The organism is Lentibacillus populi (assembly GCA_014642895.1).
GTDB lineage: Bacteria > Bacillota > Bacilli > Bacillales > Amphibacillaceae > Lentibacillus_C > Lentibacillus_C populi.
This window is the reverse complement of the sequence record BMJD01000028.1, coordinates 1-57671: the sequence shown is the minus strand read 5'-3', so window position 1 is coordinate 57671 and position 57671 is coordinate 1. Positions and strand designations below refer to the sequence as shown.

The 57671-nt window shown below is 40.6% G+C and carries 60 protein-coding genes, 1 tRNA gene, 1 other RNA gene and 1 pseudogene (1 of these 63 running past the window's edge); 4 read left to right on the top strand and 59 right to left on the bottom strand.

The annotated features are described in order from the left end of the window. From lysS to spoIIE, 16 genes and pseudogenes are all read right to left on the bottom strand, one after another. Window positions 1-709: the 5' portion of a lysine--tRNA ligase gene (gene lysS / locus IEX12_RS15540; protein WP_102414313.1), read on the bottom strand. It extends 773 nt beyond the left edge of the window; only the first 709 of its 1482 coding nucleotides appear in the window; it begins with the start codon at window positions 707-709; its stop codon lies off the left edge, out of view. 160 nt (window positions 710-869) lie between these two features. After that, a pseudogene (dusB, locus tag IEX12_RS15535) lies at window positions 870-1855 on the bottom strand (tRNA dihydrouridine synthase DusB). A 20-nt stretch (window positions 1856-1875) separates the two neighbouring features. Continuing rightward, window positions 1876-2103: a helix-turn-helix domain-containing protein gene (locus IEX12_RS15530; protein WP_088051793.1), complete on the bottom strand. Its 228-nt coding sequence runs from the start codon at window positions 2101-2103 to the stop codon at window positions 1876-1878. Continuing rightward, window positions 2073-2585 carry a 2-amino-4-hydroxy-6-hydroxymethyldihydropteridine diphosphokinase gene (folK, locus tag IEX12_RS15525; protein WP_088051792.1) on the bottom strand — a complete coding sequence of 171 codons (513 nt, stop codon included), beginning with the start codon at window positions 2583-2585 and terminating at the stop codon, window positions 2073-2075. Before folK ends, IEX12_RS15530 begins: the two co-directional genes overlap by 31 nt. Next, complete coding sequence (gene folB, locus IEX12_RS15520) at window positions 2582-2947, bottom strand: dihydroneopterin aldolase (protein WP_088051791.1); 366 nt, start codon at window positions 2945-2947, stop codon at window positions 2582-2584. Before folB ends, folK begins: the two co-directional genes overlap by 4 nt. Beyond that, window positions 2940-3770, bottom strand: a complete 831-nt coding sequence (folP, locus tag IEX12_RS15515) for a dihydropteroate synthase (protein WP_088051790.1) — start codon at window positions 3768-3770, stop codon at window positions 2940-2942. Before folP ends, folB begins: the two co-directional genes overlap by 8 nt. A gap of 201 nt (window positions 3771-3971) precedes the next feature. Further along, window positions 3972-4901, bottom strand: a complete 930-nt coding sequence (gene cysK, locus IEX12_RS15510; RefSeq protein WP_188725470.1) for a cysteine synthase A — start codon at window positions 4899-4901, stop codon at window positions 3972-3974. 128 nt (window positions 4902-5029) lie between these two features. Continuing rightward, the gene (locus IEX12_RS15505; RefSeq protein WP_088051788.1) at window positions 5030-5926 is read right to left on the bottom strand and encodes a peptidylprolyl isomerase; all 897 of its coding nucleotides are present in this window, start codon (window positions 5924-5926) and stop codon (window positions 5030-5032) included. A 263-nt stretch (window positions 5927-6189) separates the two neighbouring features. Then, window positions 6190-7068, bottom strand: coding sequence for an Hsp33 family molecular chaperone HslO (hslO, locus tag IEX12_RS15500; protein ID WP_188725469.1), 879 nt, complete (start codon window positions 7066-7068; stop codon window positions 6190-6192). A 72-nt stretch (window positions 7069-7140) separates the two neighbouring features. Continuing rightward, window positions 7141-7911: a type III pantothenate kinase gene (locus tag IEX12_RS15495; RefSeq protein WP_188725468.1), complete on the bottom strand. Its 771-nt coding sequence runs from the start codon at window positions 7909-7911 to the stop codon at window positions 7141-7143. A 141-nt stretch (window positions 7912-8052) separates the two neighbouring features. Continuing rightward, window positions 8053-10086 carry an ATP-dependent zinc metalloprotease FtsH gene (gene ftsH, locus IEX12_RS15490; protein WP_188725467.1) on the bottom strand — a complete coding sequence of 678 codons (2034 nt, stop codon included), beginning with the start codon at window positions 10084-10086 and terminating at the stop codon, window positions 8053-8055. Between the two features lie 151 nt (window positions 10087-10237). Further along, window positions 10238-10783 carry a hypoxanthine phosphoribosyltransferase gene (hpt, locus tag IEX12_RS15485; protein WP_088051784.1) on the bottom strand — a complete coding sequence of 182 codons (546 nt, stop codon included), beginning with the start codon at window positions 10781-10783 and terminating at the stop codon, window positions 10238-10240. Between the two features lie 98 nt (window positions 10784-10881). Further along, on the bottom strand, window positions 10882-12273 hold the full coding sequence (tilS, locus tag IEX12_RS15480; RefSeq protein ID WP_188725466.1) for a tRNA lysidine(34) synthetase TilS: 1392 nt from the start codon (window positions 12271-12273) through the stop codon (window positions 10882-10884). Between the two features lie 129 nt (window positions 12274-12402). Then, entirely contained in the window at window positions 12403-13347 is a 945-nt protein-coding gene (gene prkT, locus IEX12_RS15475) for a serine/threonine protein kinase PrkT (protein WP_088051782.1), read from the bottom strand. Further along, complete coding sequence (locus IEX12_RS15470) at window positions 13310-14050, bottom strand: VWA domain-containing protein (protein ID WP_088051781.1); 741 nt, start codon at window positions 14048-14050, stop codon at window positions 13310-13312. The genes prkT and IEX12_RS15470 overlap by 38 nt, the downstream gene beginning before the upstream one ends. A 141-nt stretch (window positions 14051-14191) precedes the next feature. Beyond that, the gene (spoIIE, locus tag IEX12_RS15465; RefSeq protein ID WP_088051780.1) at window positions 14192-16642 is read right to left on the bottom strand and encodes a stage II sporulation protein E; all 2451 of its coding nucleotides are present in this window, start codon (window positions 16640-16642) and stop codon (window positions 14192-14194) included. Between the two features lie 430 nt (window positions 16643-17072). Between spoIIE and IEX12_RS15460 the strand changes: the two genes are divergently transcribed. Further along, window positions 17073-17146, top strand: a tRNA-Met gene (locus IEX12_RS15460). Between the two features lie 308 nt (window positions 17147-17454). Here IEX12_RS15460 and IEX12_RS15455 read toward each other — a convergent pair. From IEX12_RS15455 to metG, 25 genes are all read right to left on the bottom strand, one after another. Beyond that, window positions 17455-17838 carry a S1 domain-containing RNA-binding protein gene (locus IEX12_RS15455; RefSeq protein WP_088051779.1) on the bottom strand — a complete coding sequence of 128 codons (384 nt, stop codon included), beginning with the start codon at window positions 17836-17838 and terminating at the stop codon, window positions 17455-17457. A gap of 72 nt (window positions 17839-17910) precedes the next feature. After that, a complete protein-coding gene (locus tag IEX12_RS15450; RefSeq protein ID WP_088051778.1) occupies window positions 17911-18291 on the bottom strand; it encodes an FtsB family cell division protein in 381 nt (126 codons plus the stop codon). 6 nt (window positions 18292-18297) lie between these two features. Further along, window positions 18298-18897 (bottom strand): spore cortex biosynthesis protein YabQ, encoded by a 600-nt coding sequence (yabQ, locus tag IEX12_RS15445; RefSeq protein ID WP_188725465.1) that lies wholly within the window; start codon window positions 18895-18897, stop codon window positions 18298-18300. Then, window positions 18894-19193 carry a sporulation protein YabP gene (yabP, locus tag IEX12_RS15440; protein ID WP_088051776.1) on the bottom strand — a complete coding sequence of 100 codons (300 nt, stop codon included), beginning with the start codon at window positions 19191-19193 and terminating at the stop codon, window positions 18894-18896. The genes yabQ and yabP overlap by 4 nt, the downstream gene beginning before the upstream one ends. Window positions 19194-19373: 180 nt before the next feature. Continuing rightward, on the bottom strand, window positions 19374-19640 hold the full coding sequence (locus IEX12_RS15435; RefSeq protein ID WP_088051775.1) for an RNA-binding S4 domain-containing protein: 267 nt from the start codon (window positions 19638-19640) through the stop codon (window positions 19374-19376). Between the two features lie 5 nt (window positions 19641-19645). Further along, a complete protein-coding gene (gene yabN / locus IEX12_RS15430) occupies window positions 19646-21094 on the bottom strand; it encodes a bifunctional methyltransferase/pyrophosphohydrolase YabN (RefSeq protein ID WP_188725464.1) in 1449 nt (482 codons plus the stop codon). Further along, window positions 21078-22676, bottom strand: a complete 1599-nt coding sequence (locus IEX12_RS15425; RefSeq protein ID WP_188725463.1) for a putative polysaccharide biosynthesis protein — start codon at window positions 22674-22676, stop codon at window positions 21078-21080. Before IEX12_RS15425 ends, yabN begins: the two co-directional genes overlap by 17 nt. Window positions 22677-22956: 280 nt before the next feature. Continuing rightward, on the bottom strand, window positions 22957-23493 hold the full coding sequence (spoVT, locus tag IEX12_RS15420; protein WP_088051772.1) for a stage V sporulation protein T: 537 nt from the start codon (window positions 23491-23493) through the stop codon (window positions 22957-22959). Window positions 23494-23714: 221 nt separating this feature from the next. Further along, window positions 23715-27242 carry a transcription-repair coupling factor gene (gene mfd, locus IEX12_RS15415; RefSeq protein WP_188725462.1) on the bottom strand — a complete coding sequence of 1176 codons (3528 nt, stop codon included), beginning with the start codon at window positions 27240-27242 and terminating at the stop codon, window positions 23715-23717. Between the two features lie 185 nt (window positions 27243-27427). Next, the gene (gene fin / locus IEX12_RS15410) at window positions 27428-27658 is read right to left on the bottom strand and encodes an anti-sigma-F factor Fin (RefSeq protein ID WP_188725461.1); all 231 of its coding nucleotides are present in this window, start codon (window positions 27656-27658) and stop codon (window positions 27428-27430) included. Window positions 27659-27830: 172 nt separating this feature from the next. After that, window positions 27831-28391 carry an aminoacyl-tRNA hydrolase gene (gene pth, locus IEX12_RS15405; RefSeq protein WP_188725460.1) on the bottom strand — a complete coding sequence of 187 codons (561 nt, stop codon included), beginning with the start codon at window positions 28389-28391 and terminating at the stop codon, window positions 27831-27833. Between the two features lie 351 nt (window positions 28392-28742). Then, complete coding sequence (locus tag IEX12_RS15400; RefSeq protein WP_088051768.1) at window positions 28743-29369, bottom strand: 50S ribosomal protein L25/general stress protein Ctc; 627 nt, start codon at window positions 29367-29369, stop codon at window positions 28743-28745. 129 nt (window positions 29370-29498) lie between these two features. Beyond that, window positions 29499-30452, bottom strand: coding sequence for a ribose-phosphate diphosphokinase (locus IEX12_RS15395; RefSeq protein WP_102414305.1), 954 nt, complete (start codon window positions 30450-30452; stop codon window positions 29499-29501). Between the two features lie 14 nt (window positions 30453-30466). After that, complete coding sequence (glmU, locus tag IEX12_RS15390; protein WP_102414304.1) at window positions 30467-31846, bottom strand: bifunctional UDP-N-acetylglucosamine diphosphorylase/glucosamine-1-phosphate N-acetyltransferase GlmU; 1380 nt, start codon at window positions 31844-31846, stop codon at window positions 30467-30469. 312 nt (window positions 31847-32158) lie between these two features. Further along, window positions 32159-32446 (bottom strand): septation regulator SpoVG, encoded by a 288-nt coding sequence (gene spoVG / locus IEX12_RS15385; RefSeq protein ID WP_088051765.1) that lies wholly within the window; start codon window positions 32444-32446, stop codon window positions 32159-32161. Window positions 32447-32767: 321 nt separating this feature from the next. Next, the gene (gene purR, locus IEX12_RS15380; RefSeq protein WP_102414303.1) at window positions 32768-33625 is read right to left on the bottom strand and encodes a pur operon repressor; all 858 of its coding nucleotides are present in this window, start codon (window positions 33623-33625) and stop codon (window positions 32768-32770) included. A 67-nt stretch (window positions 33626-33692) separates the two neighbouring features. After that, window positions 33693-34550 (bottom strand): 4-(cytidine 5'-diphospho)-2-C-methyl-D-erythritol kinase, encoded by an 858-nt coding sequence (ispE, locus tag IEX12_RS15375; RefSeq protein WP_088051763.1) that lies wholly within the window; start codon window positions 34548-34550, stop codon window positions 33693-33695. 171 nt (window positions 34551-34721) lie between these two features. Continuing rightward, window positions 34722-34901 carry a small, acid-soluble spore protein, alpha/beta type gene (locus IEX12_RS15370; RefSeq protein ID WP_088051762.1) on the bottom strand — a complete coding sequence of 60 codons (180 nt, stop codon included), beginning with the start codon at window positions 34899-34901 and terminating at the stop codon, window positions 34722-34724. A 152-nt stretch (window positions 34902-35053) separates the two neighbouring features. Further along, entirely contained in the window at window positions 35054-35317 is a 264-nt protein-coding gene (veg, locus tag IEX12_RS15365) for a biofilm formation stimulator Veg (RefSeq protein WP_088051761.1), read from the bottom strand. A 225-nt stretch (window positions 35318-35542) separates the two neighbouring features. Further along, entirely contained in the window at window positions 35543-36421 is an 879-nt protein-coding gene (gene yabG, locus IEX12_RS15360) for a sporulation peptidase YabG (RefSeq protein ID WP_088051760.1), read from the bottom strand. 238 nt (window positions 36422-36659) lie between these two features. Continuing rightward, complete coding sequence (gene rsmA / locus IEX12_RS15355; protein ID WP_188725459.1) at window positions 36660-37547, bottom strand: 16S rRNA (adenine(1518)-N(6)/adenine(1519)-N(6))-dimethyltransferase RsmA; 888 nt, start codon at window positions 37545-37547, stop codon at window positions 36660-36662. Next, the gene (gene rnmV, locus IEX12_RS15350; protein ID WP_188725458.1) at window positions 37537-38106 is read right to left on the bottom strand and encodes a ribonuclease M5; all 570 of its coding nucleotides are present in this window, start codon (window positions 38104-38106) and stop codon (window positions 37537-37539) included. The genes rsmA and rnmV overlap by 11 nt, the downstream gene beginning before the upstream one ends. A 167-nt stretch (window positions 38107-38273) precedes the next feature. Continuing rightward, on the bottom strand, window positions 38274-39494 hold the full coding sequence (locus IEX12_RS15345) for a resuscitation-promoting factor (protein ID WP_188725457.1): 1221 nt from the start codon (window positions 39492-39494) through the stop codon (window positions 38274-38276). Between the two features lie 262 nt (window positions 39495-39756). After that, window positions 39757-40524: a TatD family hydrolase gene (locus IEX12_RS15340; RefSeq protein ID WP_102416389.1), complete on the bottom strand. Its 768-nt coding sequence runs from the start codon at window positions 40522-40524 to the stop codon at window positions 39757-39759. 240 nt (window positions 40525-40764) lie between these two features. Further along, complete coding sequence (gene metG / locus IEX12_RS15335) at window positions 40765-42723, bottom strand: methionine--tRNA ligase (RefSeq protein WP_188725456.1); 1959 nt, start codon at window positions 42721-42723, stop codon at window positions 40765-40767. Between the two features lie 243 nt (window positions 42724-42966). Between metG and abrB the strand changes: the two genes are divergently transcribed. After that, on the top strand, window positions 42967-43245 hold the full coding sequence (gene abrB / locus IEX12_RS15330) for a transition state genes transcriptional regulator AbrB (protein WP_088051754.1): 279 nt from the start codon (window positions 42967-42969) through the stop codon (window positions 43243-43245). A gap of 99 nt (window positions 43246-43344) precedes the next feature. Here the strand turns inward: abrB and rsmI are convergent, their stop codons facing one another. The 18 genes from rsmI to tadA form a co-directional block, all read right to left on the bottom strand. Further along, a complete protein-coding gene (gene rsmI / locus IEX12_RS15325; RefSeq protein WP_102416391.1) occupies window positions 43345-44232 on the bottom strand; it encodes a 16S rRNA (cytidine(1402)-2'-O)-methyltransferase in 888 nt (295 codons plus the stop codon). Then, on the bottom strand, window positions 44198-44491 hold the full coding sequence (locus IEX12_RS15320) for a GIY-YIG nuclease family protein (protein WP_088051752.1): 294 nt from the start codon (window positions 44489-44491) through the stop codon (window positions 44198-44200). The genes rsmI and IEX12_RS15320 overlap by 35 nt, the downstream gene beginning before the upstream one ends. Next, complete coding sequence (locus IEX12_RS15315) at window positions 44478-45224, bottom strand: tRNA1(Val) (adenine(37)-N6)-methyltransferase (RefSeq protein WP_102416392.1); 747 nt, start codon at window positions 45222-45224, stop codon at window positions 44478-44480. The genes IEX12_RS15320 and IEX12_RS15315 overlap by 14 nt, the downstream gene beginning before the upstream one ends. Window positions 45225-45296: 72 nt before the next feature. Continuing rightward, window positions 45297-45641, bottom strand: a complete 345-nt coding sequence (gene yabA / locus IEX12_RS15310; protein ID WP_102416470.1) for a DNA replication initiation control protein YabA — start codon at window positions 45639-45641, stop codon at window positions 45297-45299. A 14-nt stretch (window positions 45642-45655) separates the two neighbouring features. Next, window positions 45656-46483 carry a PSP1 domain-containing protein gene (locus IEX12_RS15305; protein WP_088051750.1) on the bottom strand — a complete coding sequence of 276 codons (828 nt, stop codon included), beginning with the start codon at window positions 46481-46483 and terminating at the stop codon, window positions 45656-45658. Between the two features lie 6 nt (window positions 46484-46489). Then, window positions 46490-47479, bottom strand: coding sequence for a DNA polymerase III subunit delta' (gene holB, locus IEX12_RS15300; protein WP_088051749.1), 990 nt, complete (start codon window positions 47477-47479; stop codon window positions 46490-46492). A 96-nt stretch (window positions 47480-47575) separates the two neighbouring features. After that, on the bottom strand, window positions 47576-48013 hold the full coding sequence (locus IEX12_RS15295; protein WP_088051748.1) for a YaaR family protein: 438 nt from the start codon (window positions 48011-48013) through the stop codon (window positions 47576-47578). Window positions 48014-48238: 225 nt separating this feature from the next. Further along, window positions 48239-48568, bottom strand: a complete 330-nt coding sequence (gene darA, locus IEX12_RS15290) for a cyclic di-AMP receptor DarA (RefSeq protein WP_088051747.1) — start codon at window positions 48566-48568, stop codon at window positions 48239-48241. 15 nt (window positions 48569-48583) lie between these two features. Beyond that, the gene (gene tmk / locus IEX12_RS15285; protein ID WP_088051746.1) at window positions 48584-49222 is read right to left on the bottom strand and encodes a dTMP kinase; all 639 of its coding nucleotides are present in this window, start codon (window positions 49220-49222) and stop codon (window positions 48584-48586) included. Then, window positions 49219-50670 carry an aminotransferase class I/II-fold pyridoxal phosphate-dependent enzyme gene (locus tag IEX12_RS15280; RefSeq protein ID WP_088053472.1) on the bottom strand — a complete coding sequence of 484 codons (1452 nt, stop codon included), beginning with the start codon at window positions 50668-50670 and terminating at the stop codon, window positions 49219-49221. Before IEX12_RS15280 ends, tmk begins: the two co-directional genes overlap by 4 nt. A 147-nt stretch (window positions 50671-50817) precedes the next feature. After that, a complete protein-coding gene (locus tag IEX12_RS15275) occupies window positions 50818-51009 on the bottom strand; it encodes a sigma factor G inhibitor Gin (RefSeq protein WP_088051745.1) in 192 nt (63 codons plus the stop codon). Between the two features lie 161 nt (window positions 51010-51170). Continuing rightward, on the bottom strand, window positions 51171-51437 hold the full coding sequence (locus IEX12_RS15270; RefSeq protein WP_088051744.1) for a pro-sigmaK processing inhibitor BofA family protein: 267 nt from the start codon (window positions 51435-51437) through the stop codon (window positions 51171-51173). A 75-nt stretch (window positions 51438-51512) separates the two neighbouring features. Further along, window positions 51513-51728 carry a YaaL family protein gene (locus IEX12_RS15265; RefSeq protein ID WP_088051743.1) on the bottom strand — a complete coding sequence of 72 codons (216 nt, stop codon included), beginning with the start codon at window positions 51726-51728 and terminating at the stop codon, window positions 51513-51515. Between the two features lie 15 nt (window positions 51729-51743). Next, on the bottom strand, window positions 51744-52340 hold the full coding sequence (recR, locus tag IEX12_RS15260; RefSeq protein WP_088051742.1) for a recombination mediator RecR: 597 nt from the start codon (window positions 52338-52340) through the stop codon (window positions 51744-51746). Between the two features lie 17 nt (window positions 52341-52357). Further along, window positions 52358-52672 carry a YbaB/EbfC family nucleoid-associated protein gene (locus IEX12_RS15255; protein ID WP_088051741.1) on the bottom strand — a complete coding sequence of 105 codons (315 nt, stop codon included), beginning with the start codon at window positions 52670-52672 and terminating at the stop codon, window positions 52358-52360. Between the two features lie 86 nt (window positions 52673-52758). Beyond that, on the bottom strand, window positions 52759-54453 hold the full coding sequence (gene dnaX, locus IEX12_RS15250) for a DNA polymerase III subunit gamma/tau (RefSeq protein WP_088051740.1): 1695 nt from the start codon (window positions 54451-54453) through the stop codon (window positions 52759-52761). A gap of 303 nt (window positions 54454-54756) precedes the next feature. Next, window positions 54757-55023: signal recognition particle sRNA large type (gene ffs / locus IEX12_RS15245), an RNA gene on the bottom strand. A gap of 76 nt (window positions 55024-55099) precedes the next feature. Beyond that, window positions 55100-55564, bottom strand: coding sequence for a tRNA adenosine(34) deaminase TadA (gene tadA / locus IEX12_RS15240; protein WP_088051739.1), 465 nt, complete (start codon window positions 55562-55564; stop codon window positions 55100-55102). 80 nt (window positions 55565-55644) lie between these two features. On the opposite strand from tadA, the gene IEX12_RS15235 reads away from it, so the two are divergent. Together IEX12_RS15235 and IEX12_RS15230 are read left to right on the top strand one after the other, a co-directional pair. Continuing rightward, complete coding sequence (locus IEX12_RS15235) at window positions 55645-56178, top strand: cysteine hydrolase family protein (protein WP_088051738.1); 534 nt, start codon at window positions 55645-55647, stop codon at window positions 56176-56178. 67 nt (window positions 56179-56245) lie between these two features. Beyond that, window positions 56246-57544 (top strand): glycoside hydrolase family 18 protein, encoded by a 1299-nt coding sequence (locus IEX12_RS15230; RefSeq protein WP_088051737.1) that lies wholly within the window; start codon window positions 56246-56248, stop codon window positions 57542-57544. Window positions 57545-57671 lie beyond the last annotated feature (127 nt).

The window sequence follows — 57671 nt, the reverse complement described above, 5'->3', positions numbered from 1 at the left end:
ATCGCTTCAAATGCAATTCAATTGCAATACGCATATACAGTGGTATATCCAATGCATTATGATGGGTGACAAACGGACGTGCTGCTGCGCCACCTGGTATTCCATGCATCATTGGTGTTTCAACCTCTAAAAATCCATTGCCATCTAAATAACGGCGCATGGATTGAATAATTTTACTTCGCAATACGAATGTCTCGCGGCTATCTAAATTGGTAATCAAATCTAAATAGCGCTGACGGTAACGTTGTTCAACATCCTTTAGTCCATGATATTTTTCCGGCAAAGGACGTAATGATTTTGTCAGTAATTGAAATTCAGTTGCTTTAACGGACAATTCGCCTACCTTGGTTTTAAACATGACGCCTGTTACACCGACAATATCACCCAAGTCAGTCGATTTAAAGATTTCGTATGCTGCTTCGCCAATGGAATCTTTCCGCACATATATCTGAATCTGCCCACTTAAATCCTGTAAATGTGCGAATCCTGCTTTTCCCTTTCCGCGTTTTGTCATCATTCGTCCTGCAATTGTAACCTTGTCCGTCTTTTCCTCAAGCTCTTCTTTAGAAAATTGATCGTACTTTTCAATTAGCTTTTCGGCAAAATCAGTCCGATTGAATTTACCGCCAAATGGATCAATTCCCTGTGTACGATAAGCATCAAGCTTTTCCCGTCTGACCCGCATATGATCGTTTAGTTCTTCTGTCACCGTCATCACTCCAATTATTTTACTATCGTAGCTAATAAATCAAGATTATATAAAAATAGATCATTTTACGATAAAACAAAAAGCTGCCAGCAAGCAACTGGCAGGGTTTCTCATCGTTATTAGTATAGAAAAATCAGCAGGCAGTGTCAATCATACAGATTTACGATGCCTTTATAGCCGCTTCCAACTCCTGGGCATACGTATATAAAATTTCCAATAATTCTTCCCTTGTTTCCACTTGATTGATGCGAGACCTTACCTTACCATTGCCCTTTAGTCCCTTTAAATACCATGCAGCGTGCTTACGCATTTCCATAATTGCTACACGCTCACCTTTTTGATTAATCGTTCCATATGAAGCGAGCATACTGCTATTTTTTCTTTCGGTGTCGGATTATCAATTAGTTCTCCTGTTTCCAAATACTTAGCTGTTTGGTAAACAATCCATGGGTTTCCCAAAGCCGCACGCCCAATCATGACCGCATCAACTCCTGTTTCATCAAGACGTTGTTTCGCAATCTGCGGACTGTCAATATCCCCATTCCCAATAACAGGAATGTTGACAGCTTGTTTTACTTGCTTAATAATATCCCAATCCGCATAACCCTCGTACATTTGCTTTCTCGTCCGGCCGTGTAATGCGACAGCACTAGCTCCGGCGGCTTCAATCGCTTTGGCATTGTCTACTGCATAAATATGATCTTCATCCCATCCTGTCCACATCTTAACCGTAACCGGCTTAGCAACATTTGCAACAACAGCAGATACCATTTGATATATTTTCTCCGGGTCTAACAGCCAATAGGATCCTGCTTCTATTTTGGTAACCTTAGGGGCAGGGCAGCCCATATTTATATCAATAATAGCGGCATTTGTATGTTGGTCAACATATTGGGCAGCCTCAACCAGTGAATCTTTATCACCACCGAAAATCTGCAGACTCATCGGCATCTCTTCTTCATCTATAAAAAGCATCTTCATTGTTTTTTCATTTTTATTGACGATCCCTTTACCGCTGACCATTTCTGCTGTAACAAGCCCCGCACCGAATTCCTTGACAGTCAGCCGGAATGCATAGTTTGAGACACCAGCCATTGGTGCCAATGCAACACGGTTCGGAATCGTAATATCACCTATTTGGTACATTGTTCTTCCTCCCTTGTTCCTTAAAAATCACCTTCTTGTACTTTTTCCTCTAACATTAATTCTCCCCATGATATCGCCAATGTATTAACAATTTTCGTTAACAGCTCATCATCCGCATCTTTTGTACCGCGCTCTACTTGCCCGAGCACGGCTATAGAAACGCCAATTTCTTTTGCAAAAGAAATCTGTGTATACCCTTTTAATTTACGAAATGCTTTTATTCTTCTTCCAAGTCGTTTACGGTCCATCTTGTAACATCCTTTTTGTCTTTTACGGATAAATCCCGGACCATGGCCACTACACTTTTATCCCAACCCGGAATAAATAAATCAGGTGCTATTTCTGCTAGCGGAATAAGTACAAAGGCCCGTTCATGCATTCTCGGATGCGGAATAATCAGCCGGTCTGTTTTTTTATTTTCGTCATGATAGAGTAAAATGTCAAGGTCGATTGTACGCGGGCCAAACCGTATTTCCCTTTTTCTGCCAAGTTTCCGTTCAATGGATTGGCAAACATCCAATAACTCCAATGGGGAAAGCGATGTATTTAACTCCACAACCATATTTAAAAAATCCGCCTGTTCGGTATATCCAACCGGAGCCGTTTGATAAATAGCCGATTTTTGCGTTATCATAATTGCCTCATGGGCATCCAGTAACGAAATCGCTTCTAATAAGTACTGTTTTCGTGGTTCAATATTGGAACCTAATGCAATGTATATATGTCTCATTTCGCTCTCTCCCGGAATATTTCTACAGCTACCGATTGATAATGACCCGGAATTGGCGGATCTGGCTTGGTGACCTTAATGGTGCACGCGGTCAACTTGGCAAATGCCGCAAGCAATTCACTGGCCACTTGCTCAGCGGCAGCTTCAATAAGGTTCTTCGGTTCCCCCTCCATAATTGCTTTAACGGTTTCATATACCTGTCCATAATCAATGGAATCCTCCATACAATCAGAACTGCCTGGTTTCTCTAAATCAAGAAAAATTTCCACATCCACGAAAAATCGCTGACCTAATTTATTTTCTTCGGGAAACAAACCATGGTAACCGTAAAACTCCATACGATTAATGATAATCTTATCCATTGACAGCCACCCCTTTTCCAAGCATTGCATCCATCATTCTTGCTAGCTCGACGTTTATTTTGACGTTGTGAACACGGACAATATGCACACCCTTGGTAATTCCCAAACATGTTGTTGCCCCTGTTCCAATATCTCTTTCCGCTGCGGGTAAGTCCAACACCCCGCCAATAAATCGTTTTCTGGAGGTGCCTAATAGGACGGGATATCCTAATTCAGCAAACCTTTCCAGATTATTCATAACAACTAAATTATCTGCTGCCGTTTTTGCAAAGCCAATGCCAGGATCAAGGATAATATTTTCTTCTGGTACCCCAGCGTTTATAGCAATTTCCATGCTTTCCTGTAAATCTTGTTTCATATCATCGATTAATGATGTGTAATTCATATTGCTCCGATTGTGCATCAAAATAATCGGAACATGGTATTCAGCGGCAACAACTGCTATTTCTGGATCCTTTTTTGCCCCCCAGATATCATTAATAATGTCCGCGCCAGCTTCTACTGCTTGTCTCGCCGTTTCCGCTTTGTACGTATCAATCGAAATTGGCACTCGGATTTCCTTTTTGACCGCCCTTATTACGGGCAGAACCCGGTTTAATTCATCTTCCAATGAGACTGGTTCATGATTGGGTCTCGTCGATTCGCCACCGATATCAATCATATCCGCGCCTTGTTGTTCCATCAACACCGCTTGTTTAACAGCTCTTTCGACAGATGTGTAGCTGCCGCCATCCGAAAATGAATCTGGTGTTACATTGAGAATCCCCATAATGTGTGTTCCATCCGCCAAATTATATGTCTTTGTTCGCGTTTTTAACAACATTTTTCCTTTACCTTCCTACCTATAGCTATTTTATGTACATATCGTATCACATTAAAAAGGATTAGCACCAGATAAATTGATGCTAATCCCTTGAATCATAAGAAAGGCCTATGTCCAGCAAATACCCTTCCTTTTTCAGAAATGAAAGTACAGAATTTGCAAATGTGCAAAGTCTTTCCCAGCAAGAGCCATGTCCGGCTCCTAGTTTTCTTCATCAAATTGATAAAGCGGGGTTGATAAATAGCGTTCACCGTTATCCGGGAGAACCGCAAGAACTTTTTTCCCTTTTCCGAGTTTTTTAGCGACCTTTTTCGCAGCAGCAATCGCCGCACCGGAAGAAATACCACCTAGAATGCCATCTAACCTTGCTGCCTCGCGTGATGCCTGAAATGCTTCATTATTGGAAATCGGAACAACTTCATCATATACATCTGTATCAAGTACCTTAGGAACGAAGCCGGCACCAAGACCTTGAATTTTATGCGGCCCTGGTCTCCCACCAGATAAAATAGCGGAGTCCTCCGGTTCAACCGCATATACCTTTATATCGTTAAAATGATTTTTCAATACCTTTCCAGCACCCGTTATCGTTCCACCAGTACCGATCCCGGAGACAAATGCATCAAGTCCGTCTTTCATTTGTTCCACGATTTCCTTCCCGGTTGTACGTGCATGTATTTCCGGATTTGCCTGGTTATTAAATTGCTGCGGCATGAAATAGCCATTTTCTTCTTTAAGTTCTTCCGCCTTCTTGATTGCACCCTTCATTCCGTCAGCTCCTGGTGTTAAAACCAATTTTGCTCCATAAGCCCGTAGTAAATTACGACGCTCTTTACTCATTGTATCAGGCATAACGATAACGGTTTTATATCCTTTTGCTGCACCAATCATTGCCAGGCCAATCCCGGTATTCCCACTTGTCGGTTCAATGATCGTATCGCCATTCTTTAAAATTCCTGCCTCTTCCGCCGCCTCAATCATCGACAGGGCAATCCGGTCTTTTACCGAACTTCCAGGGTTCATAAATTCCAATTTCAAATAGATGTCTGCCCCATTTTCATCAGCAGCTCGATTTAATTTTACAATTGGTGTCTGGCCAACTAGTCCTGCAACACTATTAGCAACTTTCATAAAATCCCCTCCTAATTCCAAGTGCTTTTATATGATTTAATTATAATGTACGTTGTTAACACATATTTGTCAACAAAAAGCCAATTAATGGGCGTTTAACCTGGTTCGTTTGCCAATTATAGGCTGTCTTATTCATATACCCACTCTATATCAGCTTTATCCCATAGCGGGTCCGCTGTAAGTGTTTGACCTAATTTCTTCAATGCCAGTTCTTCTTCTATGTATGGCTTAATTTCATCATAGGTAAATGTGATTGATGGCAATTTTCTGTGCAGATAAATGATTGCTGTACCATTGCCACTTTTAATTGGTTTACTATACGACCGTTGCTCCATCTCTTTTGCAATATCTGCATAGCCATTAGGTAAAAATTGACTTGAATTAACGAAAAACCCTAAGTATCCGCCTTCACCTCTTGTTTCTTCGTCAATCGAATACTCCCTGGCAAGCAGCCCAAATGATGCACCTTCAGCAAGTTCTTTCTCTACCTTTTTAGCGGTTTCCAAATCAGGTAGAACGATATGCGAAACTTGTACGGATGCTTGAAAATCATATTGTTTATGGTAACTGTCAAAATACGCGCGAATCTCCTTTTCGGGAATTTCTGTATCCTTTGTTAACAGTCCCATTAATTGATAGCGATAAATAATGTCCCGACGCCATTCCTTTTCCCTTCGCTTTGTTTCTTCTTTCGTCATAACCCCCTGCATCGTAGTTAAAAGTGCGATTTCGCGGTCAATCACTTTTTCATTCACTTTAATATTGCTTTTATCCGCAAGCCGCTTGACAAGCTTACGGTCGATTAGCTGTTTTAATTGCTTTTTTCCATGATCTTGTCTAAGTGACTCCATCCAGTTTTTATAGGAGATCTCCTCATTACCAACGGTTGCAACTGGCTTCTTACTGTTAATTTTGGTATCGGAACCATCGATGGTAACCTTTTTTTCCTGATTCCAAAACAATAATGTTGTAGTGTTTGTTATCAGCAATACAACAATGATCCCCAGCATTAATCTTTTTGACATATCATGCTCCCTTTCTTATAGCGGATGTTCAAAAAACGCTAACACGTGTTTTTAGATGTCAGAAGCCAGAGGTTGGATTGGAAGAAATCGGCTAGGTAACGATTTCAATGCCGATTTTTATCGTTTCCTATCTTTAAAAAGTGCCAAATGATCGGCAGCTAACTCGATACTTCGCTTGTTTTTCCGGTGCACAGGAGCTATGCCGCCTTGACCTTCTTGTTTCTAATTTATTTGGCTCTTTTTAAACACGACTTAAAGCGGTGTTACTCATTTTCCCGAATGAAGCTTTTAAGTTCCGCTTCGGTAAATTGATATGTTTCATTGCAAAAATGACAGGTTGCTTCAGCGCCATGATCTTCGTTAACCATACTTTCCATTTCTTCATTTCCTAATCCTTTGATCGCTCTAGCAATACGCTCACGGGAACATTTACACTTGAATACTACCGGCATCCGCTCATGGAAAATTACTTCCTCATCAACAAAGAGCCGTTGTAAAACCTCCTCTGGTGATTTCCCTTCCCGGACTGACGTTGAAATCGGCGGGAATGACTGAATTTGTTCCTCTAACCGTTCGATAACCTCCTCATCGGCACCGGGCATCACTTGCACGATAAACCCACCAGCGGCTAGTATTGTATGATCCGGGTTTACTAACACGCCAGCACCGACAGCGGAGGGGATTTGTTCGGAGTTAGCGTAGTAATAGGTGAAATCTTCGCTGATCTCTCCAGAAACAATTGGGACTTGACCAGTAAAATAATCCTTTAATCCCAAATCCTTTACAACACTTAAGTTCCCCTCCGTTCCAACAGCACGGGAAACATCCAGTTTACCACGATCATTCAAATCAAAGTCAACGTGCGGATTTGTCACATATCCACGGACCTCCCCCTTGGCATTAGCATCCGCAATAATCGCGCCAATCGGGCCATTCCCTTCTACTTTTACGGTTAACGAATCTTCTCCCTTTAGCATAGCACCCATCATCGCTGTAATCGATACCGTACGTCCAATTGCAGCAGATGCGGTTGCCCATGTATCCTGACGGCGTCTCGTTTCCTCAACCAGATTGGTCGATGTGATAGCATAGGCACGAACCATTCCCTGATACGCCGTTGCTTTTACTAAATAATCGTTCATGATGAAAAGCCTCCTTGATAAGGATGTTCAAAAAGTTACCAAATAATAAGCGGTGACTTTTTGAGCATCCGCTTACCGCATGTTTTTTTGATAAATTAAATTTAGTCCTTTTAGTGTTAAATGTTTATCAACATGATCAATTGTTGTGGATGCATCCGAAATTAATGACGCCAGGCCACCTGTCGCAATGACTTTCGGTTCAACTGTAGCCAGTTGTTTGATACGCGTTACAATGCCATCTACTTGTCCTACATAACCATAAAAAACACCCGACTGCATCGCCTCAACGGTTGATTTGCCAATTACGCTTTCTGGTGCCTGGATTTCAATTTTCGGCAGTTTGGATGCTTTACTATATAATGCTTCCATGGAAATATGGATCCCTGGTGCAATGGCCCCACCATAATATTCTTCCTTTTCATTGATATAACAATACGTTGTTGCGGTACCAAAATCAATAATAATAAGTGGTCCTCCATATTCCGCAATGGCACCAACAGCATTTACAACCCGATCCGCCCCTATTTCCTTTGGATTCGGATAAACTATTTTCAAAAATGACCGCGCCATAGTACTGTCAACTACAAGTGGTGCGAGATCAAAATAAATCCTGCACATCTTTTCCAGAGCAAACATAATCGGTGGAACAACGGAAGAAATAATAGCACCATGAATATCAGATAACATAATTCCTTTATGATCAAAAAGCGATTTTATCAACACACCAAATTCGTCTTCTGTTTTATATCTGTCGGTTTTGATTCGCCATTCGTGTTTTAACTGATCTTTTTCAAACACTCCCAGAACGGTATTCGTATTTCCTACATCAAGCACAAAAAGCATACATAACCAAACCCTTCTATCAAAACTCATGTTTTTCAAAACATGCTAAATTAGCTTTTGGATTTTCTTACTATACCATATAATAATTTCGAAAAGAAAAAACAACCCCTCATTTCGGCATGAGAGGTTGTATCCTGTTGATTATTCCTTTTTCTCATCGGAAGCGTCATCAGCATTCTGATTTTCCTTGCTATCTTCTTCCCTGTTTTCTTTTCGCTTTTGCTCTGCTTTCGCTTTTGCTTCCTCATAGGTTTCCGGTGCTTCATCCTGATCCTGTTTCGATTGGATATTTACCCGGACATCATCCTTATCGGAGATTTCAGCTTCTTCATTTTCCAGCAAATCTTCCGGTTCTGGAAGCACGCCATCCTCAAATAACCCTTTTATTTGTTTTGCATCCAGCGTTTCGACTTTAAGCAGTGTTTGGGCAATGAGCTCCAATTTATCTTTATTTTCGGTAAGAATTTTCTTCGCTCGATCGTAACAGTAATGGATGAAATGCTGCATTTCCTTATCAATATCATGGGCAATTGCATCACTGTAATTTTGCTCATTTTGGATATCGCGGCCCAAGAAAACATTTCCTCCACCGCCACTGCTAAACTGCAATGGACCAATTTTATCACTCATACCGTACTCGGTGATCATTTTATGGGCGATACTTGTTGCACGTTCAAAATCATTGGATGCCCCAGTACTAACTTCGCCAAAGATGATTTCCTCGGCAACACGTCCACCTAAGAGACCGGTAATTTTATCGAATAGTTCCGGTTTCGTCATAAAGTAACGATCTTCTTTTGGAAGCATAACCGCGTAGCCACCGGCCTGCCCGCGAGGTACAATTGTTACCTTGTGCACTGTATCTGCATCGTCCAGGACCATACCAATAATCGTATGTCCACTTTCATGATATGCCACGATATTACGTTCTTTTTCAGAAATAACCCGGCTTTTCTTGGCAGGCCCGGCAATAACCCGGTCAATGGCTTCATCAACATCAAGCATGTCAATCTTCGTTTTATCATGACGGGCTGCCACCAATGCTGCTTCATTTAACAGGTTTTCCAAGTCTGCACCTGAGAAGCCTGGTGTACGCATCGCAATAATTTTAAGATCCACTGAGCTGTCAAGCGGCTTGTTCTTCGCGTGCACTTTTAATACTTCCTGTCTACCTTTTACGTCTGGGCGGTTAACCGGAATCTGACGGTCAAATCTTCCTGGACGTAGTAGTGCCGGATCCAGAATATCAGGACGGTTGGTAGCGGCAATGATAATAATTCCTTCATTTGCACCAAACCCATCCATTTCAACAAGCAATTGGTTCAGCGTTTGCTCACGTTCATCATGCCCACCGCCAAGACCAGCACCACGCTGGCGACCTACTGCATCAATTTCATCAATAAATATAATACAAGGAGCATTTTTCTTCGCATTTTCAAATAAGTCACGTACACGGGATGCACCGACACCAACAAACATCTCAACAAAATCAGAACCGCTGATCGAGAAAAATGGTGTGCCTGCCTCACCGGCAACTGCACGTGCAAGCAAGGTTTTACCTGTTCCTGGAGGTCCTACTAACAGGACACCTTTAGGAATACGCGCCCCAATCGTAGCAAATTTGCGAGGGTCCTTCAGAAATTCAACAACCTCAACAAGTTCTTGCTTTTCTTCATCGGCTCCTGCTACATCTTTAAAGCGAACTTTTTTCTTATCTTCCGAGTACATTTTCGCTTTACTCTTACCAAAATTCATCACGCGACCGCCGCCGCCTTGCGATTGACTAAGAATAAAGAAGAAAAATAGTCCAATAATCAAAAATGGAATCATCGTCGTCAGGAAGGTAACCCATCCGCTTGGTTGTTCCTCTTCTTTAACATTCAGCACACTTTGTTCCTGTGCTTTAGCTGTAATGTCAGCGACTACATCCGTGTTATCTGGAACTTGTGCAATGAATTGTTTATCATCCTTTTCCAATGTCCCAGTTAGTCGCATAATTCCATTTGCTGGCTGCATCGTCACTTCGGAGATTTCGCCATTATTTAACGCTTGCATGAATTCTTCTACATTATATTGTTCTGCCTGATCATTTTGTCCCTTGAATACCCCTATAACGCCAATAATGACAAGAAATATCAGGAAATAAAAGATCACGTTCCGAAATAATCGGTTCATTGCCTACCTCCTCCCAAGCGGGAAAAACTATATTAAATAGTACCATAGGAAAAAGTTCAAATACAACTAATTCCTCTTCATAAATGGTATTTAAATTTTTCAGCTTTTAATACCAAGGAATGGTTAAAAAACTGCCTATTTGTCGTGCTTATTATTCCTCTCCACCATAGATTCTCGGTTTCAGCACACCAATATACGGCAAGTTACGATATTTCTCCTCATAGTCCAGTCCATAACCTACCACAAATTCATTTGGAACCTCAAATCCGATAATATCTGCTTTAATATTTGCTGTACGTCCGGCAGGTTTATCGAGCAATGTAACAATTTTAATTGATTTTGCCTTGCGATATTTAAATAAATCAACTAAATAGCTTAATGTCAAACCACTATCAATAATATCCTCAATAATTAACAGGTCACGGCCCTCCACTTTTGTGTCCAGATCCTTGACAATTTTAACCTCACCGGAGGAACGCATCTTTCCACCATAGCTTGATACATCCATAAAGTCCATTTCCAGGTGTGTTTCGGTATATCTCAGCACATCCGACATGAATGGCATCGCACCCTTTAATACACCAATTGCAAGCGGAAATTTACCTTCATATTCTTTTGTCAATTGTTTACCAATTTCCGCGCACTTTTTTGCAATATCTTCTTGTGATATTAATATTTTTTCAATATCATTATGCATTTCCGATCCTCCCAATCCAGCGCCGGCGCCCAGCAGCTAGTGCACAACACCTTCCTTTGTACGATGAATCAACATCGGTGAAAGGGGCGCCTCCGCTTTTACATATTACCCTTTTCATAACAAATTTTAATAAATGATGTGTTGTTTGCCTGTTTCCTTGGCTGTCCTTTTCTTAAACCGATAAGCCAGAGAATCTCTCCCTTATTATCGGTTACAAGCGGCCAATTATCCCGTTCCTTGACTGGAATTTTTTCATCTATGAAGATATCTTTAATCTTCTTGCTCCCATTAAGCCCCTTCCAGCACATCCGATCCCCGGCCTTTCGCGTTCTAATATGTAAAGGTAATACGATCTGATCCTTGCAGCAGACATATGTATTCTCATCCTCCGATGAATGATTGCTAAAAACCGTACTAATGACAGATCCGTCCGGCAGTGTCAGTTGCCCTGGGACAGGTAGCGTTTCATTAACCTGAAAGCTTTGGGATTCATCAAAATAGAAGTAAAAATTCAGCATTTGGTACGATTTTTCCACTTTTAGTTCGCGGGGAAAGTCAATCCGGACGTTTGCCTTTTCACTTGCTAACAACGCAAAAAATTGTTCCTCATGAATATACGATAAATCTTTCGGTAATTCATCATACAGATAGTTTAATATTAGATGATAGAACCGCCTTTGTAAAGCAAGGGGATGTGATTGGAAATGATCAATTTGCAATGTTGCCTTGCTTTTCATTTGATCCATCGTAATGACGTTGTCAAAAAGCCGGGAAGCTTCGTTATGCAAGTATTGTTCATCCGCTTGCAGTGATTCGCTTAAATGCTGCACTGTAGTATGTATATTGCCGTTTTGGATTTTTAATAACGGAACAACTTTATTTCGAAAATAATTTCTGGTAAATTCCGTGCCTTCATTTGTCGGATCTCTTCTTGGAATAATGTTCTGTTGTTCGCAGTAGGTTTCAATTTCCCGTTTGCTAACGCCTAATAACGGACGTACAATCAACCCTGTCGCAAATCGGCGTTTTACAGGAATTCCCGCCAGTGCTGTTGGATTGGCAGTCCGGGTTAGTCCCATGAGCATTGTTTCCACTTGATCGTCACCATGATGTCCTAGCGCCAAGTAGCTGGCCTGATGCTTTTTCATTTGCTCAGAAAAAACCTGATATCGTAATTCGCGGGCTGCAACCTCCGTTCCAACCTTTCTCGTTAATTTATACGATGGCACATCCACAAAGGTTCCATAAAATTCAATATTCCATTTTTCACACATTTCTTTTACATAAGTAAGATCTGCTTCCGATTCAGCACCGCGTAACTGATGGTCGACTGAAACCGCGATGATACGAAGATTATAATCGGTTTGGATCGACCAGAGAAAGTGCAGAAGTGCCATTGAATCAGGACCACCGGATACACCAGCAAGTATCGTTCTATTATTTTCCAATAACCGATGTTTTTTGATAAATGCCATAACCGCTTCACGCATGCTTATCCATCCTTATTTCCTTTAGTAGAGGATGTTCAAAAGGTCCGGTAAAAATGACGCATCGAATTTCTCGGTCCTTTTTATCCTCCTTTTTGAACACGCACTTATAGCATAATACTACACCTATCGCTAAGGAAGTAAAAGTGATGAGAGATAGTAGACTAGTGACAGAATGAAAAGTCCTGTGAGTTCCACTATGACTGGTCCTTGCTTGGCAGTCCGCTGTCTCCTTGTGCTCCGCTTAACCGTATGTCCCCTTTGTGCCAGATAGATCGTACTAGCCAATTCCTTTTTCATTTGTGCACTAGATTGATATTTTCCCTGAATCGCTTTTTTTAAGCATGATCGGTACATTTTTAACGATTGAGCTTCATGCAACTTTGTAATGAGTTGTTTTTCCGGGTTCGCCCCGCGATTAAATCGTTTAGGGAAATATATAGCTAAAAAAACCATGACAAATGCAAACAGATCATAGCTTGGTTCAGCCCGCCTTGAACCCATTCCCCAATAACCCCGATCGTAAAACTCCGTATATTCCTTAATCGCCCTGCCTATCTGTGTTGTTCCCCCGACATCGACCCAGCGAACTTTTGGCGGGGAAGATGTAACAAGCAGATTATCGGTTTTCAAATCACCAAATACCCAACCAGACTGATGGAGCCTCTCCAAGTCGTCTAATAACTGCAGCATGAAAACACCAATCCACTCACTGCCGTTTCGTTTCATAAAACTGGTAATGCTTTCTCCCTGCAAATATTCCATCACGTAAAATGCATATTTTATCCCTTGAGGTGTCTCCCAATCATCAACATCGAATAAAGAAGGCCCAAGACGATTCCCTTGGACCTTGGCTAGTGATTTTAGTACATTTACTTCCATCGTCATCGATGTACTATTATCACTGATTTTTAATGCTCGGTTTTTTCCATTGTGCGCACATAGATAAACAGATCCAATTGCACCACTTCCCAATTTACGTTTGATGACATAATGATGCTGGTGCCACTTCCCTTTTATGGTCATACCCGGCTGTAATTCAATACCCTGCTTCTTCCACGTCTGATTCATCTTCATTTTCAAAGCCCCTTAACAAGCTTTTTTTGCCAAATTGATACATCGCTTCCCGGATAGCTGGTCCTGTTGGTGTAATGCCTCCACTGGTCAGCTTCGGGAAAACAGTTGACACTTCATCCAGTTTTGGTGACCAATCAAATACCTTTTGAATACTATTCCGCTTACCAGGAAAACTGTAAATACAGAAACGATTACGACCAATACGGGCATTTAAACTAATCGACAAATCAATTAATGCCTCTTTAACCGTTGGAAGTTTATCATGCATGCTCGCACTCGTGTCAACAAGAACAAGCACCTCCAAGTCACATGTTTCTCCCATGTCTTCCACAACTTCCATTATTTCCCCGCGTTTTTCCGGTTCCAGGTCTTCCATCGTTTGTTCGGAACCAAGAATTTGCTTTAATTCCTGATTAACAAAACCTTGCAATGTTTGCGTCATTGCCTGTTTTGTTACCATTTGTACGGTCTGTGATAATGATTGCTTATAAACTAACTGGCTTACACCGCCACCAGAAAGGGCAATATCCTCAACTTCTTTTAATCCTTCTGATTCTTCTGTTTGATCATCGTCCAAAATCCCAATAACATTAACCGTAATGCCTTGCCGGGAAGCAATATTCGCTGTTGCCGCAGGATCTTCTCCCCGATTCGAGCAACCATCCGTTATTAATAAAATCTGTTTCAACGTCCCTTTTTTCACAAAAGTCCCTCCCAACTATTCCAGTACCAGCTTCACCAGAATAGGAAGGGAATATACATTTTAAAAGCGGAAGCGCCCGTTAAGACGGTCAACGTTGGCTGTTGATGTGACGTGCCTGGTCGTACTTCCCCTTCATCCCCATCACTGTGCTTCCTTGGCATATGCCGGGATACTTGCCCATTGTGGGGTGTTCTGTTTAATTTTGGCTACCATGACCGTCATATCGTCCTCAATTGCCCCTGACCTGGTACGAACAACTTCTTCCAGCAGCAAATCAGCGATTTCCTGTGGATCATCGGTACATATTTCACGGATTTTCCGTTTTAACCAGACATCTGTGTTTTCTACATGCTTTGGTCCGTCAAAAATGCCGTCACTCATCATAATTAATAAATCCTCCGCCTTTAATTGTTCACTGACAATGTCCACATCAAACTCTTGAATAATCCCCATCGGCAAATTACTTGCCTCAATTTTAATCATCTGCTCCCCCCGTTTGATGAAGCTTGGGGTCGAACCAATTTTTAAAAACCGGACAAACGCATTGTGCAAATTGATAACAGCAAGATCGAGCGTCGCATACATCTCGTCAGTCGATCGCAATGAAAGGATAGAGTTGATTGATTTAATCGCCACTTTTTCCGGAATGCCCGTCTGTAAAATCTGCTGCAGTAAACGTAATGTCTCCCCGCTTTCTTCATGAGCCCGTTTTCCATTACCCATTCCATCACTAATTGCCATGGCATACTTTCCCGCTCCAAGTTCAATTGTGGTAAAACTGTCACCAGAAATTAAACCACCACCTTTAGCAGCATTTGCTACTCCTGTTTCAATGATGAATTCCTTCGCAGAACCAAAAGCTAAATAACAATAGCCGTTCGGAAATGGTGAAATTTCCTCCTGTTTCACAATAATCATTTCATTTAAAATATCGGAAAGCACGGGAGCAATTAACTTTGGACCTTCACCACGATAATCATAAAACGAAACCGTCATTTCAATATCGACATTACCCTTGTCCAACCGGTATATATCAAGTTTTTCCAGAGCAATTCCCATATGATTCAGGGCATTGACAATCTGTATTTCCTGGTTTTCATGATGCTGTCTTTCTTTTAAAATTTCCTTGGCAAAGTTCTCCATGACCTCTGAAACACCTTGCAGCTGATCAGCAACAAACCGCTTACTCTCCATCACTTGTTTTTTTAGCTTCTGATTCGCCTCAAAGAATGACATTTCTTCCTTCATTGTGTCCATTACCTTTTTTGATTTCACACAATGATTGGCGAAGTCCCGATTTAATTTCCGGTTCGGTTCCTTTCCCTCCTCCAATTCATCTTTCATATCCTCCATTAATGAATAGGTTTTATCAAATTGCTGCTGCCAGCATTTGTTTTTCATAAAGCAGCTTTGACATGTCTTCTCGGTAACTTGGCTCAGGAAAAAGTCTGTCTCTCGTTTCCGGTCCATTTCCTCCTGGGGCAGCTCTTCCGCGTTTGTGAAGCTCTTTGACAGGGCCTCAAACACATCGGAAAACTGTTCTACCCGTTTAGCAGTAACATTGCGCACCTTCTGCAAATATTGTTCCTGCTCATTTGTATATTCCTCTGTACCGGGAATATAACGGGACAACCGTTTAAACCAGCTTGCCGGTGTCAGGATGAAAAACAGAATAGCAATAGACGATTCCATAATAGAAGGCACGAGTGAGGAAGCGTCGCCGTAAATTCCAACTAAAAACGTCCCAACCAGCAACCCAACACTAACTCCCACCTTCTTCCCTTCCTTCAGCAGTCCACCGAGCAAACCGGAAAAGGCAAGCAAGCTCATTTGATATAGATTGGCAACGTTTGCAAGGGAAAGAATCAGACCTGCCACGACACCGACCGTTGAACCAACTGCAGCCCCTCCGACAAAAGCAAGCAGCAGTACAAAATAGCGGGAGAATATCTGTTCAAATGATGCATCATACACCTCCCAGCCAATTGTCCCTGTCAAAATGGATGCAATTAAAATGATCATGCAAACAATTTCCTCATTTTTTAATGTTGGTTTATATCGTTTTGGTGATAATAGCGGAATGCTCTGCATAAATATAAGTACAAGCACCGTACCAAGCACCCCTTCAACAAATAAAAGCATCCACTCATACGATGTGAGCTGGCCAGCCATGGAATAAAAAAACAAACGTGGCGCAATCGTGGATAAAAACACAAAAAGCGGAATGATTACTTGTTGATTTTTGGCATTTTTAAACAAGCCAGCCAGAAATATAAATACAATCATGGCTAATGTAATAAAAACACCCTGATTCACGGAGAAACTTAATGCCCCGGCAATAATAGCAAGCATTACTTTAGCAGCCTTTTCTTTATGTACAAACCAGATCGTTGCTAAAAACGCGACCGCGAATGGCGAAACAACGGATAATATAACGGCTCGTCCCAGTAAAAAGCCAACAATAAAAAACAGCCACCCCTTTTCCAGCAAGATTCCTTTCACCCCGGTTGAAATCTTTCTTTTTACTTTATGAATGTTTTTTACCTCTTGTCCAAATGCTTTCGTATCCGCTCTCGGAATTGAATCGATCATATACAAGCCCTCCCTCTTTGGATCATTAAATCATAAGCTGGATTGTTTTTTTGTCAAAACAACAGAGTATATTCCAAAAATCGTTCGACTAAGTTTTTACAGGACTTGGGATTTTTCTACAAGCGCTAACGAAATCCTCAGGGAGCAGATGCTCATGCTTTTTCATTCTTTAACTGCTGCTCCCTTAAGTTATGAAAGATTATTACTTAAAAATTTACCGTGGATCTTTTCGTGTTTAACAGGAAAAGTTGTGTTTATTACTATCAGGATAACTCGAATAATGGATAAAACTTTCTGTGTGCGTATTATTTATTATTTGGAGGTAACACCGAATACGAAATATACACCATTTTCTACCTATTATGTAAATATAATCTCTGTATTGACACATCGGATTCGCTATTGTAATATATCATTTGTGACTTATTTAGGCGGCGTAGCTCAGCTGGCGAGAGCGTACGGTTCATACCCGTGAGGTCGTGGGTTCGATCCCCTCCGCCGCTATTACAGAGATCAGAGAACAGAAACCTGAGATCAGAGGGTTTGAAGATCGGCAGTCGCTGATTCCTTTCTTACACAATAATACTTGCTTTTGATTTATAATGAATACTTGAGGTTAGAAAAAAGTCGGCTATATATGCCGACTTTTTTTATATTATAAAAGGAATCGGCGTTTTGCCGATTCCTGCTAATCCGATTTCTGGCTTCTGATCTCTGACTTCCGATTCTATATATTAAAATGAAAATCGACCCTCTAGCCGATTTCTTCAATCTGGCTTCTGAACTCCGACATCCGAAATAGACAGCAGTTGCTATCCTCTTTTTGCACCTCGACCCCCACGTCTGGATTCCGTGTGCTTCTTTAAAGAGGCTAAACGGTCTTCAGAATCTTTGAGAAAACGATTCATTTTTGATTCAAATGATTCCGTGCGCTCACGGGTGTTCCTCTGGCGTGCAGGTCTATCTTTTGCTTTCTTAATCGATAAACCGATCTTGCCATCCTTTTCGACATTAATCACTTTCACCTTAACCTCGTCCCCGACACTAAGATGTTCATTAATGTCTTTCACATAGTTGTCGGCAACCTCACTAATATGAACAAGGCCAGTTTTACCTTCTCCAAGCTCAACAAAGGCCCCGAAATTAGTGATACCTGTTACCTTTCCCTGCAGCTTGCTGCCTACTTCGATTGACATAAAAAAAATGCTCCTCCTTAAAGAATTAAATATATAGTTCTAATATATTATAGCTAAGCATATGAAAGCGTGTCAATAAGATGGATCCTCGTCAGGAATTTTGAAGATGGTTTCCCCCTCATCAGAGAAAAAATAGTTTGTCCGGGCAATCTCCAACACATAATCTTCATCTTTTAACAGGTTAATTTCTTCGGTAAGGTTTTCCTCTTCCTTTTTCAACGTAGTCAATTTATCCTGCAGCTCTGTATATTGTTCCTTTTTTTCAGCATGAAGTGTACGCTGTTTAACATGGTATGCAGCCATACTGCCAATCGTGATGATTACTACAATAGAAAATAACGCTAGACGACGAATCAGACGCTTCTTTTTCTTCTTCTGTCTTTCTATGTATGCGTCATATTGCTGCATATAGTGTGAATCCAGTCTTGTTACGGTTTTTTTCTTTGTCGGCAAAGCCTGCTACCTCCTTTTAAACTTTAAATACTCCAAGCCCTTTTTACATATATTCTTTATTGTACTATAAAATCCTGCTGTTTTGTGTAAAAAATTTTGGATACTTTTTGGCAGCAGACGATAAATCAGATAAATTACCCATTTTATCGGGAAAATGATAACCTTAGCTATAAAAAGGAGAATCGATATGACGAGCTGAACGACAAACAGAATTAATGTTATTACTAATTGTATAAGGTATTTTACCGGGGTGATAATTAATGTTTGGATCAGCTTTTCCAAAAAGTGATAGCAAGCTGCAATTACACGGATAACATATTCCAGTAAACGTTTATAGGCGTGAGCAGCCAGTGCCTGGTATGCAGCAAAACCCAGTAAAAGCGCTAAAAACACATAAAAGCGTAATTCGCCAGCATTGACACGGAATAACACATAAAATAACAGCAAAACCTGTGACAGCCAAAAGGTAATCTCCATAAAATAGCGTAAAAATCGATTTTCTTTCCAATGTGGCTGAAAACGACGAAATGTCTCTTGAATGATCCCCAAATAAAAGCCGCTTATCACCATGACAATCATCGTCATGAACTGGACATCGAGTGTCATCGAAATAGCTTGCTAAAGAATCCTTTAGCTTTCTCCTGGTGTTGTTCATCTACATAGGAGAGCTCATATATTTTCCCTTTTATCGAAACTAGTCCTTCACCAACATCAAGATTTTTCAATTGCAGGTTTTGTCCGCGGATGATTAGGAACCCCATTACCGTTTCCAGTAGAAATTCTTCATTATCAAAACTGTCTACCTCTTTAACACCTGAGATTTCCAAGTTTTTTCGGTTATTAATCTTTACGTAATGATCTTGTTGCACACGTTGTACGGAATCTTTTTCATAATAATTCATACCTTGTCCCTCCTTGTCATTATTAACCTATGATAGATTGGACAAGGATAGAACTTAACTTTTCTTTCCTTTTTGCACACACTTTTCTAATAGATAATAAAGTATAAAAATCTAGGCTCTATTCTGCTCATACTAGAGTAGGCCACGTCCGGCTCCAGCGCCTTTGTTCGTTTCATACAATCATTTGGTGTCTTTAGGAACTTCCTCTTTTAATACTTTGTACAATGTTTCTGCTTCGTCCTTCTTTACTGTTTCTTTCAGTGCAGTTACTTCAATTGTTACAAGTTTCTGCCCAAACTGAATAACGAGCTTATCGCCTACTGTTACATTGGACGCTGCTTTTGCTTGATGGCCATTAATCGTAATCCGTCCTTTATCAGCAACTTCCTTTGCCAGTGTCCGGCGCTTAATTAATCTGGATACTTTTAAAAATTTGTCAAGACGCAAATTGATCACTCCTCAACCTTTGCTTGATTCCAATACTTGTCCATTTCACGCAAACTCGCTTGATTAATGTCTTTATTTTCTTCATGAAGCCGTTTTTCAATATAGGAAAACCGTGAAATGAATTTTTGATTGGTTCGATTTAAGGCGATTTCCGGGTTCACCTTATAATACCTCGAAATATTCGCCAGCACAAACAGAACATCACCCAATTCCCTTTCTATTTCTTCTTGGTTCGCTTCTCCAATAGCCTCTTGCACTTCAGCAAGCTCTTCATTCAGTTTTTCCCACACACCATCATTGTTTTCCCATTCGAACCCAACTTTACCTGCTTTTTTCTGCAATTGATAAGCTTTAGCAAGCGCTGGTATACGCTTCGGAACACCATCCAATACCGATTTACGCTGTTTGCCCTTTTCCTCCTGCTTTAACGCATCCCAATTTGTGTAAACATCAGCAATAGAATCCGCTTTTTTATCACCGAAAACGTGCGGATGGCGATGGATCATTTTATCCGTTATTGACTTGATCACATCATCAACTGTAAAATAACCGGCATCTTCCCCGATCTGACTGTGCAGCATGACCTGCAGAAGAAGATCACCCAATTCCTCGATGATTCCTTCATCATCCCCTGCGTCAATCGCATCAATTAATTCATACACTTCTTCGATGGCATACTCCCGTAATGACTCATGTGTTTGTTCCTTATCCCATGGGCAGCCCTTTGGACCACGCAGTTCCGCGATCACCTCACGTAACCGGTTAAACGTATGGTGCAATTGCTTCTGTGGTACTGGTGGAATATAAACACTTGTCAGATTGCTGATTTCCATTACATGATCAAGCTCTGTAAGCGGGATGGTCGTCATTTTTTCCTGATTACTGCCTGCAGCTTCGACAATGGTAATTTGATAATCTGCTGGAAGATCCTCTAGCAGCTCAAGTTTAACCTCTGAGGCAATAAAACGGTCGTAAACCTGACAAAAGATTATGTGATGCTGATAATCGAGCTGGCTTCGCTTGAATGAAGTAGCATCAACAAATTGGAACCCGTCAATCGGGTCAATTGCAAGTCCGGTGAACAAATCATCCAAATAGCTTTGTCCGCCCGCAACAGTTACAGCAGTATCGTTCCGTTCCAATAGCAGCTGGACTGTTTTTTCAGCAAGCATTGGATGTCCAGGAACAGCATAAATAACTGGCGATTCTAATGAATGTTCGACCAATTTTTCTGTAATTTCCTGATAGACATCACGAAAATGTTCTTTGGATTCATACACCTCGTCGAAGGACACGAAACTAACTCCTTCAGCCTGTAAAGCTTCAATGACCGGGTGTTTCATCGTCCGGACATAGATCTCTTTCGTTGTATTTGTTAATTTTTTATAGATCCCAAGTGGCAGTTGGTCGATATCTCCTGCACCCAGGCCAATAATTTCAATTTTTTGAACCACGTTTTCTCCTCCCTTTATGTAACTGAACTAAAAATGAGGAAAATGGCAGCATCATCAATTCCTCTTCCGTAAATGCCTTGTTTTTTAGTAGTAAAACTAGATAAACAGCTGCACCTGATAATACGACAAATAAAACATAAATAAGTAATCCAAAACGAGAATAGGTAAACAAATGAATAGAAAAATCAATAAGCAAAAGATATATAGCCATCCCAAGGCCAGAAATGATAAGAGCCCGCCAATTTAAGGTTTTCCAAAACAATAAATCAGGCAGTTTGCGTTTTAACTCGATCATAACCAATCCACTAAGAATCAGTAAGCTGATCACAGTAGCAATTGCACTTCCTGTGATACCCAATAATGGGACAAGCACCTGATTAGCAATCCATTTTATAAAAAATGCAATGAAAATAAATGCTGCTGTTCGTTTCAAATATCCTAATCCCTGGAGAATGGAGGACGCGGTAATGGCAATCGAACAAAGAACTATCGCCATAACCAGAATACGTAAGCTGGCAGTCCCTTTATCATTTTGAAACAATAACATATTTGCATCCGGAAAAATAATGATCAATCCGATTGTTGCACCAACTGCTAAATAAAAACTGAATTTCAGTGTACTGCGAATATAATGGTGGAATTGAATCGGATTTGCTTCCAGCTTTTGTTTGGAAATGGAAGGAATCAAGGCTAATGCAAAAGAGGAGCCAATCACCGTTCCAAGCTGAATTAATGGTTGTCCCCTGTCAAATACCCCTTTGGCCGCCATCGCCTCATGCTGTGAGAGGCCGTATTCCATCAAGCCAGGGACCAAAGTAAAGGCATCCGCAAATTGAATAACCAGTAATAGCATATGATTCAAAGCGGCAATGACACCAAAAATAAGCAGTGTCTTCAAATAAAACCCCCAAGGAATAGGAAACGATCCACTTCCAATTGGCTTATGTTTTAAAAAATAGACCCCCAGAACGACGAAGGCCATAACTGATCCTGCAATCGAAGCAATTGCCGCGGCTATGCCAATTTCATAAATATTTTTTCCTGTACCTGTGAGCATAGCTGCTGCAAAAATAATCATAACAACACGTACAGTTTGTTCACCAATTTGCGATAATGCAGTTGGCGTCATTTGATAACTACCTTGAAATACCCCCCGCAATAATGCTGTTAAAGGGATCAGCAAAAAGGCAAAAGCCGTATATTCGAGCCCGGTTTCCAAGTGAATGTTTCCCATCCATATGGCGATCTCATGGGCATTTAAAAACAGAAAAAGAAATATTGCACCATTTACGACAAATAATATGGATAAGATCGGTATATAAAAACTGCTGTACGATAGCTGTCTGTCCTTAGCCCCTATTTCAACCGCCATTTTTGCTATTGCGGGTGGGAAGCCATATAACGATAAGACGAGGGCAATTCCGAGAAATGGATATACTTGCTGATAAATGTAAAACCCGATATCTCCCGTCAGATTTTGCAAAGGGATCCGATACCCCGCACTTAAAACTTTACTGATAACACCAGCCATTGTTAGGATTAGTGCACCTTTTACTAATTTATTTGATTCATTGCCATCCATGACAAACGCCTTTCTAACACGAACTTCATTTCAAACTTATTATAGCATATGAACGGGCCTGTCTAATAAAGCTGGACGATTATTCCTTTAAGACATCTTCCATGATGGTTCAGCAACTTTCGTTGAAACTTCAGTAACTTTCGTCAAAACCTCAGCACTTTTTAATGAAACTTCGGCAACTTCCAGTAGGACTTCAGCACTTTTCCCAATTACGCATATTATTATCCAAAAAAAATCAGCGCAACCTTCTACGCTGATTTTCCTGTTTGTTCATCACTGATTATTCCATCTGCTTTGCCAAGAAATTGGCTGCTGTTTCGATCGCCTTTTGTTCGACATTGCTAAGTGCTTTACCATCCTTTGCATACATCATAACACAACCGATAGGATCACCGTTTGCAATAATTGGATTAACACAATAGGAGGTCAACTCTTCTTCCCTACCTTCCAGAATTTCCAAAGTGGACTTTTCGGTTTCGAATAAAACCGAGCGATTCTCGATAGCCTTTTCCAGTTTTGTACCAATATTTTTATTTAAGTAGTCTTTTTTGGAATCTCCCGCAACTGCGATAATTTCATCACGGTCGCAAATGATTACCGGGTAATTTAGGGAATCGAATAGTGCTTCAGCATATTCTTTTGCAAAGCTGCCCAGTTCATTTATTGGTGAGTATTTTTTTAGGATGACTTCACCTTCTCTGTCAACAAATATTTCTAATGGATCTCCTTCGCGTATACGCAATGTTCTTCTGATTTCCTTCGGGATTACTACTCTTCCTAAATCATCAATTCGACGTACAATTCCTGTTGCCTTCATTTTTATGAAGCCTCACTTTCCTATGATGATCGTCTCTGGTACCATTTTTCACTTCTATTCTTAGCAAAATTGGGATAAGTAATATGGTTGTTGTTTGGTCTATTGGTTTGTTGTTTAATCTTTCCCTTTAAAGCTAGATACTTTCATAAAGTGAAAAAAGCACCAGTTGTGGTTTTAGTATAATTCATCTGGTAAGAACTATGCATAAAACACATTTTTTTCTAATTTTCGCGATCCACAGTGGATAGTTGTTTAATAAATTCTGTAACAACCTCGTATCGTTTATGTTTCACTTCGCTTGGCCATTTATATACGATCTTCAATTTTTTATTTTCTGTTCCAAGCTGGATACCGCGGCCAAATGTATTAGCTAAAGTGAATAGTTTTGATCCGTCAATCCGTTGGCTGCGTTCCTCGTCGACAAGCAACTCGATTTTATTGTTTTTCTCATTTATCGATTCAACCCTTTCCTGTTTCGCATACATTTTCATTGTCGAAACAATGAACAGATGCTCCACTTCTCCTGGATAATCCCCGAACCGATCGATTAATTCTTCTTGTAAATCTGCAATGTTTTCGGCAGAGGCAAGACTTTGAAAGCGCTTATACATATCAATTTTTTGCTTCTCATCTTTAATATAAGATTCCGGAATATAGGCATCAAGTTCAAGGGAAAGCTCTGGTTCAAAGACTTTGATTTCATCTAATTCTTTGCCTGCCTTGCGTGCATCAATAGCATCCTTCAACATTTGCGAATACATATCGAAACCAACAGAATCAATAAAGCCATGCTGCTGGGCGCCTAATAGGTTACCAGCACCGCGGATCGACAAATCACGCATCGCAATTTTAAATCCGGATCCAAGTTCAGTGAATTCCTTAATTGCTTGCAGACGCTTTTCGGCAATTTCTGTTAATACTTTATCCCTTTGGTATGTGAAATACGCATAGGCAACACGATTGGATCGTCCCACTCGGCCTCTTAGCTGATACAGTTGACTTAATCCCATACGATCGGCATCATAGACAATTAATGTATTAACATTTGGAATATCTACACCCGTTTCAATAATCGTGGTACTAACTAAAACATCGAATTCCCCTTCCAAAAAGCCAAACATAACACTTTCAAGCTCTGTCTCGTTCATCTGGCCATGCGCAATCCCAACCTTGGCATCATCGACAAGCATGCCTATTTCCCGGGCAATACGGTCAATATTCTCAACACGATTATAAAGGAAAAACACTTGGCCCCCACGAGCCATTTCCCGTTCAATTGCCTCCCTGATGAAAACCGGATTATATTCCATTACATATGTTTGGATTGGAAAGCGGTTTTCTGGGGGTGTCTCAATAACAGATAGATCACGGACACCTAACATCGACATATGCAATGTTCTTGGAATTGGTGTAGCTGTTAATGTTAAAACGTCGACATTTGTTTTCAGCTGCTTAATTTTTTCTTTATGTTTCACACCAAACCGCTGCTCCTCATCAACAACGAGCAAGCCAAGGTCCTGATAGTGTACATCCTTTGACAATAGACGATGTGTCCCAATAACAATATCGACCAGACCCCTGTTTAATCCGTCCAGTGTTTCCTTTTGCTGTTTTTTCGTCCGGAATCTGCTGAGTAATCCAATATTAACGGCATGACCCTGGAACCTTTCGCGAATTGTTTCAAAATGCTGCTGTGCCAAAATGGTTGTCGGAACTAAAATGGCCACTTGTTTCCCATCGGCAACCGCTTTAAACGCTGCACGAATCGCCACTTCCGTTTTGCCGTATCCCACATCCCCACACAACAAACGATCCATTGGCCGTGATTTTTCCATATCCTGTTTAATTTCCTCAATACATCTCAACTGGTCATCCGTTTCCTGATACGGAAAGGAGGCTTCAAACTCACGCTGCATTTCAGTGTCCTTTGAAAACGCATAACCTTTTCTTGCTTCCCGTTCCGCATAAAGCTTGATGAGATCGTCAGCAATATCTTCTACCGATGATTGTACTTTTCGTTTTACCTTCGTCCATTCACTGCCGCCTAATTTATATAATTTAGGCTCTTTCCCTTCAGAAGCGACAAATTTTTGCACCAAATCAATTTGGTCAATGGGGACGTATAGCTTATCGTCCCCGGAATACTTGATAAGCATATAATCCTTGTGCAAATCATTCAGTTTAAGTGTTTCAATTCCCAGATATTTACCAATACCATGGTTCGCATGGACAACATAGTCACCAACACGTAGCTCCTGGTAGCTTTTTATTCGTTCCGCATTAGAAATTTTTTGTTTTTTCCGGGAACGTTTCGTTACTTTTTTGAACAGTTCATTTTCCGTGATCAGGACTAGTTTGTGCATTGGGAATTCGATACCACCACTAATATTCCCAATTGAAATTGTCGGTTTTTTAACTGGCAATGTTAATTGTTTTACAAAAGCTGCTTCAATATCATAATCAGCAAAAATGGAATGAATCTTCTCCGCACGTTTTTCATTCGGTGCTAATATTACAACGGAAAAGTTTCCTTTTTCCCAGCGCTTTAATTCATTTTTAAATAAATGCATTTGTCCGTGGAATTCCTGCATTGCCCTTGTGGACAAATTAATAATATTTTCCGGCTGTGTATTCGGAATATGACGTAAAAAAACAGACATATAAATTCGCTGCTGCTTTTGTACTTTATCGCCAATATCATGCCAATCAAAAGAAAACCGGTTCTGCTGCACCATTTGATTGGATGCCAAAAGACTGCTGTACCATTCGGCCTCCTCTGTATCCAAATGGGTAGCCGTTTCCTGGATTCTGCTCATTTCATCAAGTACAATCATGCCTTTATCTGGTAAATAATCTAACAAACTAGCAGGATCTTTGTAAAGAAAGCCACTATATTTCGCCATTTCCGGGAAACGTTCGAGATTTTTCAACCGTTCGATATCATGTTTAATTACTTCATTAAGCGTTTCTTTGGCTTCTTTCTTCTGCATTTTTTGCAGGGATTTTGCCAATGCTTCCTCTAAACGTTCAGCACCTGCAACTATATCCTCATCTGTTAGCAACAGCTCTGTAGCAGGGCCCACCTTTATTTCCTTTCGTTTTTCCAATGAACGTTGGGAATCGGCATCAAAATAGCGGATCGAATCTACTTCTTCATCGAATAATTCGATACGTATTGGATGTTCTTCCGTAACCGGATAAATATCAATAATCCCGCCGCGCATACTGAATTCCCCTGGTGTATTTACCATGGAAGCACGCTCATATCCCATATCTACTAATGACTGAACGCAGGATTTGATATCTATTTCTTTGCCAAGATTAAATTGCAATTGATATTTCAGCCAATAGCCTGACGGCGGCAGCATTCGTTTTAATGCGGCAACTGGGGCGATTAATATACCAGATTTCTTTTCTGTCCATTCCATTAACGCCTCTATGCGCTGACTTTTTAGTTCCGGACTTGCCACGGCAATTTCTGAGGCAATTAATTCATTTACCGGATATAAGTGAATGTCCTTATCCCTGTTAAATTCAGATAAATCATCATAGAGCTGCTGTGCCTGAGCCAATTGGTGCGTCACCAGCAGCATTGGTTTCTTTTTAGCCTCATTAATAATGGAGACAAGGATACTTCTGGCGGATCCTGATAAACCAGCAATAAGCTGTTCTTTCATGCCAATGGAAATCCCGTTTATAATTGATTGTATATCTTCTTTTGATTGTAAAAACCCATTAATCCCTTTCATCGTAAACCCCCGATTAAGCTAGAAATGCGTGTTCAAATGGTATACCGAATTGGGTCTTACAGGACCAAGGCGGTAGAGAAACAAGTAGGTGACCGAGCACGCTACTTATCCTTTGGTGCCATTTTGAACACCATCTTGAACCGCAAAAATGCCTTGGCTTAAGAACCAAAGCTATTTTTCCGTGGCTATTGTATGAAAAAATCCAACTCATGGTACTGTGGATTTGCTCCTAGAGACGCTTCGCAATTTTCGCAAATCGTCTTGATCTGAACATCCCCATTTTGCTGATAGTGAATCATTTCCCTTTTATCCTTTGCAGACAGTTTATCCAGACCAAGCATTGTCTCATCAACAAGCTGCTGATTTACCTCCCCGACGACATGTCCGCAATGCCTGCATTGATAGACGATAGACATAAGCATACCTCCTCGAATAAACATGGGGTACCATAAAGTTTATCCGGAAAGTCATTTTTTATACGTGAAGAAGCCGAGTCTATGTATGCACAAAACGCCTCCATAAAGTAATTTCGGAAAGGGGATCCCCGGTCTGGTATCATACTGGTATTATAATTATTCACTATATGTTTTATCTATTAAAATCATTCATAACTTCAATAAAAGGCTTATTTAGCCACTCCTGACAAGCGTCAGCTGCTTTATTTATACTTGCGGTAACAGCGTCTCTCTGTTCTTTCGGAAACGATCCCAGTACATAATCCACAACAGGAACCGGTTCATTCGGTCTGCCAACCCCGATACGGAGCCGTTTAAATTCTTTTGTACCTAAATGATCAATAATCGATCGAATTCCATTATGCCCTCCGTGACCGCCTTTTTGCCGTAAACGAATTTTACCCGCAGGAAGGTCCAGATCATCATAGATAACCAGCAGATCATCAACATTGATATTGTAATAGTCCATTAGTGGCCTGATCGATTCCCCGGAAAGGTTCATATAGGTTTGTGGCTTTAAAAAGACCACCTTTTCACCTGATATAGACTCCATCACATATTTACCATTAAATTTTGCTTTCGTCAAATCTGTTTGAAAACGATTCGCTAACTCATCGATTACCATGAATCCTATATTATGCCTTGTTTTTTTATATTTCCTGCCCGGATTACCTAATCCTGCGATACACTTCATTTTGTTTCTTCCTTTTCGGTAATTGTCATTTTGCTATGAACAAAGGCGCAAGCGCCCGTTTAGCGACGTATAGACTGGACTGAGCCGTAGGAGATAAAGGAAACACGGTGAGCTGGAAGCGAACCGATGTTGACTTATCGTACGGAGGCAAGGGAAGTCCACTAGTCGCTGGGCGCTGGAGCCGGACGTGGCTTACTCTGCTAAGAACAGAATAGAGCCTAAATTTATATACTTTCATTATCCTATATAAATTACCCTCCTATAAGAGCAAACTATCTTTAGGAGGGTGGTAACCATTATTTTAGTCTAAACTTACATGTCGTGCAGTGGAAACGAAAAAGACGTCCAGCATTATTCGGCATCGCCTTTACGGTCTACTAATTCCGGCTCATCATTTTCATCCGGTGCTTCTTCAACATCTTTTAATGTATCCGGTGGTACAATCGTTGCGATCGTCGTTTCCGGATCATCGAGAAATTGATATTCATTACGTTGCGGCAAATCAGCTATTGCAATACTGTCACCAATACCGAGATTTGATACATCTATACTGATTTCTTCCGGGATATTTCCAGGTTTTGCACGTACTTGCAACTCATAAAATGGCTGTTGCAAAACACCGCCTTCTTTCGTTCCATTTGCTTCTCCTTCTAATCTGAGTGGCACTTCAACATCCATTTCTTCAGCCATATTAACAACATAAAAGTCAGCATGCAGCAATTCATCTTTAATCGGATCTATTTGATAGTCGTGCAGCATTACATCAACTGGTTTATCATTTTCAACATCAAGGGAAATGATTGTATTTCTTCCTTCGTCACGAACGGTTTTAATTAACGCCAAGCTATCTACGGCAATTGATTTTGCCTCTTTTGCCTTGCCATAAACAACTGCAGGGACTTGTCCATTTTCTCTGATTGCCTTTGTAGTTGATTTTTTATGGTCTTCCCGGTTTAATGCTTTTAACTTTACTGCCATGTTCATCATCCTCCAATTATTTAAAACTTAAGCGCTGTTAAGTCTTTTGCCAGAATCATGTTTCATTCTTCGATGTTTCTATCAAAACATTCCATATAGATATTTCCCGAATTAACATTTTTCTAAACCTTAATCGAACAGGATACTTACAGATTGCCGTTCATGAACCCGAATAATTGCTTCGCTCATAAGTGGGGCTACTGACAATTCTTTAATTTTAGCAATTCGTTTTTCCTTGGGAAGCGGAATCGTATTGGTGATCACCAGCTCTTTAATTTTTGAGTCATCGATACGTTCAATTGCAGGACCTGATAAAACCGGATGTGTACAGCAGGCATATACCTCTTTTGCCCCATTCTCAATTAATGCATTCGCCGCTAATGTAATCGTTCCGGCTGTATCGATTATGTCATCAATTAATATTGCTGTCTTTCCCTCTATATTTCCTACAATATTCATTACTTCAGCAACATTTGGACGTGGTCTGCGCTTATCGATAATACCAATTGGCGCCTTTAAGCGGTCAGCCATTTTACGGGCACGGGTAACTCCCCCATGATCTGGTGAAACAATAACAATATCTTCGAGGTTTTTTTCTTCAAAGTAACTGGAAAGGATTGGCACACCTTGCAAGTGGTCAATCGGCATGTCAAAAAACCCTTGTATCTGCGGTGCATGCAAGTCGATTGTGATCATCCGGTCAGCACCTGCTGTCTCCAGCAAATTGGCGACAAGTTTTGCGGTAATTGGTTCTCGGGCACGAGCTTTACGATCCTGTCTTGCATACCCGTAATAAGGCATAACAATGTTGATCGATTTTGCCGATGCACGTTTTACCGCGTCAATCATAATCAATAATTCCATGATGTGTGTATTGACCGGCGAAGAGGTTGATTGAACGATATACACATCGCAGCCGCGAATGCTTTCCTCAATATTAATTTGAATTTCTCCATCACTAAATGCCGATACCGTACATTTACCAAGTGTGGTTCCAATATGATTTGCAATTTCCTCTGCCAATTGCCGATTGGAGTTTAAGGAAAATACCTTTAAAGATGGATCCTTATAGCTCGATGTCATGAAAAAAACCTCCGTTAACCTTTTTGTCTGTTTTTCAGCTTTGTAGCATAGCCTTCTTTGTTGGTTTGTCTGGCCCGTGCCACTGACAATGATTCCTCTGGTACATTTTTCGTTATGGTCGACCCTGCCGCTACATATGAGCCCTTTCCTATGGTAACTGGTGCTATTAAATTGGAATTGCAGCCTATGAAAGCATCATCTTCAATGGTTGTTAAAAATTTATTTTTCCCATCGTAGTTGACCGTAATCGTTCCACAGCCTACATTTACATTACTGCCAACTTTCGCATCACCAATGTAGCTCAAATGAGAAACTTTACTTTTCTCAGCAATAGAGGATTTTTTTACCTCGACGAAATTGCCAATCTTTACTTCATTTCCGATCAAAGCCTCAGGTCTAATATGGGCGAATGGGCCAATTTGTACTCGGTCACCAATTTTGCTGTCTTTCGCGACACTTTGTCTAATGACTGTTTCTTCACCTACCAGACAATTGGTAACCTCGGTATGTGGCCCGACAACAGAATTTGCTTTAATAGTAGAGGATCCAGCAATAATGGAACCCGGATGGATGACTACATCTTGTTCGATTACCACATCAGGCTCGATATAGGTGTTATCCGGATCAATAATTGTCACACCGTTTCGCATATGATTTGCATTAATCCGTTTTCTCATGATTTTTTCAGCCTGTGCTAGTGCAACCCGATCATTCACTCCCAAGGTTTCATCATAGTCAGGTGTTAAACATGCACTTACCTTCTCCCCATTATTCCGAATAATTCCAATCACATCCGGCAAATAATATTCACCCTGGGCATTGTCATTTGATACTTTCTTTAATGCTTGAAAAAGTGTTTGATTATCAAAGCAATATGTACCTGTATTAATTTCGTTGATGCAACGTTCCTTTTCGCTTGCATCTTTATGTTCAACTATTTTTTCTACCTCACCATTGTTGTTGCGGATTACTCTGCCATATCCTGCAGGGTCAGGTGCCTTGGCTGTCAAAACTGTCGCTTTAGCTCCTGTCTGTTCATGATGCTCAAAAAGTGCCTGATAGGTTGCACTAGTAATTAATGGTGTATCACCGCATACAACAATTGTTGTGCCATCCTTATCCTTCAGCAATTCTTCCGCCTGTTGAACGGCATGCCCTGTTCCCAACTGCTCTTTTTGAACAACGTACTGGCATTCATTACCAATTTGTTCCATAACTTTATCAGCGCCAACACCGACAATCGTCACAATCTCATTTAAATTAACGGATTTTATTTGATTGATTACATGCTGCAACATTGGCCGTCCTGCAACCGGATGAAGTACTTTATAAACGTTCGATTTCATCCTGGTGCCTTGCCCCGCGGCAAGAACGATGCAAAAGCGTTCTGTCATGAGGAAACCTCCATTCTATTATCCATTATGAATATATCTCAAAAAGTAGATTATTTCAACACATAGAGGCCGTAGAAGGTTTCGTTTCCGGTAGCCGGATTGGCCAAAATTACGGAGCAGCCGATTTCATTGGATTTTCTGTAAATATTCCAATTTATGTTAATATGGCTTTATTAGAAAACTTGGCATTCGCCAAGCCTTTGGGCGAATGCCTTAGTTGCACTTATGCAGGATAAGAAAGTTTATACTTTCTCACCTGCCAAAAAAAGAGACTAATCCATCGCAGATTAGATCTCTTGTTGTCCTGCACTTTTACGAAGCGCCTGCTTCCTCATATTCCATTTCTTCACCGGCTTGGCGATATTGCTCTAAAACGGCATCCTGAATTTTCGCACGGGTACTGGAATTAATTGGATGCGCAATGTCCCTGAATTCCCCGTCTGGTGTGCGCTTCGATGGCATAGCCACAAACAATCCATTATTTCCATCAATAACACGGATATCATGGACGACAAACTCCTGATCTAACGTAATCGAAGCAATCGCACGCATTCTCCCCTCTGTAGCAACGCGGCGTAATCTAACGTCGGTAACTTCCATGATGTTTCACCACCTTTTCCCTTTTAGAGGATGTACCAAAAGTCCGATGAAAATGACCATCAATGTTTTTGATTAACTTGTTTCCTACACCACCACGAACTTTGATGCGCAGGACTACCAGTGTTGGTCTTGCAACAAGACGTCGCGAAGTAGCCAACCTCAGTCACTTTATCTTCCTTTTTGAACATACTCTTTTTAAACTTATTACCAATATTCAACAAAAAGTTAATAATTCCTGCTTAATATTAAAAAAAGTTTAAATAATTAATACATAAAAAGTTGGATGAAACATCTATTTGGATAATAGTCCCAGCTGACAAATTAGTTTTTGTCAGCTGCCCTATTTTCATTTGCCGGTTTATTTTCCTGATCGATAATATTACCTGGCAAGACTTGAATTTGTTTCTGTTTTATATCTACATTTTTTATTTTGATTAATGATGTATAACTTTCCACTACACGATCTTCCTCTTCATCATCTGCTTCTGCCAGAACGCCAATTGCTTTAACATTCGCATTAAATTCTTCAAGCAGACTTGTCATCCCTGTGATCGTACCACCGGCTTTCATAAAATCATCAACAATACAAACATTTGCACCTTCCTGCAAACTTCGCTTAGGAAGCACCATTGTCTGAACCTTTCGTGACGATCCGGAAACATAGTTAATACTAACGGATGATCCTTCTGTTATTTTCGGATCTCTCCGTACAATCACAACCGGAACATTTAAAACGGAGGCAACGGCATATGCCAGTGGAATCCCTTTTGTTGCCACTGTCATTACTACGTCTATTTCCAGTGGGGAAAACGTCGCTGCCAACACACGGCCTATTTGTTTAACCATCTTTGGATCCCCTAAGATATCGCTCATATAGAGATAGCCGCCAGGAAGAATCCGATTTGGATCCGCCAACGTATTCATAAGCTCGGCAATAAACTGCCCGCTTTTTTCTTTGGCATAATCCGGTATATATCGTACACCACCTGCCGCACCAGCAACCGATTGCAAGTGTCCAAGGCCTTCCTGCTTCAATACCCTGTCAATGATAACCAAATCTTCGCTGATGGAAGATTTTGCTGCATCATAAATATCAGCAAAATAGGGCAGCGACGTATGTTTTTTAGGATTTTCCAAAAAATAATTTGTTAACGAGACTAACCGATCACTTCTTTTCATAACACTACACCTCTAAAACCGAATATTTACTTTAAAATATACCACTTTTATACGTGTTTTATCAAGATTAGCGGTGGTCAAGTAAGCGGACAATATAGACTTCTTCGCAAAATCCTCTTAACCCGTTATAAATTCGTTTCGCCTTGCTATAATGTTCAACAAGCCCAACAATTGTGGGGCCGCTCCCGCTCATTACCACACCGTTCGCCCCTGCTTGTACCATTTTTTCCTTGATGCGCTTCACATTAGGGTGTAAACAAAAAGTGATATTCTCCAGTGCATTTCCGATATTTTTACATAGCTTAATAAAATCATTTGCTTCGATCGCCTTGATAATTTCATTTGTATTCGGATGACTAAGTTCTTTAATGCTTACTTTTTGAAAAACACCTCTTGTTGATACACCTATGTTTGGTTTTGCTAAAATCACGTAGCAAGATGGAGGAGGAGGCAGTTCCCTAATTTTTTCACCGTGTCCAGTTGCCAGCGCAGTCGTACTGTATACACAAAAAGGAACATCGGACCCAATACTTTCTCCTAAAGCTGCCAGCTCCTGCGGTGAAGCATTAACTGACCACATCCGATCAAGTCCACGCAACACAGCCGCTGCATCGCTACTTCCACCACCAAGTCCTGCAGAAACGGGGATATTTTTTTCTATTTCAATCCGTACACCTTTATTAATATGGTATTTATCTTTAAAAGCTAACGCGGCTTTATACGCCAAATTCCGCTCATCATTCGGTACATATTGATTATCCGCTGACACCTCTATACGATTTTCGGCTAAAGGATATAGTGCGATGCGATCCATTAAGTCGATGGCTGTCATGATCATCTCCACCTCATGAAAGCCATCATCACGCTTCCCCAGCACATTTAATGATAAATTAATTTTAGCCGGCGCCCTCTCAAAAAGAACCATCTCCGTCACCCACTTTATAAAACTATACCAAATTGTATCATAAAATGAAATGTGGAGGCGACTGCTTTGGGGGTGTTCGACGATAATGGTTTCGGGGTTCGAGATGTTTTCACACTCCAAGTAAGTGCATCTATCCCGGAGTAGTGATTATTGAAAAAGGCAAACCCCCAATTAGGGTCTGCCTCCTTGTTGCATGTTCTGCTCAGCTATTTCAATCGCCCGTTTCACCATGTTACCAGCATCTCGAGCTTTGATGCCGCCCCAGCCTTCTTCTTTTACTGTGTCGTAAAAACCTAACTCTTTGGCAATTTCTTCCTTCAATTGGTCTGACATAATTCCACGTCTGCCCATGAAAGAACTCCCCTTTCTAATGTGAGCTTTTTTCTTACGACATTTATAGCTTTCACCGACAAGCAAAACATACACCCGTTATTTGTATGTAAAAGAGGAAATAATTAATCCTTTACGTCTTCATAATATGCAAAAAGCAGTAAACATGATGTCTACTGCTCCATTACCATCGCTTTTCTGTCATCCTGAAAACTTAGTTCTACTGTCTCTGTTAAAACGTCTGCATAGCTGTATGAAACACGTTCGAATGCGTTCTCGTCTTGATCAAGTTCAACAATGAAAACAGAAGGATACGTTTCTGCCAGCACACCGCACCGTTCAATTGTTTTCCTTCTCCCTCCATTGGCTCTTAGCCTTAACCTTTTGCCTTTTTGACACTCAAGACCTTGCTTAATTTCGATTAATGTTTTTGCCACTATACTCCACCTCACTAAATATATGATACCACATGCTTGTATAATAGTCAAATGAAACTTTTTATTATAACAGTATACCTTTTTTCATGTCAACAGCGAAAATCAAATATCTGCATTATTATTTCGTAAATGTTAAAAAAATATGTATGACAATTTAAAATTAATCTTGGCTGATGCTGAAAAACACCAGCCGTAATTTATCAGGACCAGCTTTGCTTTTATTTTTCAGTTTTCCATCGGTTCCTGGTCTTCCTCAAGATATGGCATCCCGGTCCGAAGCAAGCCTCTTGTTTCAATACCGCCCATTCCTTTTTCACCTGTTAAGGTATTCCGTAATGCATCCCAGACACCAACCTTTTCCATAAACGGGGTATAGGCGATTTTCGCCGCTATATAGACCGGGTCAAGCGCATGTATGTTAATTCTGGATGGAGAGCTGGCAAAGTTTGCCCCGGCCCGGATAAGTGATTCAAAATGGGACTGGCATGCCCCCGCAAAAATAACAAGCTGATCCAATTGAGGGATAATTTGCCTTGCCTCTCGAACCGTCTCGGCAAAATACTTTGAATGACGGTAGGCTCGGAGGTCATTCTTCAATCCTTTATTTTTCGAAAATGAATCATGACCAGTTATCACAATAATATCTGGCCGAATTTTTTCAACAAGTGCTCCAATCTCAAAGGGCATTTCTTTTTCGTTCAAATGCATACCATGAACCTGTAATCCCATACGTTGGTATAATTCAATACATTTCTTTAAATAAATTCTGTCCCCATCCAAATGCAGCACGCTGGCTGGCAGCTGAAAATACTTTGTTGGGTAGGTAAATCCACCAGTTGATTGATAATCACGTTTTTCTTTCATTAATTGATAATCCTGTCGAAACAAGCGATAGGAAGACTCCTCTTGTTCTTTTCCTTTTTTGCGTCTTTTTTCCAATTCGCGATCCTGTACATGTACAAGATCATGTGCCGGCGCATCTGCCTCCAGACGAATATCTTCACCATGCAGGATCACAAGATCATTTGCCTGTGACGAAACCCGAAACAATAAATCATGATGATACGATTTGCGTGTAACCAGATCTCCAGTTAAAAAATTCATAAAGCCACCTCACAAGCCTTCAAATGAAAGCATCCCTGACATAGCCTATGTTGGAAAATAAATTTGCGTGCGAAGAAATCTACTGCATTTTCTCTAGTGGCCATCGTTATTAGAGGATACCCTGATTTCTATTTTCGGAACGGATTAAAAAAGCTATTGTCACTCAAAAGACAATAGCTAACATTATTATTCAGCTAACTTAACAAAGGCGTAAGTGCCAAGCAAAATAGAGCCAAATTTATATATTTTCTTGTCTTAAAAAAAAGGCATTTGCAAGTTTTGCGAACTCAGTCATCGTGAGTGATTCTCCGCGCCTGGCTCCATCGACTCCAATTGAATCCAATATCATGTTAATATCTTCCTTTACAAATGTCCCTTTAAAATAATTGGTTAAATTATTTTTTAATGTTTTTCTTCGCTGGGCAAATGCAGCTCGAACAAGCGTAAAAAAATATTCCTCGTCTAGTACATCGACAGGCGGCGTATCCTTTATGGTAAGCTTTAATACACTTGAATCAACATTTGGTTTTGGCATAAAAACGCCTTTTGGAACATGCATCACAACCTTGGCATTTGTATAATATTGTACAGCAATGGATAATGACCCATAGCTTTTTGAATTGGGTTCAGCCGCCATCCGGGCCGCAACCTCCTGCTGAATCATGACAGTTATACTGACGATTGGCAGCTTCTCCCTTAAAAGTTTCATCAAAATTGGTGTTGTAATGTAATATGGTAAATTAGCTACAATATGGATAGCCTGTTCAGGTTGAAAGTTTGCCTTTATTGCTGCATGAACATCCGCTTCTAAGATATCCTGATGGATCAAGTTAATATTATCGTAACCATCCAGCGTATCCTCCAATATTGGCAAAAGACGCTGATCAATTTCAAATGCTATAACATTATTGGCATGAATCGCTAATTGTTCGGTCAAAGCGCCGATCCCCGGACCGATTTCTATTACCCCTGCTTGCTTATCAATTCCTGCTTCCCTGATAATATTCCCAAGGATATTGACATCGACTAAAAAGTTTTGACCAAGGCTTTTTTTAAAGAAAAATTGATACTTGTTCAGAATTTCATTTGTACGGGTTGGGGTAGCAATATACTTTTTACTCGCCATTAGTTTCCTCCTGCAGTATACGCTTTATCGTTTGTTCAAATTGGGAGCGGGTAATTTCAAACATGCTTAATCGCTTCAATAGCTGCTTCCCATTAGTATGTCCAATTTGCAATAGTTGACCAAGTCTATCCCTTCTTGAACTAGCCTTTGACCCGCCGACCAGGCCATAATGGATGAGGTCATGCTTCGTAATATCACTACGCTTTGTTTCGGACAATTCATATACATCCGCTAACGCCTGTCTGATTGCGGTAACCGAGGCATGTTCTATTCCTAAGCTTTTGCGAAGCGGATGCTTCGCCCTTGCATCATCCTGTGTTAAAAAAGCATGTTTGCAGCCTGGTACTGCCTGATCAATAATATGGCGAATTCGCTCTCCAGGGTAATCCGGATCCGTAAAAATAATGACACCACGTTTCGTTTGTGCATGCCGGATCTGCGCAAGTTTCCTATGATTAATAGCGGATCCATTCGTCTCAATTGTATCTGCATCAACCGCTTGGCAGATTTTCGCTGTATCGTCGCGTCCTTCGACAACGATAACTTCCTTAATCTTCAAAATCTATACCTCATTCCATCCTGTTTACTTCCCGAATGTAAGAAAACAATGCTCCTACCATAATAGCATGGCAAGAGCAATGTTTTCACTTATTATGAAAAGGCTATATATATTTTATCAATAAGAGCCGAATGTTATAAGCAGCAAAAGTGACTGTATATTTAAATTTAGTTAATTAATTTCACTTTTACTTTCTTTCTCCCAAAGCTGTAGGCGTCCGCTTTCGTCGGTACGTGTAAATCGATATGATTCCCACTAAAACCTCCTGTATCCGCTGCAATGGCATTACCGTATCCTTCAACCCATACTTTCGAACCTAATGGGATAACATTTGGATCAACAGCTATTACTTTAGCATTCGGATTTGCTTTTAAATCAATACCTGTTGCAGTATGACCGGAACACCCGCTGCAATCAGCTGTAAATGCCGTCGCAGTCATATACAGCACTTCAGCATTGGAATCATTATTGCTGGAAACTGGTTTAACAACGTTGGGTTCTGATGCGGTTTCCGACTCAGGCTCCTTCGCCCCGATTGCAACGATGCGGTTTACGCTTTCTACTGTGATTTCCGTATTGATTAAATCTCCTCTTTTTTCTTCACCATTCTTCTTATACGCTTCATAGGTTTTTTCCAGTTTTCCCTGTTTACCTTCTTTAATTACCTTTTCCTCGCCCTTTTCAAGGGTATCATCCTTTTTTGTTTCTGTTTCAATTGGAACTGGTTCTTCCAATACGATATTTGGCAATTTTTCGATACGAGTAATCGTAATGGCCGTATCTCTTGTTACCTGTTCATCTAGAGCTGGTTCGATTTTATCATCACTGTCTGCTTCATATGTAATATCTTTTGCCGCTAAAAATTCCTCAATTGTGCCACCTGTTGTCCAGTATTGCTGCTTGTCGCCGCCATCGTTCACAGCAATTTGAAACGCCTTTTTAATCTTCAGTTCCAGGCCATCCTTGATCGCATCATCCGGGGCAAATGACGTATCATCATGCTTGGTAAAAGATAAATCATTGGCCTTTAGGAATTCTCCGATCGTTTCCTCCGTTGTAAAATATTCCTTTTCAGCACCATCAATTTTTACTACAACCTGTTTGGCATGCTTCACATTAATCATCATGCCATCTTCAATTGCAGTAGCAGGACCGGGAGATAAGTCATCATGTTCGCCAATAGCAATTCCCTCTTCATTAAGCAGTTCTTCTACAGTATTTGCATGTGTTTTCACTGTTTGTTTTTTTCCGTCTTCTGTAAGGGCCACTTCAGCTTTCTGCGCTTCTATCAACAGCAGACTGGAAAATACCGCAAGTGCTAATACACCAATACCAGAGATAACCAGCTTCCATTTCAACGCCGGCAACAGCTTTGAAATTACTTTCATGCTTCTTGCCTCCCTTATTTCCTTTTTAGGTATAGTAACAGTCATATGCGAAATCAAAGCAATTCCGTTTACGGTTTGGTTACAATCTGATTACATCTGCAAATACATCGTATATGTTTTCTGTTTTTAAACCCATAAAATGCTGTTACAGAGGGTATCTATACGTGTTACAAAACTGAAAAAAAGAGACCAGAATACACTCTGATCTCTACTTTAACCGGTCTAATTTTTTGTTGACTATTACAGCTAATTTACGACATTTTTACGTGATTCCAAAAAGAGAAAAGGCATTTTCTGTCGTGACTTTACCGATTTCCTCGAAGGACATATCTCTTAATTCAGCGATTTTTTCGGCAACCAATTTTACATATGCTGGTTCATTTCGTTTCCCGCGATTTGGATGTGGTGCTAAAAACGGTGCATCCGTTTCAATCAACAATCGGTCTAAAGGTACTTGAACGGCAACTTCCTTTGGTAATGGGGCATTTTTAAAGGTAACAGGACCGCCAAGCGAAATATAGAAGTTCATGTCCAAACATGCTTGTACATAATCGGCCGAATCATTATAACAATGCATAATACCACCAACCTGTTTGGCATCTTCCTCCTGTAAAACTTCCAAGATATCCTCTGTTGCTTCCCTGTTGTGAATAATTATCGGCATATTTACTTTTTTGGCAAGCCGGATCTGTTTGCGGAAAACATCCTTCTGAATATCTTTTGGTGACTTATCCCAATGATAGTCCAGACCCATTTCCCCGATTGCCACTACTTTTGGATGCTTGGCTAGCTCTTCAATCCACTTGAGCTCCTCATCTGTCATGTCAATCGCATCAACCGGATGCCAACCTACTGCAGCATAAATGGACGCATATTGTTCGGCAATCTCAATAGCAAGCGGAATGGTTTCCCGGTCAAACCCGACAACAACCATATATTCAACACCTGTAGCAAATGCCCGCTTAATTACCTCGTTACGGTCTTCAAAAAACTGCTCTGCATTTAAATGTACGTGCGTATCAAATAGCACAGTAACCCTCCTTTTAGAGGATGTTCAAAAAACCAGTGGAAAACACTTTGAACATCCCCTCGAACACACTCTTATATAAGAAAAACACTGACGCGTCTTTCTAATGGCAGAAGTCAGAGGTCAGAGTGGAAGAAATCGGCGAGGTAGCCGATTTCAATATCTTTACTACCTGCCAATTCTTATATTTTCTTAACCTTGGAAAAAGCCAACCCGTATATACGGTATTCGCCTTTCACTCAACTACTTCACTACTGAACCGTTCGGCAGTGCCTGCTCAACTGTTGCTAATGCCAGTTTTCCACCAGCATCTTCGCCGGAAAGAATCATTCCTTCAGACATTTCCCCGCGTAATTTAACCGGCTTCAAGTTTGTTACACAAATAACCTTTTTACCGATAAGCTCATCAGGCTGATAATGTTCGGCAATCCCGGAAATAACTTGACGTTTTTCCGATCCCAAATCGAGCTGCAGCTTTAACAGCTTGTCCGCCTTTTTCATTTTTTCGGCTTTAACAACCTCTGCTACGCGCATATCAAGCTTCATAAACGCTTCATAGACAATTTGCTCTTTCACTGCTGATGCATTACCTTTTGTTTCCTTTTTCGCTTCGAGAGGTTTTTGCATCATTGCTTTGATCGTTTTTATTTCTTCATCGACATCAAGACGCGGAAAAATTGGCTCCCCTTTTTCTACCTTTGTTCCAGGACTTATCTGCCCTTGTTTATGAACACTATCCCATTCCTTTAGAGCATCATCATTAATCCCCAATTGTCTAAACATCTCCGTTGGCGTTTCGGTCAGGAACGGCCGCAGCATGACAGCAGCAATCCGCAATGATTCCGCTAAATGAGCCATCACATTACCAAGACGTGCCTTTTTACTTTCATCCCTCGCCAAAATCCATGGCTCTGTTTCGTCAATATATTTGTTTGTCCGACTGATGAATTGCCATAATGACGAAAGGGCGACAGAAAACTGCATATTTTCCATTGCATTTTCTATTTTGCCGATTGTTTCCTCAGCAAGCTGTTCCAATCTCTGATCTACCTCTGTCTCTGCTTTTGTATATGCCGGAATTTCCCCATCGAAATATTTTACAATCATCGCAACTGTTCGATTTAACAGGTTACCTAGGTCATTCGCCAGATCATAATTCGTCCGTTCCACGAATCCCTCCGGCGTGAATACACCATCTGAACCAAACGGAACCTCACGCAGCAAATAATAACGAAGAGCGTCCAGCCCATAACGATCCGTAAGCTTGACAGGGTCGACCACGTTCCCTTTTGATTTGGACATTTTTCCATCCTTCATAAGAATCCAGCCATGGGCAAATACTTTTTTAGGGAGTGGCAAATCCAATGCCATCAACATAATTGGCCAGTAAATTGTATGGAATCGGACAATTTCCTTGCTCATTAAGTGGACATCGGCCGGCCAGTATTTTTGGAATTTGGCATCGTCTTCTGTTCCATAGCCAAGTGCTGTGATATAGTTACTGAGTGCGTCGATCCATACATAAATAACATGCTTTGGATCTCCCGGTACCTTAATCCCCCAGTCAAAGGTTGTGCGTGATACTGCCAAATCTTCCAGCCCCGGCTTAATAAAGTTATTCAGCATCTCGTTTTTACGACTTTCCGGCTGAATGAATTCCGGGTGCTCATCATAAAACTGTACAAGTCGATCAACATATTTGCTCATTTTAAAGAAGTACGATTCTTCCTTTACCTTTTCAACCGGTCCACCACAGTCAGGACAATGCCCGTCCTCCAGTTGACGTTCTGTAAAAAATGATTCACACGATGTACAATACCATCCTTCATACTCGTCTAAATAAATGTCACCTTGTTCTAATAACCGGGCAAATATCTTTTCCACCACTTTTTTATGGCGGTCTTGGGTTGTTCTAATGAAATCATCATTGGAAATGTTAAGCCGTTTCCATAGATCCTGAATACCACCAACAATATCGTCCACATATTCCTGTGGTGAAATTCCCTTCTCCTCTGCTTTTCGCTGGATCTTTTGCCCATGTTCATCTGTGCCGGTTAAATACATCACATCGTATCCGCGCAATCGCTTATAGCGTGCTATCGCATCTCCGGCTACAGTAGAATAGGCATGTCCAATATGCAAATTACCACTCGGATAATAAATTGGTGTTGTAATATAAAATGTCTTTTTTTCTTTCGGCATGTACTTTGACCTCCTGCACAAGTTCTTCTTTCTATTGTAGCGATTTTAACACAAGTTTTCCATTTTCGTGCTATTCATACTACATTTCTAAGCAGCTAATTTAAGGTAATCCAATTTTCAAATTTATTTTTATTTTAATTAAAAATTTATTGACACTTTTGGGAAACGTTGGTACTATATTGCATAGATACATGTCGAACCTTGACGAAAAACATTCTTAACCTATAGAGGGGAGAAAAAATTATGAAGTCTACAGGAATTGTAAGAAAAGTTGATGAACTGGGCCGTGTTGTCATACCGATTGAATTGCGTCGTACACTTGATATTCATGAAAAAGATGCATTGGAAATTTATGTCGATAATGACAAAATTGTTTTGAAAAAATACACACCAAACATGACATGCCAAATTACCGGGGAAACCTCTGACGAAAACATGTCATTTGCCAACGGGAAACTCATACTTAGCCCTGAAGGGGCAAAAAATTTAATAGAGGAAATCCAGTCACGATTTAATAAATAAGGGTAGAAAGTTTTTGAACGGTTAGCGAGACGTAAAATGAAAATAAGTTAATGTGGTAAAAGGGACTGACGCTTTACATCGCTAACGTTAGTCTCTTTTTTAATTGTTTACATGATACATTTGATAAACAGCTCGTTTTGCCATTTGCCGATCTTTGGCAACCTGTTTTATGGCCTCCTTATTATGCATCCCCACATTATCGATGTAATGATTAACATGTTCAATAACAGATAAGTGTCCCCACCATAGTTCTTTACTCGTATCCTTTTCATCGGTACTGCCTTCAACTACGATGCAAAACTCCCCTTTTAACTGCTTTTCCTCAAGCAAGCCGATAATCTCATCAACATTTCCTCTAGTATATTCCTCATATCGTTTGGTCAACTCTCTGGCAATGGCGATTTGCCGATTGCCAAGTACTTCTAGGATAGCTGCAAGCGTATCCTTGACCCGAAAAGGCGATTCATAAAACAACAATGTTGCCTGTAGTGACTGCAATCGCTCCAACTCGTTATGCTTTTCCTGCTTTTTTCTTGGTAAAAATCCGTAAAATAAAAATTCAGTTGATGGAAGTCCTGAACCAACTAAGGCACATAACGCTGCATTTGCTCCTGGTAAAACAACAACCGGAAAGTCCTGATTAATTGCTGTGCGAACAATCTCATATCCCGGATCTGACACTCCCGGCATCCCGGCATCACTTACGATTGCGATTGATTCACCATTTTCTAAACGAGCAATTAATTGTCCCTCCTTTGCTTCTTTATTGTGTTCATGATAACTCGTCAAGTGTGTTGCGATGTCAAAATGATTCAGTAGTTTTTTCGTATTTCTCGTATCTTCAGCGGCGATGATATTTACCGTACGCAGCACGTTTAATGCTCGATACGTAATATCCTCTAAATTGCCAATTGGGGTTGGGACAACATAGACTGTTCCTGCTTCCTGATTATCAAAGCTTTTTTGTATTTTCAACCCATACCACATCTTTCTTATTAAGACGTATTAATTGCTCCTTTTCTTTTCGGTCAAGCTGCTTAATCGCATATTCCTTTTGCATTGCTTCTTCCTTTGTTGGAAACCGCTCAATGAATTCAACCTGAAATGGACCCCGTCCTCTTGTATATTTTGCCCCTTTACCAGTTTCATGCAAACGTAATCGTCTTTTTAAATCATTTGTATAGCCTGTATATAACGTCCCATCTTTACATTTTAGTATATAGACAACATGTTCAAATTCCTCCATAAATGATTTCCTCTGCTTCTTTTGTGTATGTATTATCCGGGTTATAAATATATAACGGCGGCAGGATGGTCAGATCTGCTCTCCCATCACGGATTCCCTCAATTAAAAGCATATTAGCATCCCTGCCCATTTTTGGATAAACAAGCCGCATCCTTTTTGGCTCTAGCTTATAGTTGCGAAACAAGGTAATAATATCAACAAGTCGTCCCGGGCGGTGAACCATTGCCACCTTACCACCAGGGCGAACGTGCAATTTACAAGCCTTCACCACATCCTCTAACGTACAGAACACTTCATGCCTGGCAATTGTTAAATAATCATTTTTGTTATACTCCGTTTTGGCCGGGGTACGAAAATATGGAGGATTACACGTCACAACATCAAAATTGCTTTGGCCAAGCTGGGGCTGCATTGCTTTTAAATCACCATGAATCATTGTCACCTGTTCCTGCAGTCCATTCATTTGTACATTCCTGCTAGCCATGTCGAATAACCTCTCCTGTATTTCAACTGCTGTAATGTGTGCACGGGTTCTTCTTGATAGAAGCAGCGGAATAACTCCATTCCCCGTACACAAATCGAGAATACTGCCTTTTTTTAACGGAATAGAGGCAAAGTGTCCAAGCAAAACAGCATCCAACGAAAACGAAAAAACCGTCGGACTTTGAATGATTTTTATCGTTTCATCAGCTAATAAATAATCAAGTCGTTCATCATTATGTAATTCAACCATTTTCGGGATCCATCCTTATGACAGAAAAGCTGCCTCATGTGTCTTGGTAAGACATAGAGCCAGCTCGTACTTTTATTTCGTTTTGCTCAGGAAATCAAGACAAAAGATACAATCCTCATTCCTTCTGGGACTGCCGAATTCCAGATTGCAAATATGAAACCCTTCCTCGTACAGTCTTGCCAGATTATCATATCCCTCGCCCGGTATATCCTTTGGTTGCTGTATGTCTCCGACCTCTCTCTTATCCTGCTTGCTTGTATTTAAGTGATTACGCAAATTATGATTTTCCATCGTTAGCCGCTGATTCTCTTCAAGCAAACTGCCCAACTCATTCTTTAAATCTCCAAGCTGTTCATACAATTCACCAATACGTTTCTCCATATCGGATACTTGGTCAAAAATTTGCCTTTTGCTCAACATTTTACACCCCACTATTCCGTGGCTTGTGCTGAAATGATTCCCTCTTCGATTAGTTCATCTAATGTATATTCAATAACACGCTCTTTCTCTGGAAGCTCAATATGGATGACACGCTCAAGGATGTTCAGACCAACCACTTTTCCGTTCCCGAACGGTGTTTTTATCATTTCTCCTAAATCAGGCAGTACGCGTTTAGCCGTTTCGTAATCATCGTTTTCGTACTTTAAGCAGCACATTAGCCTGCCGCACAATCCGGATATTTTTGCTGGATTAAGCGAAAGGTTTTGGTCCTTGGCCATTTTAATGGAAACCGGCTCAAAGTCACCTAAAAATGTCGAACAGCAAAGCATCCTGCCGCACGGGCCAATCCCGCCAAGCATTTTCGCTTCATCACGTACACCAATTTGTCTAAGTTCAATCCGTGTTTTAAACAATGCTGCCAAATCTTTGACCAAATTACGAAAATCAACTCGTCCATCTGCTGTAAAATAGAAAATAATTTTATTCCGGTCAAATGTATATTCCACTTCTACTAGATTCATATCCAGATTATGTTCCGTAATCTTCCTGGCGCACGTCTCGAAAGCAGTTTCTGCTTGTTGCTGATTTTCAACGACCGTTATTTTATCCTTTTCATCAGCTATCCGCATAACCTGTTTCAACGGAAGAACGACATCTTCCTCATCAACCTGTTTACTGGCAATCACAACCTTGCCAAACTCAATGCCACGTATTGTCTCGACAATAACGTAGCTATCTATATCAATATCATGTTCCCCAGGATCAAAATAATATATTTTACCCGCTTTCTTGAAACGGACACCAATCACTTCAACCACTATTTATCACCTCTGTATTTGAAGTGTAAGTTGTTCCATCACTAACGTCGGATGAACATTTTGCTTCAATTTTTGTTTCGCCTTTAAAATAGCATTTAAAATTGCCAGAACCTTCTCCTGTGAAAAGGCCATCACGAGGTCTTCCAGTTTATTGCTGGATTTAGCAAATACAACGGTCGCATCCTCATAGCCGATATGTGACAGGAGAATATCTTTAAAGGCTAATAGTAATAAATCCATACCATGCTCCTGCCCACTTCTCTCATTAAAGTGGGGCAGCCACTTACTATGGATGAACAAATAAACATCGTCTGGATTAGCTGCAAACGTTTCTACTAATTGTACCATTAATTTTCGAGCCTGTGCAAACCACTCATCTTCATTCCAGTGTATTGCTTCAGTCAAGTTATTAGTGAGCGCACTGAAAAGTCTGGCGTTCGCTTCCGGTATTCCTGATTCCATTAACTGTTGCTGGAAAAGTTGTGGATTCAATGGCTTTAAATCAAGTATTTGGCAGCGTGAGCGAATGGTAGGGATAATAGATTGACTATTTTCTGCCAGCATAATGGCTGTCGTTGCTTTATTCGGTTCTTCCAGGAACTTTAAAATACGGTTTGCTGCATTTAATGTTAACGTATCAGCTGCTTTGATAATATAGACCTTCCGATTGGATTCCAAACCTGAGTACATAAATTCCTTCTGCAGTTTATCAATTTGTTCCTTCTTAATTGATTGCCCTTCAGGCTCTATCCAAAGTACATCAGGGTGATTTTTCGATGCTATTCGCTGACACGCATTACAGGTTTGGCATGGTTCAACACCATCTTTATTGGAACAAAACACACTTTTAGCAAGCTGAAGTGCTATCTTCTCTTTCCCGGTTCCTCGTTCTCCGCTAATCAAGTATGCATGTGAAATTCGCCCTTTTTCCATACTATTCGTAATAATTTTACCTGCCAATGGTTGGATTTCCTTTATTTCTTCCCATGTTTTCATTGCTTTTCGTCCTTCAGTTCTAATTTCCGGAATGTTAGATATTTTAACAAAGTTAAACTGTACAAAAACTATATGATTGTACTTCCACTTTTTTCTTTATCTATATAAATTAATTAATAACCCTTTGATTTCTCCAATAATACCTAATAAATCAACCGTTTTTTTCTCTTGGCTCATCATTTCCTCGGTTAATTCAATTAATTTTTCATCTACCTTTTTGACGATGGTCAGTTTTCGACTTTGACTTGCTTCAAAGCTGTGTGATTTCTGCAGATGAAGACCACTATACACTGTTTCCTGTAAAAAACTCTTCACCATACGCTTGAATTTCACCAAGTCACGAAATGAACGAAAGCGGGCAAGCCTGTCTCCTTGCAGCGTAATGTCCTTCATTAATTGCTGAAGCTCCTGTTGCTTCAGTTTTTGCGTATGCGACTCCATGACACCGTCAAATGATTGCCTGCCATCTATATTATTTCGATTATTTTTAGCTGCGGAATCGATTTGTCCCCGCATTTCCTGGGTAATTTTCATTGGGATGACCCCTTTAATCCATATGTACGGAAGCGCAGTAGATCAAACCTGCTAATCGGGCGCTTCCGCTTTTGATCGTCTAGCTCCAGCGCCCAGCGGCTAGTGGACTTCCCTCACCTCCGTACGATAAGTCAACATCGCCTCGCTACGCTCACCGTGTTTCCTTTATCTCCTACGGCTCAGTCCAGTCCATACGCCGCTAAACGGGCGCTTCCGCTTTTGAAGTTAAAATTGAAAGAATGATTCGATTGGGAGGATGAATACGGTTGCTCCGCCTACTTCTACTTTGACCGGTTTTGGAATGTAGGAGTCGGCATTACCGCCCATTGGCGAAATTGGTGCTACCATTTGTTCCCGCTGTGAGCAATTATCCCGGATAATTTTAAGGGCCTCATCGACATATTCATCCTCGCAGCCAATCATGAGTGTTGTATTTCCTTCTTTAAGAAATCCGCCAGTTGTAGCAAGCTTTGTCGTTTTAAAGTTTTCTTCACCAAGTGCATCTACCAGACGGTTGGAATCCTTATCCTGCGTGACTGCAATAATCAGCTTCATTATTCAAAACCTCCTTTACTTATTGTTTTCTCTCAAATAAGAAACAATTTTGTCTTTTGCATCTAATTCCACCTGCTCAAGCGGCTGATCAGCATTGATCGTTGTAAAACGATCGGAAAACCTTGTTCTTAATATGTTATACGCCTCATATACTTGCTCATGAAAATGAATCGTTTCTAAATCCAATCGGTTCTTTTCTCTATTCTTATTCGCCGTAATACGCTGTAATCCCTTTTTTGGTTCGATATCAAAAAATAAGGTTAGATCCGGCATACAGTGATCAATGGCAAATTGATTGATCGACCATACCTCATCGATTCCTAATCCTCTTGCATATCCTTGGTAGGCAAGACTACTATCAACAAACCGGTCACATAATATAATATTCCCTTTTTCTAATGCTGGTAACACTTTTTCGACTAAATGCTGTCTCCGTGCTGCAGCATATAGCAATGCTTCTGTCCGACCATCCATTTCGGTGTTTAACGGATCCAGAATGATTCCCCTTATTTTCTCGGCAATTTCGATCCCGCCTGGCTCACGTGTGATGACTACAGCAAACCCTAACTGCTGCAGTTTATTTCCTAAAGAATGAAGAATGGTCGTCTTTCCGGCTCCTTCAACGCCCTCAAATGTTATAAAATGTCCGTTCACGTATTTTTCTCCTTTATCTGTCCGGTAAAAACACGGATACCCCTTGTTATATCTCGGTGTTGAATTGTAACACCTTGGATGATTAATTGTTCGATTATCTTGATATGATCTCCTGTAATCCGCTCGCCTTTCATGACTAGTGGTATTCCAGGCGGATATGGGATTACCGCTTCCGCCGCTACCTTGCCGATTGCCTGCTTAAGCGAAACGGTTGCTGTTTTATGCTGATTCATTTTCTGGTAAGGCAAGCTAAGCGTGCCCATTTTTTTGGAAAACATTTTTGTTATCTCTATTGTAGCATGACTTTCGATTATTTTTAATTGATCCATCACGCTTTTCATTACTTTCCGCAACTGCATAAGTTTTTCAAAGGGCTGCAGTCCATGAATAAATAACACCTGATTATGTGTAGCTAATTCCGGATAGATCCCGCCTTGTTCAAAATAGTGAGCTAATTCAAATCCAGTAAGCCCTGGTTTCACGCTTAACGTTAATTTAAGTGGGTCATCAAATTCAGTAATTGGTAAAAGATTCCAAAACCCACTTAAAGCAAAAGATTTTCTGACTTGCATAACACTCGTTTTCACAGCTTCTATGTCTGTTGGTGAAATGGATGCTAAAAATGATCGTGCTATATCCAATGACGCCATTAATGGATAGGAAGGGCTGCTTGATTGCAGCATTTGTAAATAATGGGCTATCCGATCTGCTGCAATTCGTTCCGTCTTCATATGTAAATAGGAGGCCATGGTCAGTGCCGGTGCCATTTTATGTGCTGATTGAACAACAATATCGGCACCAAGCTTTAAAGCAGACGGTGGAAATGGATCACCAAGTGAAAAATGTACCCCATGTGCCTCATCAATTAGTATGGGGATATTATAGGAATGAACCAAGTCGATCATCTGTCTTAGCGGATATGTTTTACCAAAATAGTCCGGGTAGGTTAAGACAACTGCCTTAACATCAGGATGTATTTCCAACGCCTGTTTAAGTGTATCAATGTCTGGGTGTGTAAAACGACCAACTGATTCATCATATAATGGTGCAATAAAAACTGGCATTGCACCAGACAACTCTAACCCATTGATAATTGATTTATGGCTATTACGCTGCACAATAATTTTTTCCCCCGCTGAACAAGCGGCGAGAATCATCGCCAGATTCCCCACTGTACTCCCACCGACAAGGAAAAAGGTCTGGTTTGCACCAAAAAAATTTGCGGCAAGTTGCTCAGCCTCAGCAATTACCCCATTAGGCGCATGCAGATCATCCAAACCAGTCAATTCGGTCAAATCAATCGGCAGAATATGATTGAATGTGTTTTTGGCATCATCAAGGAATATAGATCCATTTTTATGCCCTGGTACATGAAAGGAAATAGGGTGTTGTTCGCTAAATTGGATTAACCTTGCGTATAGTGGTGTATCTTGCTGATTTAGTTTCATGATTTTACGTCCTCTTTCTTTATCCTCCCCCAATATTAATCCAATAAAAAAAGCCTTTGCAAGTAAAAATGCAAAGACTACAAAAGCTTCTATTTTGTACAAGGCAAAGTGGGCAACGTCAAGCTCGGTCGCCTCCGCTTTTTGTACTTATGAGTGTAGTGTTGGTTGATTCATATTTTTTAACTTTTGTAGATAATAATGATATTTTTCTTCTCTTGGCTCTGTGTGAATCATGTTTCGTTCACATTCACAACAGATAAACATTTTGTATAAATGAATTCCTTTTTCTTTCTCTTCCTCACATATACCACAGCGTTCCATTGAAATAGTTTGTTTCATCTCCCCACCTCCGTTAGCTTAGTATCTCCTAATCTAACGAAATCTATACATGTAATCTGTAAAACTTTCTTATAGTTAACTATATGTTTTATTAGCCTGTTTGTTTCCATAAACAGGCCAAAAAAACCAGGCATATACCATACGTCCCGGCTTTTTGCTTTTTATGAAATGATAAACAATTGGATCGCAGCAAGTGAGGCTACTCCAAACAAGCCTAAAAAACCTGATACGACAGTTGTAAATAGATTGATAGGTATATGCAGACCAATTGCCCCGCCAAACACGTTAAAGAAAAATAAAAACAAGATGCCAATCCCTAACTTCACCGTGCTGTGGGCGATAAAACGCATTGGCTTTGCAGGTGCCCCAACAATTAAAAGTAATACAATTAATGCAACCATAATGGAAATAACAACGGTTGAGCTCAAAACCTTCAACTCCTTCTCCTTGTCCCTTTCTACTATCTATGAAAGAAAACGAGGAAAAAGAACTGGAAACAAGCATTAATTATAGCGAATCGCGCTGATTTTCCGGTGACGTGCCTCCCGCAGTAAAAATAAATACTTTGCTTGAGCAAGATTCTCCCGATAGATACTTGTGTCCATTGGTTCGATACTCCTCTCAACAAGAGAGCGAATTTGTTTCCATTCTCGCTCCAGGGTAAAAATGGAATCCAATAGTTGTTCATCGATATCTTTTTTCTTTATTTTTTTACTCATGACAGTACCAAACTCCTACAAATCCCTTCTGCCTTCCAATGCCTTTGATAATGTAACCTCATCAGCATATTCCAAGTCACCGCCGACAGGTAACCCATGGGCTATCCGCGTTGTTCTGATACCCGATGGTTTAACAAGACGGGAAATATACATCGCCGTTGCCTCACCCTCGATATTTGGATTTGTTGCTAATATTAATTCTTTCACTTCTTCATCTTTTAAACGATTAAGCAGATCGGGAATATTAATATCTTCCGGACCAATGCCATCCATCGGCGAGATAGCACCATGCAGGACGTGATATTTTCCATGAAACTCTTTCATCTTTTCCATTGCAATGACATCTTTCGGATCCTGAACAACACAAATAATCGACTGATCACGTGACTCGTCTTGACAAATCGCACAAGGGTCCTGATCGGTTATATGACCGCAAATAGAACAGTGTGTCAGTTCGCGTTTTGCATTGACTAATGAATTAGCAAAATCCATTACATCATCATCATTCATATTAATCACAAAAAAAGCCAGACGGACTGCTGTTTTTGGTCCGATCCCTGGCAGTTTTGTGAAACTATCAATCAATTTGGAAATCGGTTCTGGATAATACATTTAGTTGCCCCCTAGAACTAGAACATTCCGGGCATATTTAATCCTTTCGTGAATTGCCCCATTGTTTCGTTGGTTTTCTCGTCAATTTGTTTTAAACAATCATTAGTTGCTGCTAAAATCAGATCCTGCAGCATTTCTACATCATCTGGGTCAACAACTTCTTCTTTAATTTGCACATCGGTAATTTCTTTCTTTCCGTTCGCTGTAACTGTTACCATTCCACCACCGCTTGAGGCCTCAAAGCTCATTTCATAAAGCTCATCCTGTGCAGCCATCATTTTCTTTTGCATTTTTTGCATTTGCTTCATCATATTACCCATATTACCCTTCATGGAAAATTCCTCCTTTAAATTTACAGTTGTAGCGTTTAGCTCCCAGGGTTATAAGGCAGTAATACCCTGGACAGCTGCCTATGTTGCTAATCTTTTATCTCCAGCAAATCATCGCCAACCAGTTTTCTTGCCTCTTCAATTAATGGATCAGCTTGTTCTTCCAATTGCTGGTCGTTCGTTTGCTGTTCTTGCTGTTGAATATATTCACGGCGTAACTCTTGCCAATTATTATCCGGAATCGGGATAATTGTCAAATGTTTTCCGATAGCTTTTTCCAGTATAGATTCACTTGTCTCCCGGTGTTCAAGAAAAAGAGAACAGTGTATTTCATATTTGAATGCGACGACAAGCGCTTGGCTGGACGCCGCTGCCGGCTTACTATCCTGAATGGTTGCATGTGCCGGTGCGTTTGTCGCCTTTAAAGCGTTTAAAAACGCGGCCCACTCGGTTCTTACCTGTTTCAATGCCGGCTTTTCCGCCTCCTGTAAAACGGAACGAATTTTTTCATACGGAATTTTATAGCTGTTTTTCGTTTGTCTCGGCTGGGATCGCCTTGATACTGATTGTGCTGGTTGACTTACTACCTGGGCCGGTGATTCCCTTAGTGTCTTCAATTCCTGTTCCAATTGTTCCAATCGACTTGTAAGCTTGGCAACCGTTTCTGAATCATTCGTTATGACTGCTTGACTTGATCCACGATCGTTATTTACAATCGTCAATATCGCCATTTCAATAAACACTTTCGGGCTGTTCGACCACTTCATCTCCTGTTGACATTGGTTCAACTGGATGATTGCTTCCTGGATCCAGTTAGCAGCCACTTGATCTGCCAATTGCTTGAAATCATCATCGATCAACGCACGTTCCAAAATTCCTTCTAATGAAGGTGCACTTTGATAAAGCAGCAAATCACGCATGAAATAAATCAAATCAAAAACAAATCGTCCCGGATCTTTCCCTCGTTGGATTAATTCATCCAATATTTTTAATGACTGCTGAGCATCTTTTTCATGCATTGCTTTTACAATATTGGTCAAAAGCTTTTGCGAAACCCCACCCGTCACCGCTAACACATCAGCTAATTCCACACGATCGTCACTGTAAGAAATGGCCTGATCTAAAATACTTAATGCATCACGCATTCCACCTTCAGCAGCTAGTGCTACCACTTCTAATGCCTCTTGTGAAACCGAAATTCCTTCAGATTCTATAATTGTTTTCATCCGATCCACAATAGCTTGATTAGAAATCGGTTTGAAATCGAAACGCTGGCACCTTGAAATGATGGTTAATGGTATTTTATGTGGTTCTGTCGTTGCTAAAATAAATACAACATGCTTTGGGGGCTCTTCCAGTGTTTTTAATAAAGCATTAAATGCATTTACCGATATCATATGAACTTCATCAATAATATACACTTTATATGGAACAGAGCTGGAAGCATATTTCACCTTGTCACGTATCTCCCGAATATCTTCTACGCTCGTATTCGATGCAGCATCCATTTCGATAATATCAGAAATTGAACCATCCTGAATACCACGGCAGGATGCACATTCATTACATGGTTCTTTTATCGGTGCATGCTCACAATTGATCGTTTTTGCAAAAATCTTCGCTGCACTCGTTTTCCCTGTACCACGTGGACCGGAAAATAAATACGCATGCGAAAATTTTTGCTGCACAATAGCATTCTGTAAGGTTCTAGTAATGTGTTCCTGTCCAACAACATCTGCAAACGTTTTTGGACGCCAAACACGATATAATGCTTGATAGCTCATAACGAACGTTCCCCTTTGTCAATTCATTCTAATTATACCCGATTTAAGGGGCAGATGTGAACCATAACATCCGTTTTGCATCGAAATGCGCTCGACTTTTTCATAGTTACCGTTCAGTTGCTGAAAGTTCCCGGTAAAATGCATAAAGTTGGTGATCAAATGGTGAGATTCCCGATCAAGCAATATAAAATTCATCGATCAAAATAGCTAAAAACTACTCATCAAATAGGCTAGATACCGATGAATAAAAAGGCTGTATCAATGCCATTTCTGCCATTGATACAGCCTTTTCGATTATGTAAACCGTGCACCCATCGTCGATGAAACGTCCCTAAGCGTTACTTAAGTTCATGGCTCAGTCCAGGCTTCCCCACGGCACACAGAGGAATCCACTTACTGCTGCTTCCTTCCGGACCTGACAGGGTTCATGGGTCTCTGTTGCGCAGGACCTGAGACGTCAACACCAATCCCTTAAGGCAGACCTTAAAGTCGCCTCACCTTGGATGGGGATTCGGCCTCGCTATAGCGGATTGCGAGTACAGGGCACCGCTACCTCCCCACTTAGCACGGCATGTTTTATTATAAAGCGTTTTTAAGACAAATGCAATGGAAATCTATGGACAAGAACAGTAAACTTTATCCATCTCTACATTTGTTTTTTCTTATTACGTAATCCCCGGAAAAAGTCAGTCAATAACTGCCCACATTCTCGTTCCAATACACCCGCGGTTACTTCTGCCTGATGATTAAACCGGTTATCATCCAATAAATTCATTAATGTCCCAGCACAGCCCGCTTTTGGATCAGATGCTCCAAAGACAACACGGGCAATCCGTGACTGAACGATCGCACCCGCACACATTGGACACGGTTCGAGTGTTACATAAAGGGTACAATCTTCCAACCGCCAGCTGCCAATTTCCTGATTTGCCTGTTCAATTGCAAGCAATTCGGCATGTGACAACGTTAATTGGGATGTTTCCCGAACGTTAAATCCGGTAGCAATAACCTCCCCATGATAAACAATCACCGCACCAATCGGAACCTCACCAGCTTCTTGTGCTTGCAATGCCTGGTTCAGTGCTTCACGCATGTATTTTTCATCATCCATTATAAATCACCACGCAGGAAAAAAGTTTTAAATCTGTTTAATTAGGAAAAAAATAAACAAGAAACGAAAGGGGCATTGCTATGAACATTTCAATGGAAAACAGTGCTGTCTTGTTTATCGACCTTATCAATGACTTTAAATTTGAAGGCGGGGAACGATTACTTCACCACACAAAGGAAATTCTGCCAAATCTAAAAAGACTGAAGTCATTTGCCAAAGAAAATAATCTACCTGTTATTTATATTAATGATCATTACAATTTGTGGCAAGCGGATTTTCATAAAGTAGTAGAGTATTGCAGAAATGACGCTAGCCGTGAAGTAATTGATGCAATGAAGCCTGCTCCCGACGATTACTTTTTTATAAAACCGAAGCACTCCGCCTTTTTTCAAACACCATTGCAATCATTGTTAACCCATTTAAAAAAGACAAACCTGATTATGTCAGGAATCGCAGGGGATATTTGTATATTATTCTCGGCGAAGGATGCTTACATGTATGAATACTCCCTGCACGTTCCGGAAAATTGTATGGCATCCAATGAAAAACAAGGCAATGAATATGCCCTCTATTTAATGCGCACCGTGATGGATGCAAACACTGAACCAATTTAGCAAGCATATGGAAAGCTTCCTTCGCATATTTTGTAAGTAGAGTTAAAACGGAAAGGAGGAAGCTTCCTTGCAAATTTATGTCATAAAGTCAGGGGATACGCTTTATCAAATTGCCGATACATATGGCACGACTACTACAGCACTTATTGATGCTAATGAGCTTGATGCACCAAATGAGCTTGTAGTTGGGCAGGCACTGGTTATTCCAATTATTGGCCAATTTTATTTTGTCCAGCCAGGTGACACCTTATATGCAATCGCGCAAAGGTTTGGGATGTCCTATCAGGAACTGGCACAGATTAATAATATCCCGGCAGGAAATGTACTACAAGCTGGGTTCCGGTTATATATTCCGGAACAACCAAAGAGAGAAATCACATCCAATGCCTATATTGAACCTTATGGTGAAACCGTATCCCAATCATTAATTAATGCTGCAGAAAACGCTGCCCCATATCTCACCTATCTTGCGCCATTCAGTTATACGATTAACAGTGATGGTACACTAAACCCTCCACCATTGGACAACTTCAGACAAATAGCTGCAAACAATAATGCATCCTTAATGCTTGTCGTATCCAATCTTCAAGGAGGTGAGTTCAGCACGGAATTAGGCAGAACGATCCTGAACAACCAAACCGTACAAAATAATTTATTGGACAATATTATTGCAACTGCCAATGCTGGGGGTTACCGTGATGTCCATTTTGATCTGGAATTTTTGCCCCCGGAGAACAGGGAAGACTATAATACTTTTTTACGAAAAGCAAGGGACCGCCTGCATGCTAACGGGTTGTTGCTGTCAACGGCCTTAGCACCAAAGACAAGCGCAACACAGCAAGGAGTAGTGTATGAGGCACATGATTACGCAGCACATGGCGAAATTGCCGATATGGTTGTGTTAATGACGTATGAGTGGGGGTACAGTTATGGACCGCCAATGGCAGTATCACCGATCAATCAAGTGCGTAACGTAGTCAACTTCGCCTTAAGTGTTATGCCTGCTGATAAAATTTTGCTCGGTCAGAATTTATACGGCTATGATTGGACATTGCCATTCGAACAAGGCGGTGAACCAGCCAGGGCGATTAGTCCGCAGCAAGCAATAACAATTGCACGTGAGCAGAATGTGGCAATTGAATACGATCAGGAATCACAAGCACCTTTTTATCATTATACGGATGATCAAGGGAATCGTCATGAAGTCTGGTTTGAAGATGCTCGTTCGATCCAAGCTAAATTTGACCTCATTAAGGAATTAGGACTGCGTGGAATCAGTTACTGGAAGCTTGGGTTACGTTTTCCGCAGAATTGGTTGTTGCTTGCTGATAATTTTACAATTAGGAAAGCGGGACCATCGTCATAAAACCGATTAAAAATCCCCAAAGCTTTTAACGAGGCCACTGAAAATCTTATGATTTTTCAATGGAACTAATATCTGTATCAAAAAAAAGCGACTTGAAATTCATTTTATTGAATTACAAGTCGCTTTT

Bases quoted from the DNA above. Each gene is read 5' to 3' on its own strand.
- tadA (WP_088051739.1), bottom strand. From the start codon at position 55,564: ATGGATGATGAAAAATACATGCGTGAAGCACTGAACCAGGCATTGCAA.
- IEX12_RS15295 (WP_088051748.1), bottom strand. From the start codon at position 48,013: ATGAAAATTACCCAGGAAATGCGGGGACAAATCGATTCCGCAGCTAAA.
- IEX12_RS15345 (WP_188725457.1), bottom strand. From the start codon at position 39,494: ATGAAAGTAATTTCAAAGCTGTTGCCGGCGTTGAAATGGAAGCTGGTT.
- ispE (WP_088051763.1), bottom strand. From the start codon at position 34,550: ATGGTTCTTTTTGAGAGGGCGCCGGCTAAAATTAATTTATCATTAAAT.
- holB (WP_088051749.1), bottom strand. From the start codon at position 47,479: ATGAAAACATGGGAAGAAATAAAGGAAATCCAACCATTGGCAGGTAAA.
- rsmA (WP_188725459.1), bottom strand. From the start codon at position 37,547: ATGGCGAGTAAAAAGTATATTGCTACCCCAACCCGTACAAATGAAATT.
- darA (WP_088051747.1), bottom strand. From the start codon at position 48,568: ATGAAGCTGATTATTGCAGTCACGCAGGATAAGGATTCCAACCGTCTG.
- IEX12_RS15275 (WP_088051745.1), bottom strand. From the start codon at position 51,009: ATGAAACAAACTATTTCAATGGAACGCTGTGGTATATGTGAGGAAGAG.
- IEX12_RS15255 (WP_088051741.1), bottom strand. From the start codon at position 52,672: ATGAAGGGTAATATGGGTAATATGATGAAGCAAATGCAAAAAATGCAA.
- rsmI (WP_102416391.1), bottom strand. From the start codon at position 44,232: ATGTGGTATGGGTTGAAAATACAAAAAAGCTTTGATAATCAGGAAGCA.
- IEX12_RS15265 (WP_088051743.1), bottom strand. From the start codon at position 51,728: ATGAGTAAAAAAATAAAGAAAAAAGATATCGATGAACAACTATTGGAT.
- spoIIE (WP_088051780.1), bottom strand. From the start codon at position 16,642: ATGATCGATTCAATTCCGAGAGCGGATACGAAAGCATTTGGACAAGAG.
- mfd (WP_188725462.1), bottom strand. From the start codon at position 27,242: ATGAAAGGGATTAATGGGTTTTTACAATCAAAAGAAGATATACAATCA.
- IEX12_RS15395 (WP_102414305.1), bottom strand. From the start codon at position 30,452: ATGACATCGAGCTATAAGGATCCATCTTTAAAGGTATTTTCCTTAAAC.
- IEX12_RS15400 (WP_088051768.1), bottom strand. From the start codon at position 29,369: ATGGCAGTAAAGTTAAAAGCATTAAACCGGGAAGACCATAAAAAATCA.
- ftsH (WP_188725467.1), bottom strand. From the start codon at position 10,086: ATGAACCGATTATTTCGGAACGTGATCTTTTATTTCCTGATATTTCTT.
- IEX12_RS15280 (WP_088053472.1), bottom strand. From the start codon at position 50,670: ATGAAACTAAATCAGCAAGATACACCACTATACGCAAGGTTAATCCAA.
- IEX12_RS15505 (WP_088051788.1), bottom strand. From the start codon at position 5,926: ATGTCAAAAAGATTAATGCTGGGGATCATTGTTGTATTGCTGATAACA.
- spoVG (WP_088051765.1), bottom strand. From the start codon at position 32,446: ATGGAAGTTACCGACGTTAGATTACGCCGCGTTGCTACAGAGGGGAGA.
- folB (WP_088051791.1), bottom strand. From the start codon at position 2,947: ATGGATAAGATTATCATTAATCGTATGGAGTTTTACGGTTACCATGGT.
- IEX12_RS15315 (WP_102416392.1), bottom strand. From the start codon at position 45,224: ATGGTTGAATTACATAATGATGAACGACTTGATTATTTATTAGCTGAT.
- yabP (WP_088051776.1), bottom strand. From the start codon at position 19,193: ATGAATTATTATGAAAAAGATTCCGTACAACGTGTGCAACAAGATCAT.
- IEX12_RS15235 (WP_088051738.1), top strand. From the start codon at position 55,645: ATGAACATTTCAATGGAAAACAGTGCTGTCTTGTTTATCGACCTTATC.
- purR (WP_102414303.1), bottom strand. From the start codon at position 33,625: ATGAAAAGAAGTGATCGGTTAGTCTCGTTAACAAATTATTTTTTGGAA.
- IEX12_RS15320 (WP_088051752.1), bottom strand. From the start codon at position 44,491: ATGGAGGAATTTGAACATGTTGTCTATATACTAAAATGTAAAGATGGG.
- glmU (WP_102414304.1), bottom strand. From the start codon at position 31,846: ATGACAGAACGCTTTTGCATCGTTCTTGCCGCGGGGCAAGGCACCAGG.
- dnaX (WP_088051740.1), bottom strand. From the start codon at position 54,453: ATGAGCTATCAAGCATTATATCGTGTTTGGCGTCCAAAAACGTTTGCA.
- IEX12_RS15370 (WP_088051762.1), bottom strand. From the start codon at position 34,901: ATGGGCAGACGTGGAATTATGTCAGACCAATTGAAGGAAGAAATTGCC.
- pth (WP_188725460.1), bottom strand. From the start codon at position 28,391: ATGAAGTGTATCGCAGGATTAGGTAATCCGGGCAGGAAATATAAAAAA.
- abrB (WP_088051754.1), top strand. From the start codon at position 42,967: ATGAAGTCTACAGGAATTGTAAGAAAAGTTGATGAACTGGGCCGTGTT.
- cysK (WP_188725470.1), bottom strand. From the start codon at position 4,901: ATGAAAGTTGCTAATAGTGTTGCAGGACTAGTTGGCCAGACACCAATT.
- IEX12_RS15530 (WP_088051793.1), bottom strand. From the start codon at position 2,103: ATGGACCGTAAACGACTTGGAAGAAGAATAAAAGCATTTCGTAAATTA.
- spoVT (WP_088051772.1), bottom strand. From the start codon at position 23,493: ATGAAGGCAACAGGAATTGTACGTCGAATTGATGATTTAGGAAGAGTA.
- folK (WP_088051792.1), bottom strand. From the start codon at position 2,585: ATGAGACATATATACATTGCATTAGGTTCCAATATTGAACCACGAAAA.
- fin (WP_188725461.1), bottom strand. From the start codon at position 27,658: ATGTCTATCGTCTATCAATGCAGGCATTGCGGACATGTCGTCGGGGAG.
- IEX12_RS15425 (WP_188725463.1), bottom strand. From the start codon at position 22,676: ATGGATGGCAATGAATCAAATAAATTAGTAAAAGGTGCACTAATCCTA.
- prkT (WP_088051782.1), bottom strand. From the start codon at position 13,347: ATGAAGATGAATCAGACGTGGAAGAAGCAGGGTATTGAATTACAGCCG.
- IEX12_RS15455 (WP_088051779.1), bottom strand. From the start codon at position 17,838: ATGTCAATCGAAGTAGGCAGCAAGCTGCAGGGAAAGGTAACAGGTATC.
- recR (WP_088051742.1), bottom strand. From the start codon at position 52,340: ATGTATTATCCAGAACCGATTTCCAAATTGATTGATAGTTTCACAAAA.
- IEX12_RS15495 (WP_188725468.1), bottom strand. From the start codon at position 7,911: ATGCTTTTTGTGCTTGATGTAGGAAATACGAATACCGTTCTGGGAGTG.
- tilS (WP_188725466.1), bottom strand. From the start codon at position 12,273: ATGCGTGAAGCGGTTATGGCATTTATCAAAAAACATCGGTTATTGGAA.
- hslO (WP_188725469.1), bottom strand. From the start codon at position 7,068: ATGAACGATTATTTAGTAAAAGCAACGGCGTATCAGGGAATGGTTCGT.
- folP (WP_088051790.1), bottom strand. From the start codon at position 3,770: ATGTTGTTAAAAACGCGAACAAAGACATATAATTTGGCGGATGGAACA.
- yabG (WP_088051760.1), bottom strand. From the start codon at position 36,421: ATGAATTTTTTAACTGGAGATCTGGTTACACGCAAATCGTATCATCAT.
- hpt (WP_088051784.1), bottom strand. From the start codon at position 10,783: ATGCATAATGATATTGAAAAAATATTAATATCACAAGAAGATATTGCA.
- metG (WP_188725456.1), bottom strand. From the start codon at position 42,723: ATGCCGAAAGAAAAAAAGACATTTTATATTACAACACCAATTTATTAT.
- yabQ (WP_188725465.1), bottom strand. From the start codon at position 18,897: ATGACACTCGATGTCCAGTTCATGACGATGATTGTCATGGTGATAAGC.